The organism is Acinetobacter sp. 148, assembly GCF_031196675.1.
Lineage (GTDB): Bacteria > Pseudomonadota > Gammaproteobacteria > Pseudomonadales > Moraxellaceae > Acinetobacter > Acinetobacter baumannii.
The window spans coordinates 1-50,380 of sequence record NZ_JAVIMT010000015.1 but is presented as its reverse complement, the minus strand read 5'-3'; the positions used below and the strand labels follow the sequence as shown (position 1 = coordinate 50,380).

Annotated in this window: 46 protein-coding genes and 1 pseudogene; 20 read left to right on the top strand and 27 right to left on the bottom strand. The window is 38.5% G+C overall.

Annotated features, from left to right (window positions below; genetic code table 11):
• Positions 1–378: 378 nt before the first annotated feature.
• Positions 379–1,611 (bottom strand): tyrosine--tRNA ligase, encoded by a 1,233-nt coding sequence (gene tyrS / locus RFX69_RS02585; protein WP_000335558.1) that lies wholly within the window; start codon positions 1,609–1,611, stop codon positions 379–381.
• A 61-nt stretch (positions 1,612–1,672) separates the two neighbouring features.
• Between tyrS and RFX69_RS02580 the strand changes: the two genes are divergently transcribed.
• The gene (locus RFX69_RS02580; protein ID WP_001274580.1) at positions 1,673–2,800 is read left to right on the top strand and encodes an anhydro-N-acetylmuramic acid kinase; all 1,128 of its coding nucleotides are present in this window, start codon (positions 1,673–1,675) and stop codon (positions 2,798–2,800) included.
• 127 nt (positions 2,801–2,927) lie between these two features.
• Positions 2,928–3,773, top strand: coding sequence for an alpha/beta fold hydrolase (locus RFX69_RS02575; protein WP_289332393.1), 846 nt, complete (start codon positions 2,928–2,930; stop codon positions 3,771–3,773).
• A 56-nt stretch (positions 3,774–3,829) separates the two neighbouring features.
• On the opposite strand, the gene erpA is transcribed toward RFX69_RS02575, so the two are convergent.
• The 4 genes from erpA to RFX69_RS02555 form a co-directional block, all read right to left on the bottom strand.
• Entirely contained in the window at positions 3,830–4,165 is a 336-nt protein-coding gene (erpA, locus tag RFX69_RS02570) for an iron-sulfur cluster insertion protein ErpA (protein ID WP_000993572.1), read from the bottom strand.
• Between the two features lie 124 nt (positions 4,166–4,289).
• Positions 4,290–5,294, bottom strand: a complete 1,005-nt coding sequence (locus RFX69_RS02565; RefSeq protein WP_001212536.1) for a putative solute-binding protein — start codon at positions 5,292–5,294, stop codon at positions 4,290–4,292.
• Positions 5,295–5,636: 342 nt separating this feature from the next.
• Positions 5,637–6,644, bottom strand: a complete 1,008-nt coding sequence (locus tag RFX69_RS02560; RefSeq protein WP_000724999.1) for a putative solute-binding protein — start codon at positions 6,642–6,644, stop codon at positions 5,637–5,639.
• Between the two features lie 255 nt (positions 6,645–6,899).
• Positions 6,900–7,904, bottom strand: coding sequence for a putative solute-binding protein (locus RFX69_RS02555; RefSeq protein ID WP_289332392.1), 1,005 nt, complete (start codon positions 7,902–7,904; stop codon positions 6,900–6,902).
• Between the two features lie 253 nt (positions 7,905–8,157).
• Here RFX69_RS02555 and RFX69_RS02550 point away from each other — a divergent pair, with 253 nt between their 5' ends.
• The gene (locus tag RFX69_RS02550; protein ID WP_289332391.1) at positions 8,158–10,089 is read left to right on the top strand and encodes an ATP-binding cassette domain-containing protein; all 1,932 of its coding nucleotides are present in this window, start codon (positions 8,158–8,160) and stop codon (positions 10,087–10,089) included.
• Positions 10,090–10,340: 251 nt separating this feature from the next.
• A complete protein-coding gene (locus RFX69_RS02545; protein WP_001009202.1) occupies positions 10,341–10,898 on the top strand; it encodes a VTT domain-containing protein in 558 nt (185 codons plus the stop codon).
• 85 nt (positions 10,899–10,983) lie between these two features.
• Here RFX69_RS02545 and cybC read toward each other — a convergent pair whose 3' ends face one another.
• The 5 genes from cybC to dnaA form a co-directional block, all read right to left on the bottom strand.
• On the bottom strand, positions 10,984–11,376 hold the full coding sequence (cybC, locus tag RFX69_RS02540) for a cytochrome b562 (protein ID WP_000987632.1): 393 nt from the start codon (positions 11,374–11,376) through the stop codon (positions 10,984–10,986).
• Between the two features lie 37 nt (positions 11,377–11,413).
• Positions 11,414–13,882, bottom strand: coding sequence for a DNA topoisomerase (ATP-hydrolyzing) subunit B (gyrB, locus tag RFX69_RS02535; RefSeq protein ID WP_289332390.1), 2,469 nt, complete (start codon positions 13,880–13,882; stop codon positions 11,414–11,416).
• Positions 13,883–13,934: 52 nt separating this feature from the next.
• Complete coding sequence (gene recF, locus RFX69_RS02530; protein WP_289332389.1) at positions 13,935–15,017, bottom strand: DNA replication/repair protein RecF; 1,083 nt, start codon at positions 15,015–15,017, stop codon at positions 13,935–13,937.
• 14 nt (positions 15,018–15,031) lie between these two features.
• Entirely contained in the window at positions 15,032–16,180 is a 1,149-nt protein-coding gene (gene dnaN / locus RFX69_RS02525; protein WP_001237350.1) for a DNA polymerase III subunit beta, read from the bottom strand.
• A 97-nt stretch (positions 16,181–16,277) separates the two neighbouring features.
• Entirely contained in the window at positions 16,278–17,675 is a 1,398-nt protein-coding gene (dnaA, locus tag RFX69_RS02520; RefSeq protein WP_000964770.1) for a chromosomal replication initiator protein DnaA, read from the bottom strand.
• 670 nt (positions 17,676–18,345) lie between these two features.
• On the opposite strand from dnaA, the gene rpmH reads away from it, so the two are divergent.
• The 5 genes from rpmH to mnmE all read left to right on the top strand — a co-directional run bounded on the left by rpmH (position 18,346) and on the right by mnmE (position 22,445).
• On the top strand, positions 18,346–18,480 hold the full coding sequence (rpmH, locus tag RFX69_RS02515) for a 50S ribosomal protein L34 (RefSeq protein WP_000831329.1): 135 nt from the start codon (positions 18,346–18,348) through the stop codon (positions 18,478–18,480).
• Between the two features lie 29 nt (positions 18,481–18,509).
• A complete protein-coding gene (gene rnpA, locus RFX69_RS02510; RefSeq protein ID WP_001240377.1) occupies positions 18,510–18,902 on the top strand; it encodes a ribonuclease P protein component in 393 nt (130 codons plus the stop codon).
• Between the two features lie 10 nt (positions 18,903–18,912).
• Positions 18,913–19,233 (top strand): membrane protein insertion efficiency factor YidD, encoded by a 321-nt coding sequence (gene yidD, locus RFX69_RS02505; protein ID WP_000251652.1) that lies wholly within the window; start codon positions 18,913–18,915, stop codon positions 19,231–19,233.
• A 5-nt stretch (positions 19,234–19,238) separates the two neighbouring features.
• Positions 19,239–20,999, top strand: a complete 1,761-nt coding sequence (gene yidC / locus RFX69_RS02500) for a membrane protein insertase YidC (RefSeq protein ID WP_001188089.1) — start codon at positions 19,239–19,241, stop codon at positions 20,997–20,999.
• 90 nt (positions 21,000–21,089) lie between these two features.
• Positions 21,090–22,445 carry a tRNA uridine-5-carboxymethylaminomethyl(34) synthesis GTPase MnmE gene (mnmE, locus tag RFX69_RS02495; RefSeq protein ID WP_000556120.1) on the top strand — a complete coding sequence of 452 codons (1,356 nt, stop codon included), beginning with the start codon at positions 21,090–21,092 and terminating at the stop codon, positions 22,443–22,445.
• A gap of 45 nt (positions 22,446–22,490) precedes the next feature.
• Here mnmE and RFX69_RS02490 read toward each other — a convergent pair whose 3' ends face one another.
• Positions 22,491–22,754 (bottom strand): metal/formaldehyde-sensitive transcriptional repressor, encoded by a 264-nt coding sequence (locus tag RFX69_RS02490; RefSeq protein WP_000018128.1) that lies wholly within the window; start codon positions 22,752–22,754, stop codon positions 22,491–22,493.
• Positions 22,755–22,811: 57 nt separating this feature from the next.
• Here RFX69_RS02490 and dmeF point away from each other — a divergent pair, with 57 nt between their 5' ends.
• Both dmeF and RFX69_RS02480 read left to right on the top strand, forming a co-directional pair.
• A complete protein-coding gene (gene dmeF / locus RFX69_RS02485) occupies positions 22,812–23,798 on the top strand; it encodes a CDF family Co(II)/Ni(II) efflux transporter DmeF (protein WP_289332388.1) in 987 nt (328 codons plus the stop codon).
• Positions 23,799–23,893: 95 nt separating this feature from the next.
• Positions 23,894–24,592, top strand: a complete 699-nt coding sequence (locus RFX69_RS02480; RefSeq protein WP_024433137.1) for a DsbC family protein — start codon at positions 23,894–23,896, stop codon at positions 24,590–24,592.
• Between the two features lie 52 nt (positions 24,593–24,644).
• Here the strand turns inward: RFX69_RS02480 and RFX69_RS02475 are convergent, their stop codons facing one another.
• The 8 genes from RFX69_RS02475 to RFX69_RS02440 form a co-directional block, all read right to left on the bottom strand.
• On the bottom strand, positions 24,645–24,896 hold the full coding sequence (locus RFX69_RS02475; protein ID WP_000269732.1) for a GlsB/YeaQ/YmgE family stress response membrane protein: 252 nt from the start codon (positions 24,894–24,896) through the stop codon (positions 24,645–24,647).
• 171 nt (positions 24,897–25,067) lie between these two features.
• Positions 25,068–25,595 (bottom strand): hypoxanthine phosphoribosyltransferase, encoded by a 528-nt coding sequence (gene hpt / locus RFX69_RS02470; RefSeq protein ID WP_000214981.1) that lies wholly within the window; start codon positions 25,593–25,595, stop codon positions 25,068–25,070.
• Positions 25,596–25,809: 214 nt separating this feature from the next.
• Positions 25,810–27,135: a guanine deaminase gene (gene guaD, locus RFX69_RS02465; protein WP_000052267.1), complete on the bottom strand. Its 1,326-nt coding sequence runs from the start codon at positions 27,133–27,135 to the stop codon at positions 25,810–25,812.
• A 56-nt stretch (positions 27,136–27,191) separates the two neighbouring features.
• Positions 27,192–28,247: an aromatic ring-hydroxylating dioxygenase subunit alpha gene (locus tag RFX69_RS02460; protein WP_289332387.1), complete on the bottom strand. Its 1,056-nt coding sequence runs from the start codon at positions 28,245–28,247 to the stop codon at positions 27,192–27,194.
• Positions 28,248–28,537: 290 nt separating this feature from the next.
• Positions 28,538–29,698 carry a glutathionylspermidine synthase family protein gene (locus tag RFX69_RS02455; RefSeq protein ID WP_309168600.1) on the bottom strand — a complete coding sequence of 387 codons (1,161 nt, stop codon included), beginning with the start codon at positions 29,696–29,698 and terminating at the stop codon, positions 28,538–28,540.
• A gap of 21 nt (positions 29,699–29,719) precedes the next feature.
• Positions 29,720–30,085, bottom strand: coding sequence for a hypothetical protein (locus RFX69_RS02450; protein WP_032039242.1), 366 nt, complete (start codon positions 30,083–30,085; stop codon positions 29,720–29,722).
• A gap of 188 nt (positions 30,086–30,273) precedes the next feature.
• Positions 30,274–31,230, bottom strand: coding sequence for a TerC family protein (locus RFX69_RS02445; protein WP_000447698.1), 957 nt, complete (start codon positions 31,228–31,230; stop codon positions 30,274–30,276).
• Between the two features lie 319 nt (positions 31,231–31,549).
• Complete coding sequence (locus tag RFX69_RS02440; RefSeq protein ID WP_000051332.1) at positions 31,550–32,146, bottom strand: undecaprenyl-diphosphatase; 597 nt, start codon at positions 32,144–32,146, stop codon at positions 31,550–31,552.
• 135 nt (positions 32,147–32,281) lie between these two features.
• Here RFX69_RS02440 and RFX69_RS02435 point away from each other — a divergent pair, with 135 nt between their 5' ends.
• Positions 32,282–33,532, top strand: a complete 1,251-nt coding sequence (locus tag RFX69_RS02435) for a low temperature requirement protein A (RefSeq protein WP_002061457.1) — start codon at positions 32,282–32,284, stop codon at positions 33,530–33,532.
• A gap of 71 nt (positions 33,533–33,603) precedes the next feature.
• Here the strand turns inward: RFX69_RS02435 and mpl are convergent, their stop codons facing one another.
• Complete coding sequence (mpl, locus tag RFX69_RS02430) at positions 33,604–34,977, bottom strand: UDP-N-acetylmuramate:L-alanyl-gamma-D-glutamyl-meso-diaminopimelate ligase (protein WP_000550108.1); 1,374 nt, start codon at positions 34,975–34,977, stop codon at positions 33,604–33,606.
• Between the two features lie 241 nt (positions 34,978–35,218).
• On the opposite strand from mpl, the gene RFX69_RS02425 reads away from it, so the two are divergent.
• The 4 genes from RFX69_RS02425 (at position 35,219) to RFX69_RS02410 (ending at position 39,389) form a co-directional block, all read left to right on the top strand.
• The gene (locus RFX69_RS02425) at positions 35,219–35,581 is read left to right on the top strand and encodes a DMT family protein (protein ID WP_085943970.1); all 363 of its coding nucleotides are present in this window, start codon (positions 35,219–35,221) and stop codon (positions 35,579–35,581) included.
• A 183-nt stretch (positions 35,582–35,764) separates the two neighbouring features.
• Positions 35,765–36,277, top strand: coding sequence for a 5-(carboxyamino)imidazole ribonucleotide mutase (purE, locus tag RFX69_RS02420; RefSeq protein ID WP_000994663.1), 513 nt, complete (start codon positions 35,765–35,767; stop codon positions 36,275–36,277).
• A gap of 9 nt (positions 36,278–36,286) precedes the next feature.
• Positions 36,287–37,408 carry a 5-(carboxyamino)imidazole ribonucleotide synthase gene (locus tag RFX69_RS02415; protein WP_000361785.1) on the top strand — a complete coding sequence of 374 codons (1,122 nt, stop codon included), beginning with the start codon at positions 36,287–36,289 and terminating at the stop codon, positions 37,406–37,408.
• 688 nt (positions 37,409–38,096) lie between these two features.
• The gene (locus RFX69_RS02410; protein ID WP_001252439.1) at positions 38,097–39,389 is read left to right on the top strand and encodes a lytic murein transglycosylase; all 1,293 of its coding nucleotides are present in this window, start codon (positions 38,097–38,099) and stop codon (positions 39,387–39,389) included.
• Between the two features lie 49 nt (positions 39,390–39,438).
• On the opposite strand, the gene RFX69_RS02405 is transcribed toward RFX69_RS02410, so the two are convergent.
• The 6 genes and pseudogenes from RFX69_RS02405 to RFX69_RS02380 all read right to left on the bottom strand — a co-directional run bounded on the left by RFX69_RS02405 (position 39,439) and on the right by RFX69_RS02380 (position 45,971).
• Positions 39,439–39,825 carry a hypothetical protein gene (locus RFX69_RS02405; RefSeq protein ID WP_001985173.1) on the bottom strand — a complete coding sequence of 129 codons (387 nt, stop codon included), beginning with the start codon at positions 39,823–39,825 and terminating at the stop codon, positions 39,439–39,441.
• A 101-nt stretch (positions 39,826–39,926) separates the two neighbouring features.
• Complete coding sequence (locus RFX69_RS02400) at positions 39,927–40,937, bottom strand: M57 family metalloprotease (protein ID WP_271056366.1); 1,011 nt, start codon at positions 40,935–40,937, stop codon at positions 39,927–39,929.
• A gap of 81 nt (positions 40,938–41,018) precedes the next feature.
• Positions 41,019–41,936, bottom strand: coding sequence for a matrixin family metalloprotease (locus RFX69_RS02395; RefSeq protein WP_029423856.1), 918 nt, complete (start codon positions 41,934–41,936; stop codon positions 41,019–41,021).
• Between the two features lie 329 nt (positions 41,937–42,265).
• Positions 42,266–44,206 carry a molecular chaperone DnaK gene (gene dnaK / locus RFX69_RS02390; protein ID WP_001062605.1) on the bottom strand — a complete coding sequence of 647 codons (1,941 nt, stop codon included), beginning with the start codon at positions 44,204–44,206 and terminating at the stop codon, positions 42,266–42,268.
• A 153-nt stretch (positions 44,207–44,359) separates the two neighbouring features.
• Complete coding sequence (gene grpE / locus RFX69_RS02385) at positions 44,360–44,914, bottom strand: nucleotide exchange factor GrpE (protein WP_001262789.1); 555 nt, start codon at positions 44,912–44,914, stop codon at positions 44,360–44,362.
• Between the two features lie 128 nt (positions 44,915–45,042).
• A pseudogene (locus tag RFX69_RS02380) lies at positions 45,043–45,971 on the bottom strand (LysR family transcriptional regulator).
• 107 nt (positions 45,972–46,078) lie between these two features.
• Between RFX69_RS02380 and RFX69_RS02375 the strand changes: the two are divergent.
• Together RFX69_RS02375 and RFX69_RS02370 are read left to right on the top strand one after the other, a co-directional pair.
• Complete coding sequence (locus RFX69_RS02375) at positions 46,079–46,945, top strand: MBL fold metallo-hydrolase (RefSeq protein WP_271056368.1); 867 nt, start codon at positions 46,079–46,081, stop codon at positions 46,943–46,945.
• A 391-nt stretch (positions 46,946–47,336) separates the two neighbouring features.
• The gene (locus RFX69_RS02370; protein ID WP_000733015.1) at positions 47,337–47,567 is read left to right on the top strand and encodes a hypothetical protein; all 231 of its coding nucleotides are present in this window, start codon (positions 47,337–47,339) and stop codon (positions 47,565–47,567) included.
• A gap of 173 nt (positions 47,568–47,740) precedes the next feature.
• Here the strand turns inward: RFX69_RS02370 and RFX69_RS02365 are convergent, their stop codons facing one another.
• The gene (locus RFX69_RS02365) at positions 47,741–48,067 is read right to left on the bottom strand and encodes a hypothetical protein (RefSeq protein WP_001274775.1); all 327 of its coding nucleotides are present in this window, start codon (positions 48,065–48,067) and stop codon (positions 47,741–47,743) included.
• Positions 48,068–48,277: 210 nt separating this feature from the next.
• Here RFX69_RS02365 and RFX69_RS02360 point away from each other — a divergent pair, with 210 nt between their 5' ends.
• On the top strand, positions 48,278–49,348 hold the full coding sequence (locus RFX69_RS02360) for an alpha/beta hydrolase (RefSeq protein WP_000123589.1): 1,071 nt from the start codon (positions 48,278–48,280) through the stop codon (positions 49,346–49,348).
• A 143-nt stretch (positions 49,349–49,491) separates the two neighbouring features.
• Positions 49,492–50,049: a peptidylprolyl isomerase gene (locus RFX69_RS02355; protein ID WP_002009385.1), complete on the top strand. Its 558-nt coding sequence runs from the start codon at positions 49,492–49,494 to the stop codon at positions 50,047–50,049.
• Positions 50,050–50,380: the final 331 nt, after the last annotated feature.

Here is a 50,380-nt window from a genome sequence, read left to right as displayed (position 1 = left end):
CCATCTCATTCCCTTTGCAAGGGGTATTTATCCCTTTTTCACTTGAGTGCCGTTTTTTTCTACTATTTTGCGGAAAAAGTGATATATATGGCTTTTTTTTAGGCATTTTTGCTATTTTTTATTGGTTTTTATCTTTAGCTATATAATCATTTTGGAGTTAGGAAGTCTTTTATATGGTTTTTATTCCTCTATAAGCTTTTTAATCCAAAGAAATATTAGAGCAAATACTCTACCCTTACTTTATATTTCTTCTTATTTTTTAATTTATTTTATTCTTAATAATACTTAGATGGTTCCACGTGGAACGCTTAATTGGTTTTATAGTTCTGAAATAAAAAAAAGCAGGATTACTCCTGCTTTTCTATCACTACATAACTTTTAGTCAGTGAAAGTTACACGTGCAATTGCTTTTTTCCCAGACTGAATAATAAAAGTCCCGTTTTCTTTTACAGAGAAACTTGCATCTACTACATTCCAGTCTACTTTTACTGCACCGCGTGCAACAGCATCTTTTGCAGCTGCTGCATTTGGATTTAATCCTGCTACGCGAAGAATCGTGGCAATAAAGATTTCACCACCAAACTCACCACGTGAAATAGTTACTTCAGGAGTATCTGCCGGCACCTCACCTTCTGTAATACGGTTACCAGCACTCTTATGAGCATTAGCAGCAGCTTCAGCATCATGGAAGCGTTCAACCAACTCGAGTGCAAGAATACGTTTTACTTCTTGTGGATTACGACCAGCCGCGATTTCATCTAATAAAGCTTTGATCTCATCTAGAGATTTAAAACTTAATAAATCGAAATAACGTTCGATTAAAGAGTCAGGCATTGATAATACTTTTTGGTACATTGCACCTGGCGCATCAAAAACACCAATATAGTTACCTAAAGATTTAGACATTTTATTTACGCCATCTAAACCTTCTAGAATTGGTACAGTGATACACACTTGTGATTCTTGGCCATAACGGCTTTGTAACGTACGGCCCATGAGTAAGTTAAAGGTTTGGTCTGTACCACCTAACTCAACGTCTGCTTCAAGTGCGATAGAGTCATAACCTTGAACTAAAGGATATAAGAACTCATGAATCGCAATTGGCTGATGGTTGTTATAACGCTTAGTGAAGTCATCACGCTCTAACATACGTGATACTGTTTGCTGGCTTGCCAACTGAATAAGATCCGCAGCAGACTTTTGGTTAAACCACTCTGAGTTAAAACGTACTTTTGTTTTATTCGGATCTAAGATTTTGAAAACTTGTTCTTGATAAGTTTTAGCGTTAGCTTCAACTTGTTCGCGTGATAACGGCGGACGAGTTGCACTTTTACCCGTTGGGTCACCAATCATGGCGGTATAGTCGCCAATCAAGAAAGTAACTTCATGACCCAAATCTTGAAACGTTTTTAGTTTGTTAATAAGAACCGTATGTCCTAAATGTAAATCTGGAGCTGTAGGGTCAAAACCAGCTTTAATTTTAAGAGGACGATTCTCTTTAAGCTTTTTCAGTAAATCTTCTTCTGAAATAATTTCGTGCGTGCCTCGTTGGATGAGGGCAAGCTGTTCTTCGGCGGGCAAGAAATTTGACATCACAAAACCTAAACACATCAGTTATTCAATTTGTGCGATATACTAACATTTTTTCAGCGTCTTGCAGGGGAAGTTGCATATGAGCGCAATCTATATCGGCGTAATGACTGGCACTAGTATGGATGGTGTGGATATTGTTGCGGCTTCATTTGAGCCACTACAGCTTCATGCCACACTTACAGTTCCATTCGAACCCGAGTTACGTGATGAGCTTATGGCATTAACTTTACCCGATGACAATGAAATTGACCGCATGGGTAAAGCTGATGTTGCTCTAGCCAAAATGATTGGTCACGGGATTAATTCTCTCATTGAAAAGCACCAATTAGATCGTAGACAAATTAAAGCGATTGGGTCGCATGGACAAACCATTCGTCATCGTCCAGAGCATGGTTTTACGCTACAAATTGGCGATCCAAACATTATTACTGAGATCACTCAAATTCCGGTTGTTTCAGATTTCCGTCGTAGAGATATGGCAGCAGGTGGTCAAGGCGCTCCATTAGTGCCTGCATTTCATCAGGCATTATTCCAGCACCCAAGCATTCATCGGGTAATTTTGAATTTAGGCGGCATTGCCAATGTGAGCATGTTGCCTGCCAATAATCCTGACGGCGTATTTGGGTTTGATACGGGACCTGCCAATATTTTGATGGATGCATGGTGTCATCGCCATACAGGCCATCCATACGATGAAAATGGTGACTGGGCGGCTTATGGTCATCCTATTCGCTCTTTACTCGACCGTCTTTATGCTCATGAGTATTTTTCTAAAGAACCTCCTAAAAGTACGGGACGTGAAGATTTCAATATTGACTGGTTAGATGATCAGTTAATCGATTGGCGTAATGATTTAACTTATGATGAGTTAGAAGATACACCTGAAAATATTCAAGCTACCTTATTAAAACTTACTGTACGTGCCATTCAAAAAGCGATCTATCGTTCTAATATGGAAACAGGTGAAGTTTATGTATGTGGAGGTGGAGCTTATAACTCCTATTTGTTAGAACAATTACGTTGGCGCTTACGTAAGCACAATTGGTCAGTTCAAACCACTGATGTTTTAGGACTCTCCCCTACTTGGGTTGAGGCTACAGCATTTGCATGGCTAGCAATGCGTTTTGTGGATGGTTTAAGTGGTAATTTACCTGCGGTAACAGGAGCCTCAGATTTTAGAATCTTAGGCACGATCACGGCGGTATAAAGCTACTTATTCGATTTAATTGGACTGATTCGACCTCATAACACATTTCCTGACCCGAAATGCTGTTATTAAATTGGTCATAAAAATTCATGATAAATGCCAACAAAAATAAGTAAGGCATGTTGTTATGGATCTGACCAAACGTATTCATCAATACACACGTGGGGCTTGGACATTCGATGTCATTGATTCAGGCCCTATAGATGGCCCTCTCGTGGTTTTATTGCATGGCTTTCCAGAAACTGCCCATAGTTGGGAGCAGACTTCGGAATTATTACATGAACATCAATTTAGAACATTTGCGATCCATCAACGTGGTTATAGTCTAAATGCTAGACCACAAAGCCGCTTTCATTACGCTTTAAGTGAACTAACTGAAGATGTCGCAGTTTTTATTAAGGGACTTGGTCAACCAGTTTATTTAATTGGGCACGATTGGGGTTCTGTAATTGCGTCTAGTGTAGCTATGAAGTATCCGCAGTATATTCAACATCTCACTTTAGTTTCCGTACCCCATCAAGCTGCTTTTTTAAAAGCCTGCTTAAGTAGCAATCAACTACTAAAATCTTATTATTTTGCAGTTTTTCAGCTTCCTATTTTGCCCGAACTTTTATTTAAGAAAATGCCTAAAGTAGGACGAAAATTTCTTAAATCATCTGGCATGACCGAACAGCAAATTGAAATATTCGAAACTGAATTTATAAAAGAAAATAGGCTGGCTACGGCATTAAACTGGTATCGTGGCTTTTTTTGGGACAAACCTGAAAATCCTTTTAAAGCAATAGACGTTCCCACTCTTTTTATTTGGGGTAAGCATGATATTGCAGTCACAGAAAAAAGTGCCAAGTTAAATTCAGGTTATTTTAAAAATAATTATAAGGCTATTTTTATGGATGCCTCTCATTGGATTCCTTATCAAAATGCACCTGAACTCGTACAGTACTTTTTAGAATCTATACATGATCAAGCATAATCTTATAAATAAAAAGACCTCTCTATAATGAGAGGTCTTTTTATTTAAAATTCTTTTTAAATTGAGAATGAAGAACCACAACCACAGGTTGTTGTCGCATTCGGGTTCTGCACAATAAAGCGTGAACCTTCAAGGCCTTCAACATAATCAACCACTGAGCCAACTAAGTATTGATAGCTGAGCGAGTCAACCAGCATCTTTACATCGCCATTTACAAATTCAGCATCATCTTCATTTACGCTTTCGGCGAAATTGAAGCCGTATGAAAACCCTGAACACCCGCCTCCGGTTACATATACACGTAACATGAGATCGTCATTCCCTTCACTATCACGGAGTTGGCGTACCTTATTGGCAGCATTATCTGTCAAAACTAGAGCTTGGGCATTCATGATGATTGTTCCTCGGATTTTGCTGTGCCTTTCAAAATAAAAAAGACCCTATATTGAGTATAGCATAATCAATATAGGGTCTGTCTTCGAAGTTTAAAGCGAATCTTGAGTATTTTTATCAAGATTATTTGTAATTCTCATCTTGTAAGCCACATTCAAAGTTTTTCGCGTCTTGCTTACAACGGAATTGCCATAGTAGTTTCATCATCCGTTTATCATACACCCCGCGTTGTGTAAGGTTAATTCGTGATTCACGCATGAGCTTTTGATAACCCGGTTTATCGGCAGCTGGTACTTCCATCCAATATTTTTGCGGAATATCCGCTTTCATTTTACCCAAGATAGTAAAAGCACGCGGTAACTGACCAGCCACCCACTCTCTAGATTTCTGACCAAAACCAGCTGGGAATTTGTCTGGACGAATAATAATATTTCCGGTCACCTGTAAAATTGGATAGTTTACAATTGCCCCTTTTGTACCTAAGCCTTTTTGCAACTCTAAAGGTTTAAACGCTGCTGCTGGCGCACCAATAATATCGACCTGATGATTGTTAAATTTGGCCCCGAAGTTAGTCACATCTGCACTCACTGCCTGAGCACCCACCTGCTGAACCATGATTTTTTGTGCTTCATCGTAGTCTAATACGGCGATTTTTTTACCCGCAGCTTTTGCTACAGTATTAATACTACGGTCGTTTACTAAAAGGTAAGCATCTCCTACCGGAATAACACCTACTACCTCATAGCGGCCATTGACCATATATTTACTAAAGGTTTGGCTTGCTAAACCTTGCATGACTTTAACAGCAAGTTTGAGATCTGGAATCGCACCAATTGCATCTAATGATCCCGTAAATGAGTTGAATTGACGTCCACGCATGCCTGATACACTAATACCATCACATTTTCCCGCTTTAAAATCTTCAGCAATCACTGCTTCATTCTGGTTTACTTTTAGTTCGATATCAGCTCCCCAGTTTTTCGCTGCAAGTTGATAGTCCTTCATGAGTGCATAGACATCGCCATTTTTACCAACAAAGTCAAAAACACATATGGTTTGTTTGGCCTCGGCTGCAAATGAAATTGTTGTGAGTCCCATCGCAAGTAAAAGCGTTTTGGAAAATCGCATATTCTTTTCCTTTCCTTGTAAATTTTTTGTTTTTGGCATCAAGAAATTTCACGCTGGTTGGCATGATTCTCATGAGATATGCTTCATCTAAGATTCACAATTTAGATATTTTTATGATCAATTCTGTTTATCCGAGCTCAATAAAAAATAACGAGTTAAATTCCCTTAGCTCTTTTAATGACTCACTTCCTTGTTCTATTTTCTAATATCTTCATATATCCAGATGAAGTTTTATCCTCAATTTAGATTAGCGTCTTTTTAATGAATCACAATGGCTGAATTGACAGCCTATAGAAAGCAAAAAAGCCTAGAATAAATCTAGGCTTTTAAGTTCAACATGAATTATTCACCAGGCATTGAACATTCAAAGTTAGCTTTGTCTACAGAACAACGTGCTTTTTTCAATACAGACATCATACCTGCATCGTAAATACCGCGTTTAGTTAAATCCATACGGCCATCACGTAACATTTTTTGATATTTCAGTTTGTCTTCAGCACTTAGGTTCATTTTATATTTACCTGGAATTTGTGCTTCTAAACGGTTAATCATTGCAAAGCTTTTTGGTAATTGTTTTACGAACCAATCACGAGACTTTTGACCAAAGCCTGCTGGGAATTTATCAGCACGCAATACTAAATCAGCCGTTACATGTAATACTGGGAAGTTCCACATTACACCGTTTGCACCCAAACCTTTGTTCAATTCTAATGGTTTGTAAGCATAAGCAGGCGCACCTACCATATCTACCTGACCATTATTAAATTTAGCAGCAAAGTTTGAAATATCAGAAAGAACTGCCTGAGCACCTACGCGCTGCACCATAATTTTTTGTGCATCGTCATAACCTAACACAGCGAATTTTTTACCAGCAGCTTTTTCAACTGAGTTGATGTTTTTATCACGTACGAAAATGAACGCTGAACCTAACGGAGAGATACCAGCAACTTCGTATTTTTTACCGCCAAGGTTAGTTGTCATTTTTGCAGCATTACGTGCATCTAATACATAAGTAATAGCACGTTGTGCAATTTGGTTATTAGGAACGCCGCCAAGCGAGTCGATTGATCCGGCAAATTTGTTATATTGACGAGCACGCATAGCTGTCATTGCTACGGCATCACATTTACCAGCTTTAAAATCATTATCTGCAACAGCCTCGTCCTGACGAGGAACTAAGTTAATTTCAGTACCCCAGCCTTTTGCAGCTAGAGCCCATTCTTCCATCATTTTATATGAGTCGCCTGCTTTTCCTAAGAGGTCGAATACACACACGGTACTCGCTGCTTGCGCTGAAGCAGAAAAACCAACAACAGAAGCGGCAGCCATAGCAAGTACGATTTTTTTCATTTTCTTCATCCTTCCACGGAACAGATTTTTTGTTTGAAGTTTCCTTTCAAACACAGATATTAATCATGTTTTTTAGAAAAAAATAGAGCTTTTACTCAAATATTTTTATCTCATTGAACCATTGTTTGTTCGATTTAAATTATTTATTAAAATGAAAAATCGCTAATTTTCCGTAAGTTATTTTTTATATTCACAATTTTCATACCCATATTCATCTTTGAAATATCTGTAGGGTTTTTGTGATTAAAAAACAAACTACTCTCCAGTAAGCGTACATTCAAAATTTGTCCGTTCAATGGTGCATCGTGCGCGCTTGAGTACACTCATCATTGTCGCGTCATATACACCTTGTTTTGTTAAGCCAAGGCGACCTTCACGTAATATTTTCTGATATTTCAACTTATCTTCGGCTGAAAAATTTAATTTAATTTTAGGAGGAATACCGGTTTCTAACCGTTTTACCATTGCGAAGTTCTGTGGCAACTGTTTAATAAACCATTCACGAGACTTCATTCCAAAATTGGCCGGAAACTTATCACTTCTTGCAATTAAATCCCCTGTGACGTTCACCACAGGAAAAGTAAACATTGCCCCTTTCACGCCGACCCCTTTACCAATCTCTAAAGGTTTATAAGCATAGGCTGGTGCCGCAATTGCATCGACTTGGCCACTATTAAACTTTTTCACAAAATCGGTAATTTCTGAAGGAATGGGCTGAGCGCCAACGCTTTCCACCATAATTTTTTGTGCTGCGTCATATTGCAAAATAGCAAACTTAGTCCCACGTACTTTTTCAATTGAGTTGAGGTTTTTATCTCTTACAAATAAATAAGCCAATCCAATCTGAACAATACCAACGACCTCGTAATTGGTTCCAGTTTGTGTAGTCACCATGCGATGTTTATTACGCTTATCTAAAACATAACTAATAGCTTTTTGGGCGATTGCATTACTGGTTACCCCTCCAATCGCATCAATTGAACCTGCAAATTTATTATAATTTCGCGCCCGCATGGAGGTCATATAAGCGGCGTCACATTTTCCTTCACGCAGTCTACGGTCAACTAAGCCTTCATCTTGAAATGGAATTAAAGTGATATCTGCTTGCCATTCTTTCGCTGCAAGCGCCCACTCTTCCATCATTTTATAGGATTCACCTGACTTTCCTAATAAATCAAACACACAGACACTTTGCCCAGCATGTACTGTCCCCACAGCACAGCAAAATACTGCACCAATTATCCCCAATCTTTTTTTCATTTGACTTTCCTTAGTCTAGTTTTATTAGTAGCTCATTAATCAACCAAATTTCAAACTGTTTTTATTTTAGCCATATTTTTTTAAAAGTATTCTATCTTGTTTAATATTTTGAAAATTTCGGATGAATAGCGAAATTTAGAATGTCTGGATATATCTAATTATTAATACCTGCTCACTAAAATCCGGAAAGTTTTGTTTTCATCGGCAGTTCTCTTTAAAATACAGCATCCCTAACTCACCTCGATACAATAAGATGATTCAATTTGACCAAGTTTCTTTACGCCGCGGTGGACGTGTTCTATTTCAAAAAGCGTCTATGCAATTACACCCAGGTTGGAAGATTGGTCTAACTGGTGTAAATGGCGCAGGTAAATCGACCTTATTTGCTGCATTACTTGGAAGTTTAGGTGCAGATGAAGGTTCACTTACTCGTCCGACAGGCTGGACCGTGGCGCATATGGCGCAAGAAGTAAAAGCCCTAGATATGCCTGCAATTGATTTTGTTCTTTCAGGTGATGAAGAGTTTTGGGATATTCAAAATAAGCTTGCTCAACCAGATCAACTGACTGATTTTGAACTGGCTAAATTGCATGGCCGCTTTGATGAAATTCATGGTTATTCAGCGCCCTCTAAAGCTGCGCAGCTCATGGCAGGCCTTGGTTTTCTAGAAAATCAATTACGTTTGAACGTTGAGAGCTTCTCAGGTGGATGGCGTATGCGCTTAAATTTGGCGCGTACCCTCATGAGTCGTTCTGATCTACTCTTACTGGATGAGCCAACAAACCACTTAGACTTGGATGCAATTCTGTGGTTAGAAGATTGGCTTAAAGCCTATGAAGGTACACTCATTCTAATTTCGCATGACCGCGACTTTTTAGATGCGATTACAGATCATATTCTTCATATTGAAAATCAAGAACTCACGCTTTACACCGGAAACTACTCTACATTTGAAACCACACGTAGTGAACGTCTTGCCCAGCAACAACAAGCTTTTGAAAAGCAGCAAGAAACACGTGCTCACTTACAAAAGTTTATTGACCGTTTTAAGGCAAAAGCGACTAAAGCTCGTCAAGCACAAAGTCGTATTAAACAACTTGAGCGCATGCAGCAACTTGCACCAGCCCATGTAGATACGCCGTTTACATTTAGTTTCCGTGAACCGACTAAAATGAGTTCACCGTTGCTGACTTTAGATAATGCCAGCATTGGTTATGGTGATAAGCAAATAGCCGAAAAAATTAGATTACAAATTACACCGAACTCACGTATTGGTTTGCTTGGGATGAACGGCGCAGGTAAGTCAACATTGATTAAGAGCTTGGTTGGTGATTTACCACTCTTGGCAGGTGAACGTAAAGCTTCCGAGCTGCTTAATATTGGTTACTTTGCGCAGCACCAGATGGATGCTTTAGATGGTCACGCTAGCCCAATGCTACAGCTTGCCCGTATAGCAGATAAACAAATCAGTGAAGCCACTCTACGTTCGTTCTTAGGGAGTTTTGGCTTTAGTGGTGAACGCATGGATACTCCATGTGAAAGCTTCTCTGGGGGTGAGCGCGCTCGTTTGGCCTTAGCACTCATTGTATGGCAGCGCCCAAATGTTTTAATACTGGATGAACCAACGAACCACTTAGACCTTGATATGCGTCATGCGCTTAGTATGGCCTTACAAGATTTTGAGGGTGCAGTTGTTCTGGTTTCTCACGAACGTCAACTTATTGCCAGCGTTTGTGATGAACTCCTTTTGGTACACGGTGGCAAATGTACCGAGTTTGAAGGTGATTTGCAGGATTATGCTAAATGGCTACGTGAAGTACGCCAGCAACAAATCAATGCTCAGACTGCTGTAGCACAAAATAATTCATCTTCTGCCGCTCCAGCTCCCGCTAAAGTCGATAAAGAAGCACAGCGTAAAGAAGCAGCTCGCCGTCGTGAACAAACTCGACCAATCCGTAAAAATATTGAAAAGGTTGAATCTCAAATTGAAAAGCTTCAGCCACGTCTTACTGAAATCGAAGAAGCTTTAGCAGATACTTCATTTTATGAAGCTAATCGTAAGGACGATTTGCTTAAACTGATGAATGAGCAAACCGAACTCAAAGCTAAGCTTGAACAATATGAAGAGCAACTCTTAGAACTCATGATGGAACTTGAGGAAATGGAAGCCTCATTTGAAAACTAAATATCTTGGCCAGTATTCGTATATTTAAGTATCTGTACTGGCTTTTATTTTTTATTAGCTTATAAAAATATGAACGATCTCTAATAAAGTTTCATTCAGCTGTTAAATTTTTGAGATAGATTCAAATTTGATAACATATAAAACTTAAGCTACATCTTAAGGGTTGCCATACACAGATAATTTAACTAAATTCTGTAACTTCGTTTTTACCCTTCTTGAGTAGGTATTTAATTCGGGATCAGACAAACTGAATGAATTTTATTGATTTTATTACTAATTTTGAACAATTTTTACCTATTTTGATTCAGGAGTATGGTGCATGGGTTTATGCCATACTCTTTTTGATTATTTTTTCTGAAACCGCTTTTGTGTTTATGTTCTTTTTACCTGGAGATAGCTTACTTTTAACTGTAGGTGCACTGTGCTCGGTGGTTGAACTGATGCATCTTGGTTATATGATTACTCTGCTCACCGTTGCAGCAACATTAGGATATATCGTTAATTATTCTATTGGTCGCCATTTTGGAAACCGTATTTTTGAAGCAAAATCACGTTTTATTAAAAAAGAATATTTGAATAAAACGAACCGCTATTTCTTGCAACATGGCGGTAAAACTATTCTTTTAGCACGTTTTATTCCTTTCGCACGTTCTTTTGCACCCCTCGCTGCCGGCTCAAGCAATATGAGCTATGGAAAATTTTTGATTTACAATGTGGCAGGAGCTATTTTGTGGATCTGCATCCTTTTAACGGCTGGCTACCTATTTGGCCATGCACTCATTCAAGTTACAGATTTTGTAGAGAATTAATATATTTGGTTAAATAAATTTGTATAGCCAAAAATAAAGGGAATGAATCAATCATTCCCTTTATTTGATTTAGATCAAAGTAACTTTATCTAAACTTTTTGTGGTTTTCATTACGAATATTTACCAGATTAATTGCTTCAGTTTTGGCTTGGTCCAATTGTCCCTTATCAACAAAAACCGTAACCCGATCAATTTCAGCAACCAACTGATCTAAACCCGCTTGGTACTCTTTTACCTGTACATTTTCAGGGGGTAAACCTTCCAACTTATGAGGTAAAGATAATTTTGAAGATAATGCTGCCTGACGCATAATCACAAGCTGCTGTTTAGCGTTATCGATATCTTTTGCTTCAGCAAAGGCTTTAGTGCTCTTCGCTAAAGTTTTCATGTCGGCTTCCAAGTCTGCTGCAAATGCAGAATGACTCACTAAAGCCGCACATGAAATCAGCATACTTGCTAGAATTTTTTGACTCATCATCTTCTCTCCCTAGACTGATTTAGAATCTTGCTATCAATTAAGCATCAATATCCGCATTTAATGCATTTTCTTCAATAAAGGCACGACGTGGTTCAACATCATCGCCCATTAAGCATGAGAACATGCGATCAGCTTCAATTGCATCATCAATAGTCACCTGTAACATATTACGGTTTTCAGGGTCCATTGTGGTTTCCCAAAGCTGCTCAGCATTCATCTCGCCCAGTCCTTTATAGCGCTGGATCATCATTCCACGGCGTGAATCTTGCAGAATGTGCTGCCATACCTGATGGAAATTAGCGACTTGAATACGACGATCACCTTTTTGTAAGTATGCGCCATCTTCAATTAACTTGAACCAACTCTTCGAGTTCTTCAATAAACGAGCATATTCCGCAGAATTCAATAAACCTGCGTCAAGTAAGTAAGCATGTGGCAAGTTATGAACATATACAATTACACGCGGCCAATATTGCGCAGATTTCTCGCCTTGAGCATTCTCACGTTCAAATGTTTCAAGCGTAATTTCCGGACGTAAGCTAGGTTGCAACTTCTCTACAGCTTCACGTACTTGATCTGCCCATTGTTGTACATAAGCTTGATCATGGTTCTGATCTGCTTTAAATGCGTCAACTTCGAGTAATGCATCCAGTAAGCTTGCTGGATAACGTAACGTTAAGCGTTGTAAGCTCTTTTGTGAAACTTGATAGTCTTGAATTACTTTTGCCAGCGCTTCACCTGTAATTGCAGGCGCATCAGCACTAATATGTAAAGCAAGCTCATCAATCGCATTTGAAATCAAGTAAGTTTCTAATGCGTCGTTATCTTTAATATATTGCTCTTGCTTACCTTTTTTGAGCTTATACAAAGGTGGCTGTGCAATATAAATATGACCACGTTCCACCAACTCCGGCATTTGACGGAAGAAGAATGTTAATAACAATGTACGAATGTGCGAACCATCGACATCGGCATCGGTCATAATAATAATTTTATGATAACGGAGCTTGTCAGGGTTATATTCTTCACGGCCAATACCACAGCCAAGTGCTGTAATTAATGTACCTACTTCCTGACTAGAGATCATTTTGTCAAAGCGCGCACGCTCAACGTTCAGGATCTTACCTTTTAAAGGTAGAATAGCCTGCATTTTACGGTTACGGCCTTGTTTGGCACTACCACCCGCAGAGTCACCCTCGACAAGATACAATTCAGAAAGCGCTGGGTCTTTTTCCTGACAGTCAGCCAATTTACCAGGCAAACCTGCAATATCTAATGCACTCTTACGGCGTGTCATTTCACGTGCTTTACGTGCAGCATCACGTGCGCGTGCAGCATCAATAATCTTGCCTGCAATTGATTTTGCAGCTTGTGGATTCTCAAGTAAGTAAGCAGAGAACTCTTTGTTCATTGCTTGCTCTACCGCTGGTTTTACCTCACTTGATACCAATTTTTCTTTTGTCTGAGACGAGAATTTTGGATCAGGAACCTTAACAGAAATAATGGCTGTTAAACCTTCACGCGCATCATCACCCGTCACATTCACTTTTTCTTTCTTGAGAATATTTTCATTTTCAAGATACTGGTTTAAGCCACGTGTTAAAGCTGCGCGGAAACCTGCTAAGTGCGTACCACCATCTTTTTGTGGAATGTTGTTTGTGAAACAGCGAACATTTTCTTGGTAACTATCGTTCCATTGCAATGCAACTTCTACAGTAATGCCGTTGTCAGCATCAGCTGTGAAATGGAAGATTTCGTTGAGATGGTTTTTACCTTCGTTGATGTATTTTACAAACTCAGATAAACCGCCTTCATAGTCATACACATGCTCAAGGTTAATACGTTCATCACGTAAAACGATACGTACACCAGCATTCAAGAAAGAAAGCTCACGTAAACGGCGTGCTAGAATTTCAACATTAAAAATGGTTTGACTGAATGTTTCTGCACTTGGCCAAAAACGTACAGTTGTTCCGGTATTATCCGTTTCACCAATCACACGCAATGGATATTGCGGATCACCATGATGATATTCTTGCTCATGGATTTGACCAGCACGGTAAATTGTTAAATGCAATTTACTTGAAAGTGCGTTAACAACCGAAACACCTACGCCGTGTAAGCCACCTGAAACTTTATAGCTATTATCGTCAAACTTACCACCTGCGTGCAGAATCGTTAAAATTACTTCTGCAGCAGAAACCCCTTCTTCAGGGTGAATATCGGTTGGAATACCGCGGCCATTATCTGAAACACTGACCGATTCATCCTCGTGAATGGTGACAATAATTTCATCACAGTGGCCAGCTAAAGCTTCGTCGATTGCATTATCGACAACCTCAAACACCATATGGTGTAAACCGGTACCGTCGTCTGTATCCCCAATATACATACCCGGACGTTTACGAACTGCATCTAATCCACGTAATACTTTAATACTAGAGGAATCATAAGCCTTTTCATTGGTTTGTTCTGTTTGAGAGGCTGATTGAGACTCTGAACTCATGGTTTCTCCCTAGCAAATATAGGTTTATTCAAAGATGGGTAACATCAAAAAATTATGGTGCAGCAAGACTAACTTGACCGGATTCAACACTGAATAATTGATATGAAATAGACAGATCATGTAAATGTTTTTTTACCGATGCATGATCTAAAGTTGTCATAAAAACCTGGCTACCAAGTTGGCTTAATCGTTCAATTAAACGTTGTTGTGCGGTTAAGTCTAATTCTGCTGTCAGATCATCTAATAATACCACAGTTTCCTTATTACTCGCATGCAACATTGCAATTTGTGACAGTTTTAAGGCAATAATCAAGAGTTTTTTCTGACCTCTTGATAAAACATCATCAGCATGTCCAAATGGCGTTTTTAAGCGCAAATCTGCCCGATGAGGACCATACTCGGTATAACGTCTCTCGATGTCTTTTTGATGCTGATTCAACAAGTCTTGCATAAGCCCCTGCTCTGTATGAAAACCTGGGCTATATTCCAGCTCAATCTCCAAATCAGGGAGTAATTGGCTTAAGTCATTTTGGAAATAAACATTCCATTGCTCGACAATACTTAAACGCTGTGAGTGCAAAATCTCGCCATAATCACTCAACATTTTGTTCCACGGTTCTAAATCAGCCAATGAAAGATTACGCCGTGTTTTGAGTAAGGTATTACGCTGCTTTAGCGCACGAGAGTAATATTGCCACGCAAAATAAAATTCAGGTTCCACGTGGAACATAAGCCAATCTAAAAGTTGTCTTCTTGGCTTGGCACCATGATCAATAATATCCGTACTTTGTGGATCAATATGCTGTAAAGGAAGTAACTTTGCGAGCTGACCTTGAGTCGCAACGGTATCGCCATTCACTTTCATGAGTTGCTCACCAGAAGCGAGTTTTTGCATACCAATTTTTTCAGTTGCTGACTGAGCAAATACAATCGCGTCGTCAACTTCATATTGAATATAATTTTTGGGTATATGTGTACGGAATGAGCGACCTGTTGCAAGCAAATGGATCGCTTCTAAAATTGATGTTTTACCTGAACCGTTTGCGCCATAAAAGACATTAAACGGTTGCAACCCATGGAGTGCAACCGTTTTTAAATTACGCACACGTTCAATATTTAAGCGCGTAAGGTGCATATAGTTAAACCAGATTAAACACGCATCGGCATAACCACATAGGTCTGGTCAGGATGAGCCGGATCTTGAACCAATACAGACTGATTCGCCTCAGTCATGCTCATATTTACATCATCACCATCTAATACACCCAACACATCGAGTAGGTATTGAGCATTAAATGACATTTCTAATGGGGCACTTTGATATTGGATCGCTAAATCTTCAATTGCTTCATCTTGTTCAGGGTTATTTGCACGAAGCTGTAAAGAATCCTGATTGAAGTTTAGGAAAACACCACGCAATTTTTCATTACTTAAAATTGCTACACGTTGTAATGATTGTTTAAATACGTCATGACCAATCAAAACATGTTTATCACCACCACGTGGAATAACACGGCGATAATCAGGGAATTTCCCATCAATCAATTTAGTTGTAAAACGAACTGTAATATCACCTTGTTCTTTATCACGGCTTGGCGTATTAATCGTTACATTTAATAATTCACGGCCAATAAGCAAAGTGAGCTGTTCATCTTCAATGCTGAGTAAACGTTGCAATTCGCCCACAGCTTTACGAGGCACAATCGCTTGTACCAACTGAGATGAAGTAGAGGAAGCCAAAATTTCACAAAGTGCTAAACGGTGACCATCAGTTGTTACCGCACGCAATTGATTTTCATCAATTTCTAATAAAGTACCAGTGAGGTAAAAACGTACGTCTTGTACAGCCATTGCAAAAGCAGTTTTTTCAAATAAGCGCTTTAATTCACGTTGAGTCACCTGTACTTGCGTACCTTGGCTATTCTCAGTGGTTAACAATGGATAATCTTCAGCCGGTAGTGTACCTAGCACAAAACGGCTATTACCAGACTTTAAAATACATCTTTGATCTTCAGTAATTTGTAAATCAATCAATGCAGCTGTAGGCAAAGATTTACAAATTTCCATCAATTTACGAGCAGGAACAGTTGTCTCGCCTGCCTCAAGGCACGCCCCTTCTGATAAAGCGGTGCTCGCTACGAGTTCAACTTCTAAATCGGAACCCGTAATAGTGAGCGCTTGAGCATTAGTCTGAATTTTGACGTTTGAAAGAATATTCAAGGTATGACGACGTTCTACCGCACCGACCACATGCGATAAAACATTGAGTAAACTTTCTTTAGCGATTTTCAAACGCACGATTCATTCCTCTAGCAACTTGGAGCAAACATTTCATTTTTTAGCTGTGTACTATGCTGCACTTACGTAGACTTTGCAACAATGTCTTATTATTTCATTAACTTTGAAGCAAACGTAATAAGTTCTTATAATCTTCATCAAAGATTGGGTCTTCTTCCCGTAAACTGACGACTTTTTCACAAGCATGCATCACTGTACTGTGATCACGCCCACCAAAAGCCATTCCAATTTCAGGAAAACTATCCCCCGTTAATTCACGGGCAAGCCCCATCGCCAACTGACGTGGTCGAGCATAAATTCGGGTACGCTTTGGACCTACCAGCTCTTTTAATGGAATTCGGAAATATTCACTCACTACACGCTGGATATTTTCTACACTAATTGTACGAGCACGGATCGCTAAAACATCTTTTAAAGATTCCCGTACGACATCCAGGTCAATTGGAGCACCTTTAAAACGTGAAATTGCGACAACTTTATTCAGTGCGCCCTCAAGTTCACGTACGTTCGCTACGACTTGTTGGGCAATAAACAACGCACAGTTTCTAGGTAAATCAACGCCACTATTTTCAGCTTTTTTAAGCAGAATTTCGATTCGAGTTTCAATATCAGGTGGTTCAACACCTACTGATAGCCCCCAGGAAAAACGAGAAACCAATCGAGGATCAAGTTCTGTTAATTCTTTAGGATATCGATCAGACGTTAAAATAATTTGTTTAGATTCATCAAGTAAGGCATTAAATGTATAGAAGAATTCAACGAGACTTGCTTCTTTTCCTGCCAAAAGATGAATATCATCTACTAATAACAAGTCTAAAGAACGGCAATTTTTCTTAAACTCTTCTACCTTTCCTTTTTGTAATGAGCTCACAAAATCTTGTACAAAACTTTCTGAAGTCATATACATGACTCTTGCATTCGGCTTCGCTTGCAGTAAGGCATTACCAACTGCTTGCATTAAGTGAGTCTTACCAAGACCTGTCGGGCCATATAAAAACAAAGGGTTATGTTGAGAAGCACCTAACTGTGTTAATACTTTTCTACAGGTTTCTGCTGCCATTTGGTTAGAACGGCCTTCAACAAATAATGAAAAAGTAAATTGTGGATTTAATAGTTTCTTTTTTGAACTCTTAGAACTAACTGTAGTATTAGCAACAGGTTCCGGTTCTCTTTTAACCTTAGTAGGTTGAGGTATAGGGGCAGTTTGTAAAGCTGCTGTAGTTGTTGCAGGCTGTTCACTAGAGGACAAAATACTACCAGGACGAGAATCTACCAAGATTTCAACCTGACGCACCCGCCCTTCTGACAATTGTTCAGCCAATATAGAAATTAACTCTAAATGATTCTCTTGAATATAACGCGTCCAATAAGGATTAGGAGCATAGAGACGTAGTATCCCCTCTACTTCTTCAGCTACTAAAGGGCGAATCCACATCGCAAAGACGTTATCAGAGAGCTCTTGTCGCAAGCGAGTTAAGCAGTCTGTCCAAAGCATGTGTATCCCCTATGTCTGCGTTTTAAATTCAAATCATTTAAAGATTAACCCTTCCTGATGAGAAGGGGTCGCCATTCTACCCAAGTTATCCACATCTGTCATGACGATTTCGTTTGATTTTGCCTAAAAAGAAATCTCTTGTGAATAAATTTAAATTCAAAATCAATTGTGAATAACTTTTTGCACATCCTGTGGATAAATTATCACATAAACTTATCCACAATCCATAAAGACAATAAAAACAGAGTTATCAACAGTTCAAATATATGTTTTTTAAATTTAAAACTGTGAAATCCACAAGAAAAGTCCACACTAATAAGAATAAATTTAAATTTTAAAATTTGAATTTATTTAATAGGGGTGATCCAAATTGTGGATAACTAAAAAATATGAATTTAAATTCAAATATACCAAATCAAAACCAACTTCACATCAAGGTTTGTTGATAAGTATGTAAATAAGAAGTGTATATCTTAAAAGTCTTAATAAAAATAAACAATTACTTTGTGTATAACTTTTAAATAAGAAAAATAGGCTAAATATAAAGAGAAGATAAAAAGTTAAAAATTTGACTTAAATACAAAACTTTCACGGTTTTTCATTGACAGCGTAAACATTGCACAATAAAATCGCGGACCTTTATAGAAAGATCATTTTTGGGAGTTTCGATATGAAACGTACTTTCCAACCATCTGAATTAAAGCGTAAACGCGTTCATGGTTTCCGTGCTCGTATGGCAACTAAAGCTGGTCGTCAAGTATTAGCTCGTCGTCGTGCAAAAGGTCGTCATAGCTTAACTGTTTAATACTGTTACGCTGACCAGACTTGGGTGTGATGGCACTTTACAGTTTTAGCACAGATCTTCGTATACGCTGTGCTGCAGATTATAAAAGTGTATTTGATGGTGCGCTTTTTAAAGTGCATCAACCCCATTTTTTATTTCTTGCAAAATTAACCGAACAGCCTAACAGCCGTTTGGGTATTGTTGTTGCTAAGAAAAAAGTGCGTCGTGCGCATGAAAGAAATCGAATAAAACGTCTTGCTCGTGAGAGCTTTCGTCTACATCAGCCGAAATTTGGGTCAGACATAGATGTTGTTGTGATGCCTAAAGTTGGTATAGAAACGATTACGAATGCTGAGCTATATCAACAATTAGATTTTGCTTGGCAAAAATTACAACGCTTAGCGAAAAAACATTCTAAAGTTGTCCCAACCTCGCAGAATTAAGAGATGACCAATGGTTCGTATTTTGCGTTGGTTCATTCGACTGTATCAAATTGCGATTAGTCCGCTTCTTGGACCCCGTTGTCGTTATATCCCAACTTGTTCCCAATATGCGCTAGAAGCATTACAAACTCATGGTGCAATCAAAGGCGTTTGGTTATCTTCTAAACGTATTTGCCGTTGTCATCCGTGGGGAGGCTCTGGATACGATCCGGTACCGCCTAAAGCAATTCGTTTTATTTCGTTTCATCAAATAGATTCTCAAACGCATCATGTTGCTGTACCCTTTCGTGATCGTTTAATGAAGCAAAATCTCTCTAACCATTTGGGGTAATAGATATGCAACAATGGGCCAGGTTTGCAATTCTCGGGGCCATGTTTGTCACCGCATATTTGCTCATTTTGGCTTGGCAAAAAGATTATGGAAATGCTGCAACTGCACCGCAACAACAAGCGGCGGCTGTAAGTTCACATGAAGTATCTGCTGATTTGCCAAATGCTAAAACTGCAACAGTGGCTTCCGATGTGCCACAAGCAAATATTGCGCAGTCACAAACCACAGATGCAACTGCACCTGTGAATCAACAGCTTATTTCAGTACAAACTGACCTTTATCATCTTTGGATCAATCCAAAAGGTGGTGATATTGTTCGTATTGAATTACTCTCTCACGACAAGAGCAAAGACAGTAATCAACCATTTGTTATGCTTGAAAATGATGCCAAGCGTACTTATGTTGCTCAGTCTGGCTTAATTGGTTTGAATGGACCAGATAGCAGTCGTGGTGGTCGCCCATTATATGCTGTTGAAAAAACATCATATACTTTAGCTGATGCTAAAGGGGTACAAGATCAAAGTGGACATTCTGAGAAAGTTTTAACAGTTCCTATGGTGTTTAAGACACCAGAAGGCGTTGAAATTATTAAAACTTTTACATTTACTCAAGGTCAATATCCAATTGTTGTCAAACATCAAGTTGTTAACCGTAGCCAACAAAACTGGCAAGGTCAGATGTTTGGACAGTTGAAACGTGATAATTCGGAAGATCCAGGTAAGTCTTCTCAGGGTATTTTCACTTTAGGTACGTTCTTAGGTGGTGCATGGGGTACTCCGGATGCTCACTACAACAAACTTAAGTTTGCGAATTTCTCTGAAGAAAAACTCAATACCGAAGCTAAAGGCGGTTGGGTTGCAATGGTTCAGCACTACTTTGTAAGTGCTTGGATTCCAGGAAACCTTAAACTGACTCAAGCAAATGGTCAGCCTTATGTCGCTAAACTTGAATCTCGTCAGTCTGCGGATCATATGAATATTATTGGCTTTACTTCGCCAGTAATTAATGTTCCGGCGGGTACTTCGATGGAAGTCGATGCGAAGCTTTATTCAGGTCCAAAAGTACAATCTGAATTAAAAGATTTAGCGGTAGGTTTAAACCAGACTGTTGACTATGGTTGGTTATGGCCAATTGCGAAGTTATTGTTCCTAGGTCTTCAATTCTTCCATAGCATTGTAGGCAACTGGGGATGGTCAATTATCTTACTTACCATTATGGTGAAGATGATTTTATGGCCTTTATCTTCAAAAAGTTATCGATCTATGGCGAAAATGCGTGTGATTGCACCAGAAATGCAACGCATGAAAGAAGAATTCGGTGAAGACCGTATGCGCTTCTCGCAAGAAATGATGGCGCTTTACAAACGTGAACAAGTTAACCCGCTTTCTGGTTGTTTACCGTTATTGCTACAAATGCCAATTTTCCTTGCTTTGTACTGGGTACTCATGGAAAGTGTGGAATTACGTCATGCACCGTGGTTAGGCTGGATTCAAGACTTGTCTGCGATGGATCCATGGTTCATCTTGCCATTAATAATGGGTGCGACAATGTTTGCTCAGCAAATGTTGAACCCGCAACCAGCTGATCCAATGCAAGCGAAAGTATTCCGCATTATGCCGATTATGTTTACGGTATTTATGTTGTTCTTCCCTGCGGGTCTTGTGTTGTACTGGATTGTGAACAATAGTATTACAATCTTACAGCAATGGTTTATTAACAAGAGTGTTGAGAAAAGTCGTATCAGTAAAGCTGAATCGGCATCTTAATCCTTGAACTTTTGCTGAATCAATCCGCTTAAGATGGTAATCTTAGGCGGATTTTTCTTTGGCTGTATTTTAGGTTTTTAGGTGAATAATATGCATAGTCAAACCACAATTGCCGCAATTGCAACGCCACCAGGGCGTGGTGGAGTGGGCGTGATTCGCTTATCGGGACCTAAGGCTTATGATATTGCTCAAAAACTGACGCAAAAAAACTTACCTGAAGCTCGGATGGCGGGTTTCCGTAAGTTTTATGATGCTGATGGAAGTATTATGGATGAAGGCATTGTCTTGTGCTTTCCAAATCCACATTCTTTTACTGGTGAAGATGTTGTAGAACTTCAAGGCCACGGTGGTCCTGTCATTCAAAATGCCTTACTTGGCCGTTTATTTGAGCTTGGGGCAATTGCTGCAAAAGCTGGGGAATTCTCCATGCGAGCTTTTGAAAATGGCAAAATGGACTTGGTACAAGCTGAAGCAATTGCCGATTTGATTGATGCGACCTCTCAAGCTGCGGCTCGTTCGGCAGTCCGTTCTTTACAAGGCGCTTTTTCAACAAAAATTAATACAGTTTTAGAAAAACTGATTCATTTACGTCTGCACGTAGAAGCTGCGATTGATTTTCCAGAAGAAGAAATTGATTTTTTGGCTGATGGCAAAATTTTAGCTTTGTTGGAAGATGTTCAACAATCTGTACATGCCGTTCAAACCTCTGCACGACAAGGGCAATTACTCCGTGAAGGTCTACAGGTTGTTATTGCGGGTAAACCAAATGCGGGTAAGTCGAGCTTGTTGAATGCACTTGCTGGTGTTGAGCGTGCAATTGTGACTGATATTGCTGGTACAACTCGTGATGTTTTACATGAAAAAATTAGCTTAAATGGTTTACCAATCACCTTAACGGATACAGCAGGTCTTCGTGAAACGGGAGATGTAGTCGAGAAAGAAGGCATTCGTCGTGCAATCAAAGAAATTGAGCAGGCCGATTTGTTGTTATTGGTCTACGATTTAAATCAAGGCGATGACCCCTTAAAACTGGCTCAAGAATACTTTGCTGAACATATTGAACCGCGTCGTCTCATGTTAATTGGCAATAAATGTGATTTAACTGGTCAATCAGCCGAAATAAGCGATTATCAAGGGTTCCGTCATATCACAGTTTCAGCAAAACAAGAGATGGGCGTACAAGGCCTCGTAGATGCGATTACAGCGCATGCAGGCTTTCACCCTGAGGAAGATACATTTATTGCGAGAACACGTCATTTAGACGCAATGAAGCGCACTCAGCTCTATTTGGCAGAGGCACGTGAGCAACTTGTTGTATTTAACGCTGGTGAGCTCGTTGCTGAATCACTACGTCTTGCTCAAAATGCTTTAGGTGAAATTACGGGTGACTTTAGTGCCGATGACCTATTAGGCAAAATCTTTGGTTCGTTCTGTATCGGAAAATAATAAAAAACTGGATGATGTAGAGTGCTATGTCATCCAGTACTTTTCTCAGCCGTATCTTTTTAAAACTTTTAAAAATTCATCTAGCTCATTTTGATCGACTTCTGCGCCTTTAAGTACGTGATGATGTAAGTGCTGTTCCATTAATTCACTCATCAAACCGTTTATTGCACCTTTTATGGCTGCAACTTGCTGCAAAATATCTATACATGAAGATTCTGGTTGTTCTATCGCATTTTCAATGCTGTTGATTTGCCCTTTTAGTCGTTTTACACGATTAACAATTTTTTTATCCTGACCAATGTGACTCATCTGTTTTCTCTTGTACAATTTAATATACTGGTAGGGAGTATATTGGGTTTAAATTTTATGCAGGATTATAGTGTATCACGTCATCATCAACATCAGTTTGATGAAGGAAATCCACTTGCACAAAAACGTATTTTGATTGCAACCATTTTAACGGCGTCCATGATGGTACTGGAAGTATTTGGTGGGTGGTTCTTCAATTCAATGGCACTACTGGCCGACGGTTGGCATATGAGTTCACATATGTTGGCCCTTGGTTTAGCCTACTTTGCTTATCGTGCAGCCCGTCATTATTCCAATGATCATCGTTTTAGCTTTGGAACTTGGAAAATTGAGATTTTAGCTGGCTATAGCAGCGCAATTTTGCTGATGGTTGTGGCTATTTTTATGGCTTTTCAGTCAGTTCAACGTTTATTTAACCCGATTGAAATTTTTTATAATGAAGCTATTCCAATTGCAATTTTAGGTTTGGTCATTAACTTGATTTGTGCCTGGTTACTTCATGATGATGGTCACCATCACCATCACCATCACCATCACCATCACCATCACCATCACCATCACGAGCATGGCCATGGGCATCATCACCATGATTTAAACCAAAAAGCTGCGTTTTTACATGTGGTTGCAGATGCAGTGACTTCTGTTTTTGCAATTGTAGCGCTTTTCGCAGGTAAATATTTTGGATGGGATTTTTTAGATGCACTTTTAGGAATTTTAGGGGCTATTTTAGTTGCAAAGTGGTCTTTTGGCTTAATGAAAGAAACAGGTAAAACCCTTCTAGATGCTGAAATGGACCATCCTGTAGTTGATGAAATTCGGGAAGTAATAGCTGAATTTCCGAAACATGTGGAAATTACAGATATTCATGTCTGGAAAGTCGCAAAAGGTAAATTTTCTTGTATTTTGGCGCTTGAAACTGACGATATCTCTTTAAATGCAGACCAGATTCGTGATGCTTTATCGATTCATGATGAAATTGTGCATATTTCAGTAGAAATTAATACCTTAAAACCTGTTTATGTTCCACGTGAAACATTGGCATAACTGAGTAGAAGTTTGGTTATAACTCGGTAATCAGTTCTGTTTTCACTAACTGAACTGATTAAAATGTTCTTCTCTCCTGCCTCCGAGTCGGTTTTATGATTAAAAAATTAGGAATATTGGCGTTATTTAGTTTAACTACAAGTTTGAGTTTCGCTAATGTAGATACTGTTCGGGAAAATATTAAAAAACAATATCCTAATTTGAAAATTAGTAATATTCAGAAAACCGAAATGCCTGGGCTATATAGTGCTAATCTGGACCAGCAAATTATTTATCTTGGTGAAGATGGGCAGCACATGTTTGTAGGCTCTATGATTCGGTTAAAAGACCAAAAGAACTTAACTAAAGATCTGGTTTTAGGGCAGAACTCAATTGATTGGAAACAGTTACCTTTAAAAGATGCCATTAAAACAGTCAAAGGTAATGGTCAGCATGTTTTAGCAGTATTTTCTGATCCAAATTGCCCTTATTGTAAGCAGCTTGAACCTGAACTCGACAAGCTTAAAGATGTCACTATTTACACTTTTATTTATCCTTTAAAACCTCAGTCTATTGTGGTTTCTAGACAAGTTTGGTGTGCACCGAATCAATCATATTCATGGAAAAAATTAATTGAGCAAGGTGTTAAACCAACGGTTACGAGCTGTACAAACCCGATTGACCGTAACTTGGAATTAGGGAAAAAATTAGGTTTTAATGGCACACCTACTCTCATTTTTGCTAACGGATTTAAACTCGTCGGAGCGCGCTCTGCTGAAGAAATTCAGGCAGTTTGGAAAGAGTTAGGTTTATAAAATGACTTAAAAAAAGCACCTTTCGGTGCTTTTTTAAAATTAAATTTCCTACTTAGCTTTTTCGTGCAATTAGGTTATAGATAAAGAGAATAATGACGGCACCAATGACAGAAGCAATAAAGCCCGCCGCTGAATTTTCTCCATAAAGACCAAGTAAGCGACCGCCATAAGTGGCTAGAAGTGAACCTGCAATACCAATTAAAGTAGTAACAATAAAACCTGCTTTATCATCACCTGGGTGTAAAGCACGAGCGATTAAGCCAGCGAAGAAACCAACCACAATAGCAACAATAAGTGACCACATATTTGTTCTCCAGTTGTTTTTTTGATGAAGTTAATGATTTTGCTTCATATTCTATCGTGCGGTAGAGTGATCTGTTTTGTCTGTAGCAGATTGCGACTTTTTGTGTCTTTTTTGTTCAAAGCTCAGCCTTTATATAAAAAATAGCACCTTGCGGTGCCATTTTTATAAAATTTATAGGCCAATCTCACCAATAAATGGTAAGTGTCGATATTTCTGGTTGTAGTCTAAGCCATAACCAACAATAAATTTATCTTCAACTTCAAAACCTAAAAATTTAACTTCTAAATCAATTTCACGGCGAGATGGTTTACTCACTAATGTGCACAATTGAATTGAATTTGGTTCGCGAGTCTGCAACATTTCCACGACTTTGCTTAAGGTGTTGCCTGAGTCAATAATATCTTCAACCACAAGCACGTCTTTACCACGAATTTCACCATCAAGATCTTTTAAGATTTTAACGTCTCGACTTGAAGTGGTACCGCCGCCATAGCTAGACACTGTCATAAAGTCGAGTTCATGTGGTTTGGTAATCGTACGGCATAAGTCTGCCATGAAAATAACAGAACCACGAAGTAGACCAATCAGAACCAATTCTTTGTCACTATTTGCATAGTGAGAATTGATTTGCTCGCCGAGCTCTTTGACTTTTGCTTGAATTTCTTCGGTTGAAATCATGATGCTCATTGCAACAGTCATGGCAGATTCCTACAAGATATAAAAGAAAAAATAAAAAAGGTGTTGACCAGCAACACCTCGAAAATCTGAGTTAATGGTAAAATTTTAAAGCAAAATGACGTTTCATGCACCCTTTGATGGCTGTGAAATTTTATCATTTTGCGGAATATGTCGATCACGCTTTAACGCAATAGCACATATTCCAAATAATAACAAAAACTTAACAATGCCTTTTTTATTTGGCTGTTTCTTTTTGATAAGCACGGTTTCCATAAATATAAGTCGCCTCAATATTACGGTCATCACCTAAAGTGAATAATGCAAACAGTGAATCTTCAACAGATTTAGATTTAGACTGGCGAAGTTCCTGTAATGCTGTTGGCTTTAAGTTTAGTACCACAAAGTCTGCTTCTTTACCGACGTTGAAGTTACCTAACTGATCCTGCAAATCGAGTGCTTTTGCTCCGCCTAGGGTTGCATGATAAAGCGCTTCATAAGCTGAGAGTTTATCACCTTGTAATTGCTGAACCTTATAAGCCTCGTTAACAGTTTGCAGTAAGCTAAACGATGTGCCAGCCCCAATATCTGTCCCTAAGCCTACTTTCACTTGTTTTTCCCAAGTTTTTTTCAATGGAAATAAACCACTGCCTAAGAACAGGTTTGAAGTTGGGCAAAATGCGATAGCCGATTGCGTATCATGCATACATTGCCATTCTTCATCTTCTAAGTGAACGCAATGCGCAAACACAGAACGCTTACCAGTCAGGCCATAATGTTGATAAACATCTAAATAACCCGCTTGTTCCGGAAATAAAGATTTCACCCAAGCAATTTCATCTTTGTTTTCACTTAAATGCGTATGGACATACACATCCGGAAATTCTTGTTTTAACTGCCCTGCTCTTTCTAATTGCTCAGGTGTAGAAGTCGGCGCAAATCGTGGCGTAATCGCATACAGAGCACGGCCCTTACCATGCCATTTTTCAATGAGTGCTTTAGTGTCGCTGTAAGCCGTTTCTGGCGTGTCACACAGCGCTTCCGGAGCATTACGGTCCATAAGTACCTTGCCGGCAATTAAACGCATCTGAACGCGCTCTGCGGCTTCAAATAAGGCATCAACAGACTCGGGATGAACTGTACAGAAAACGAGGGCCGTGGTTGTACCGTGTTTTAAGAGTTCCTGAACAAAGAACTGGGCAATTTCGCTTGCATATGTTTTGTCTTGAAACTGGATTTCAGTTGGGAAAGTATAAGTATTAAGCCAGCTTAAAAGTTGTTCGCCGTAAGCTCCCACCATTTCGGTTTGCGGAAAGTGAATATGGGTATCAATAAAGCCGGGTACAATCAATTGTTCTGGATAATGTTGAACCTCAACTCCAGCAGGTAGATGCTGTTGAGCATCTTCCCATGCACCAAACCATTTGATCTTTCCATGTTCACTAATCAATACACCATCTTCCAAATAACGTACTTGATTTGGAATATCAGCTGGCTCAGAGACAGTTTGTTGAATATCTAAAAAACGACCACGCACAACGGTGGTATTTGCGATCAATGACATGGAAAGCCTATATATTTTCACTTTTTTCGATTGATTGTACCCCAGTTAGCCAAGATTTAAACGGTATAACGTTTACTTAGTCCCCATTCAGCCAAAATCCGTCGATAAGTCGTTGATGAACGGTCTGCTTCAAAATGTGCTTCCATCATTAGATCGAGCGGTAGTTCTTCTGGTTTTTGTGATTCGACCATATCTTGGTCTTCGGCAAAAATTTGGGCATTAAATGCATATACTTTTTCTAAATCGCCAGTTTGGTCAAAGTTACGGGTGAGTGGAACAAATAAACGGGTCTTATTGCTTGAAACAGGACAACAGGCATTTAAAATTTTTAAAACCCCACCTTCTGGAAAATCGACCGTAAGTACAGCTGAAAAAGGTGGATAGACCTCAAAGGTACGCTTCCATAAAAAGCCTTCTGGTTCGAGATGTTTTAGTTCATGAGGATAGTTACTGACATTGCTGATATAGACCGTTTTTAAACCATAGTCGGTACGTTCAGTGTGATATTTAGGGACGATGGGATTATCACGATTCGCAAAGGCGTTGTGATGTACCCACGCAAAATGAGCGACATCAATAAACCCTTCAAGCTGACGACCACTAGAACCACCAATATCTACAAAAGGTGGCAAAATCGCTTGATGTTCTGCATCATCCCAAGTATCTAACACAGGAATATTGGCTTGAGTAACATCACGACCATGAATACTGGTCCAAATGAGGCCGTATCTTTGCACAACCGGAAATTTGGTTAGAGAAAAACGATCAGAAATTTTAGTCAGTTCGGGCTGAGCTGGTATTTGGGTACATTTCCCTTCGGTGTTATAGCGTAGACCGTGATAAGGACAAACAATCTCCTCACCATCCACCCAACCTTTGGTTAAAGGCACGCCACGATGTGGGCAAATATCTCGAACCAGATGAATTTCTCCACTTTCTGTTTTGTATAACGCCATATTGACGTCTAGTAGCTTGACTCGTTGAGGTGCAGTAGAGACATCTTGAATACGCGCAACCGGATACCAATGGCTCGATAAAATTTCCCAATCTTTTGCTTCAAAACTGCTGTTACACGGCATGGCAAGGGGAGTTAAAGTTGGAATCGCATTCATGGCATCACTCCTTAAAAAAATCAGGGCTCTGACGAGCCCCTAAAATCTAGGCTTTTTTCTTTTTAGGAGATGCAAAGAGCTTGCCAATATTGAATTTTAAGAAAGTAAACTAGAATAAAAAATTTAAAATACATAGAGTTAAATCATTATATTTTTGAATTTTTGTTCTAATTTAGCTTTAAAAGCGAACATTGATTATTCGCTATATATTTAAAATGCACTGATTGACTGCGTCGAAGGCACAATAAAAAAGCACCTAAACAGTGCTTTTTTAAATCTCTATTCGCTTATTACTCGACAAAATAATGTGCTGCAAAGTGGGCATCATTACCAATGATGTCATAACAATCTTCACGAATAGACATGCCTGCACATTGATGTCCAACCATCCATAAACCAAGAGTAGGTAGTTGTCCTGAAAATAATGGGGTATCTACCCATTTCTGTACGACATAACCATATTTGTCATAGTCATCAAAATAAAAGCTACCAGAAGCCGCGCCTTGGTCATGGCCGTCTTGTAAAACCCGAATATTGGCCCCTTCCCTTGCTAAAATCGGCTTTTTCACCCATTTACCGGACAAAGCTTGTTGCGGGTCATAGGTATGGGTTTCAACCAATAATGGATGGTTTGGATAACGCTTCCAAAGCTCAACCAAAATCGCTTTATTTGAAAGTAACATTTTCCAGCAAGGTTCAATCCACTGTGTTTGTGGATGGATATATTGAGAAAATGCTTCTTCCCAGATCCATTCCCATGGATAGAGTTTAAATATGTTTTGAATGGGCTGATTATGGAGATCAACAAAATCTTGCCTGTTCCAACCTATGTTCTCCATAGAAAGCTCGGAAACTTGTAGATGAGCTTGGTAAGCGGTATCCATCAAATACTCGAGATTTCCCCAGTCCTCCCTTCCAGCCTCCTGACAAGCAGCAAAATGCACATGGCTACCACGCGGTAAAATTGTCTTCCAGCGTTTAATCAGGTCTTCATGAATGCTATTGAATTGATCTCGGTTTGCAATGCCTGAGACTTGTTCTATCCACAGCCACTGCGCGACAGAGGCTTCGAGTAAGCCAGTCGGCGTGTCGGCGTTATATTCCAGCATTTTGATATTTCGCCCATCGTAAGCGAAATCAAAACGGCCATACAGCATAGGGGCATTTTGTTTCCATGAATGTTCAATATGGTTTATAGCTGTTTCTGGAATTTGAAAATAAGCAGGATAGTCGCCCCGTTGAATGAGGTCTCCTACTACCGATAAACACATCTGATGCAGTTCATTTGCCGCATCTTCCAGTTGTTCAATCTGTTTAAGGGTAAACTCATAAGCAACTCCTTCAGACCAGTAAATTGAGCCATCAAGAGAAGGTAAATTAAAATAATCAAAACCAATATTTTGATGCTCCACTTGCCAGTCTGGTCGTGGAGTAAATATTATTCTTTTCATATTAAGTGAATGCCTAAAGACTTAGCCGCCGAAAGAAAAACCGCTACGGCCAAAACCACCACGAATTGGGGATGAAAAAGACGAACTTTTCGCTGTGCTTGAAATAATTGGTCGGCCTACACTCAAATTGCTGTAAGGATGTAAGGTATTGCCGTGGTAAGAAACTTCCCGATTATTTTGATAATACGCAGGCCCTAAATAGCGGCTTCCAACATAGCTAGACCCATGTCCACTTGAGCTATTTTCTTGTTTACATGTTTCATTATTCCAGTCGCGAGCACAGTCATATTGGTTGTTATATACGTCTTGTACTAAAGGACCATCATTATGGCTACATGCCGTGAGTAATAACGGTACCACGACAAGATTAATTTTTTTAGAACGCATGAGACTCCACACATTTTAATAAGTATGTTCGGCATAAAATACCGATTAGCTGGTATCTATTATGTTTCTGATTAGGAAAGATAAAATTTAAGTTGGCATATGATATTAATCTGTTTTTTTAAAGTACAGTCTCTTTTGAAAATTTAGATAACAAGGCATCTCACGTGTAGATGCCTTGTTGTGATGAATTAAGACTGCAATTGCTTTTTGTTGTGTCGTAGAGAAAGGTAAGCAGTGATTGCTAACACTATGACGATAAAGCTTAATGAGATCCAGATTGGCATATGGAATACATCAAGCAACAACATTTTTGCACCAATGAACAATAAGATAATGCCTAAGCCGTATGGCAAGTAATGCAATTTAGTCGCAGCGCCAGCAAGTAAAAAGAACATTGCGCGTAAACCTAAAATTGCCATTAAGTTCGCCGTTAAAACAATAAACGGGTCGCTAGTTACCGCGAAAATAGCAGGAATAGAATCTACTGCGAAAATCACGTCTGAAGCTTCAACCAAAATCAAAACTAGAAATAACGGTGTTGCCCATAATAAACCGTTTTGGCGTACAAAAAATTTGTCACCTTCAAGCTGTGGCGTAATACGCATATGGTTACGTAACCATTTTAAAAGCTTGATATCTTCAATATTGGTTTCTTCTTCTTGGCCTTTTAAGAACTTAAAGCCTGTATATACCAAGAACGCACCGAAGATATAAAGTACCCAAGAAAACTCTTGAACGAACCATGCACCAATAAAAATAAAGAGGGTACGCAGTACGATTGCACCTAATACGCCGTAGAGCAAAATTTTACGTTGTAGCGCAGCCGGTATAGCAAACGCTGCGAAAATCATTAACCAGACGAAAACGTTGTCAATTGCGAGGGACTTTTCGAGTAAGTAACCTGCAAAGTATTCCATGGTTTTTTGGTTTGCTAAGGTCACCCCAACTGTTTGTTGTAGGTAAAGCCATAAACCACCACCAAATAAGGCTGCAACGCTTACCCACGCCACGCTCCAGTAAGCAGCTTGCTTAATTGAGACATCTTGACCTTGTTTTTGCTTAAAGCCCAAGAAGTCAATCAGAAGCATGACAATGACTATGCCAAAGAATGCTACGTACAGCCATAAATTGCCGATTGTTTCCATAAATCCTCCATACATCCGGCAATTGGGCATAAAAAAACCTCGACCAGTTGCCAGATGAATTAAACATCTGTATCAACATGATCAAGGTCTTGCCTACACCATGAATTTCACGATGCTCAGATACCGACTTTTTAATAAAAGTGTATTGACGATATCTGACACATAACATTGCTGTTATGTTTGGAGGAGGCTACTCCCCTTGTCAAACTAAATTCTGTTTTGGATAAAACATATCCAATGTCCATATAGAATGGCAGATTTTTTTGTATTACGCAACTGAACTTCATGTGGTGGTTTTACTACATAAAAGCTCTAGAGGTTATTTAATCAAACCACGGTCTAAAAGCGGTTTGCATATAATCTGGTAAAGGTGAATAAAGAATGCTGTTAAAGGCGTACCATAAACATTCCAGAAGTAATAACCGGCTGTGTTGACTAGTAACGCGACAATAAAAGCACCCAACATATCTAAAGGGAAATGCACACCTAAATAAATACGTGACCACGCCACCACAAATGACAAAAATAAAAGAATAATTCCAATTATTTTGCGCTGAGCAAACAAATAAGACAGGGCAATGGTGCTAAAAATTAGCATATGATTACTTGGAAAAGACGCTGTTGGCGCATGTTCAATAAAGGTGGTGCCCACACCCATTACAAACGGTCTTGGGTGATGGTAAAACAGAGAAATAACGTAACCGACTAAAAGCGATACACAGGTTAGAAAGACAGATTTAATGACCCTATTTTTTAAATCTTGATCGCCATAAAACCATAAAAATGTAAGTATGAATATAAGAATATAGAGGAGATCATTAGCAAAAAAGATAGCAAGACGAATGATAAATTGACTCGCATCCTGAGCCCCATTAATGACATGGAATAAGCTAAGGTTGAGTGTTTCTAAAGACATTCATATTCCAAACAAGAACAAAAACGTGAGCTATGATAAAGAATTAAGCTTAAGGTCTTGATAAAGAATTGTCACAAAAATGAAATATAGTTTATTTCTGAGTAAATAATAGACAGTAAGGCTAGATAATTTTTAATGCGTGTTCGGGGCGTTAATATTAAAGTGTTAACGTGTTGGCACTTTATTCGAGAACGTTATTTTATGACTACTCAAGAAAAACAGAAAAAATTAAGTTTGAGGCCCCTATCTCCAAGAGATCCAGAACAGCCGCATAGAGCAGCAACTCCCCTCGAATTATTATTCGATTTAATTTTTGTGGTCGCGATTGCAACAGCGGGTCAGCAGCTACATCATGCAATTATTGAAAATCATCTATGGCATGCATTACCAAGTTATCTGATGGTATTTTTTGCGCTGTGGTGGGCATGGATGAATTTTTCATGGTTTGCTTCGGCTTACGATAATGACGATGCATTGTATCGGTGTCTTACCTTTGTACAGATTGTAGGGTCATTGGTCATGGCTGCAGGTATTCCTGATGTGTTCCATAGTCAGGATTTTGACATCATTATTGTCGGCTATGTGATTATGCGTTTGGCTTTAGTCACCCAATGGCTGAGAGCCGCAAAACATGACCCTGAACGGCGAATTACAGCGTATCGCTATGCCATAGGTATCGTATTGGTACAAATTGGCTGGCTTGTTGCTAACTTTGCTCATGCCCTTTCAATTCCTTTATTTTTACTTCTAGTTGCGGTCGAGTTATTTGTTCCTATCTATGCAGAAAAATATTCGCCTACGCCGTGGCATCCTCACCATATTGTAGAGCGCTATGCCCTTCTTACTATTATCGTTTTAGGGGAATCCATCGTAGGTAGCTTTAATGCCATTCGTGATGCGCTTGCGGCTCAATCTATTAATATTCCGGCTGTTTTTTTAATGATTGGCGGATTAATGTTGATGTTTGCAATGTGGTGGGCTTACTTTGACCGCAGTGAACAGCATCATCATGTTAAAGGTGTACGTCCGTTTGTTTGGGGTTATGGCCATTATTTTGTTTTTGTGAGTGTTGCTGCGGTAGGTGCTGCCCTTGCTGCTGCTGTGGATGTCACCACCCACCATGCCCATATTTCTGATTTATACATGGGTGTAATTGTCGCGGTGAGTGTAGTGCTTTATACCAGCTGCATATGGATACTTTACGAGTTTCAGTGCTTATCTGGAATTACTAAATGGTTTTATCCTATTACTGCACTCATTATTTTATGTATTCCGTTTATTTGTAATAACGTGGGATATAGCGTGTTTGCGATGGGTATTGTCTATACGTTACGTTTATTCATCTCGAATAAATTTATGGAAAATATAGAGCCAAAACAGGTTTAAAAAATAATTAAACTAAAAAAAACGGGTTTCAATTTGAAACCCGTTTTTTATTGAATCATCTGGAGCGAAAGTTAAGCAGCTTTTGCTTTTAATGCGCTCATAAGTTTTTGATGTAAGCCACCAAAACCACCATTCGACATAATTACAACGGCATCGCCCTCACCTGCTTCATTGACAATACGGTCAATAATTTCATCAAGTGAACGGCTGACTTGGGCATGGTTAGTCGCGGCTTCAATCACAGGTTGTAAATCCCAATCTAGGCCTTCTGGCTGATACCAGATCACTTCGTCTGCTAAACGTGCAGAATGTGCTAAGCCATCTTTATGGCTACCCATGCGCATGGTATTTGAACGTGGCTCAATAATGGCCCATAAACGACGTTCGCCTAAACGTTTACGTGCGCCATCTAAAGTCGTGTCGATTGCTGTTGGATGGTGAGCGAAGTCATCATAAACCTCAATACCATTGATCGTGCCGAGTAACTCCATACGGCGTTTTACACCACCAAAGTTAGACAAAGCTTCACATGCCTTTTCAAGCGAAACGCCTACATGCTGAGCGGCTGCAATCGTTGCCAGTGCATTCGCTACGCTATGTTGCCCTGTCATGCTCCATTTCACTTCGCCAACAACATTGCCATTTTCGAGTACTTTAAAATGGCTGCCATCAATTGAAATTAATTCGGCAGACAAAGTAGCTTTTTCATTTGCTTCTAAACTTGTACGAATCACTGGTGTCCAGCAACCCATTTCAAGTACTTCATCAATATGTGTTTCAGTAATTGGCGCAATAATACGGCCTTCACTTGGAATAGTACGAACCAGATGATGGAATTGCTTTTGAATCGCTGCTAGGTCATCAAAAATATCGGCATGGTCAAATTCAAGGTTATTTAAAATCGCCGTTTTTGGATGATAATGAACAAACTTAGAACGTTTATCGAAGAAAGCTGAGTCATATTCGTCGGCTTCAACCACAAAGTATTTGCCACCCCCTAAACGAGCGCTTTCACTAAAACCAAGTGGAACACCGCCAATTAAAAAGCCCGGGTTTAAACCCGCCTGATCAAGTACCCAAGCGAGCATGGTTGTCGTAGTTGTTTTCCCGTGAGTACCCGCCACACCAAGCACATGTTTACCTTGTAAAACGTGATCAGCAAGGAACTGTGGACCAGAAATATATGGCAGGCCTTCATTTAACATGTATTCGACGGCATCTATACCACGTTTCATGGCATTACCGACAATAACCAAGTCCGGATGAGGCTGTAAATGGCTACGGTCATAGCCTTGCATGAGTTCAATACCTGCATTTTCTAACTGGGTAGACATTGGCGGGTAAACGTTTGAATCGGAACCTGTTACCTTATGTCCTAAATCACGAGCTAAAAGTGCTAAAGAGCCCATAAAAGTGCCACAAATACCCAAGATATGCAGATGCATTGCTCGCCTTCTCCACTGCTTTTGTACACAGTATTAATGTGAATTACTGTGTTTTCATTATTGATAAATTTGCCAGCAACGATAGCAAGGCTCAACTGGAAAAGATAGTCAAAATTCGTTGTTGTTCTATGTGTTTGAGGCGTTCATAAAAGTACAGCTTTATTTTTTAGATTTAAGCTGAATTACAGTTTTATCTTTTATAATATTTTCGATCCATATTAATACTTACATCATCGTGATGATGAAGGATGTGCCTTTGAGCCCAACGGTTTTAGCTTTCGTTCTGTTAATTATTTCTAACTGTTTTATGACACTTGCATGGTACGGGCATCTTAAGTTTTTGCACCACGCACCATTCTGGCAAGCGATTTTATTCGGTTGGGCTATTGCCCTGCTCGAATATAGTTTTATGATTCCGGCAACTCGACTCTTGAGTGACCAAGGTTGGACTTTGGGTGAAATGAAAATTACCCAAGAAGTTGTCACGCTTATTGTATTTGTTCCATTTATGGTGTTGCTATTTAAGCAGCCGTTCAAGCTAGACTATGTTTGGGCTATGTTATGCCTGTTTGGTTGTGTCTATTTTGTATTTAGAAGCCAGTAAAATTATATGAAATTGGGTTTTCAGACAGATCGTTGTTAAATCCATCGGAATCATGCTTTTTCCACATAAACTTGGGCTTTGGGGTGAGTGAAAAAACAGCTATAATATTGGCCTCATCTTTTTCTCTCATGCTTGGCTTGGTACAAGTCGAGTTTTTACCATTTTTACGCTTTGGAAATGCCAATGAACGCGGTCGCAACAGATACCCAACCTTTAGTCGGAATTATCATGGGTTCCCAGTCCGATTGGGCAACGCTTGAACATACTGCCAATATGCTTAAACAACTTGGTGTCCCATTTGAAGCGGAAGTGGTATCTGCTCACCGTACTCCGGACCGTTTGTTTGAATATGCAGAAACTGCGCGTGATCGTGGTATTCAAGTGATTATTGCAGGCGCTGGTGGAGCTGCGCATTTACCAGGTATGTGTGCGGCAAAAACTGATTTACCTGTATTGGGTGTACCAGTTAAATCATCAATTTTAAATGGCGTAGATTCATTACTTTCAATTGTACAAATGCCAGCAGGTATCGCTGTAGGTACTTTGGCAATTGGTCCGGCTGGTGCGACCAATGCTGCGATTATGGCTGCTCAAATCTTAGGTTTAACTCGTCCTGAAATCGCAAAAAATGTTGCAGATTTCCGTGCTGCACAAACTGATAAAGTTGCAAGCAACAATATTCCGGGACAGGTTTAAGAGGCTGAAATGGATAAAACTATCGGTATTTTTGGTGGTGGGCAATTGGGCCGTATGATGGCGCAAGCAGCTTTACCATTAAATATTCAATGTACTTTTTTTGAAGCAAATACAGATTGTCCAGCAGGTGTTTTAGGCCAAGTTTTTTCTAGTCAAGATGAACAAGGTTTAAAGCAGTTTATTGAAAGCGCTGATGTTTTCAGTCTTGAGTTTGAAAATACACCTGTTGCAGATGTAGATGTGTTAACACAAACTAAAACACTGCACCCTCCCCGTATTGCTTTAGCAACTGCGCAAAATCGGTTGTCAGAAAAAGCATTGTTTGATGAACTTGCGATTCCTGTTGCGCCGTATCGTGCTGTAGATAGCCTAGAAAGCTTGAAAAAAGCTGTTGCTGAGCTTGGTTTACCAATTGTACTTAAGACTGCAACTGGCGGGTATGACGGTAAAGGTCAGTTTGTACTTCGTTCAGAAGACCAAATTGATACAGCTTGGGCAGAGCTTGGTCCTGCAAAAAGCTTAGTGGCTGAAAGTTTTGTGAAATTTTCTCGCGAAGTTTCGATTATTGCAGTACGTGGTCAAAATGGTGAAGTGAAGACTTGGCCATTGGCTGAAAACCACCATCACAACGGTATTTTGTCTCACTCAATCGTACCTGCACCGAATAGTGAAGCTCTACAACCTGTTGCTCAAGACTACATTACGCGTTTGTTGAATCATCTTAACTATGTCGGTGTATTGACTCTAGAGTTATTTGTGACAGAACAAGGCTTGTGTGCAAATGAGATGGCACCACGTGTGCATAACTCAGGTCACTGGTCAATTGAAGGTGCCGTATGTTCACAGTTTGAAAATCATATTCGAGCTGTTGCAGGACTACCATTGGGGTCAACAGACGTTGTTCGACCAACGGTTATGATCAATATTATTGGTCAGCATCCTAAAACTGAAGATGTTTTAGCACTAAATGGCGCTCATCTGCACCTTTATAACAAATCGGAACGTGCTGGCCGTAAGTTAGGTCACATTACGTTAATGCCTGTGGATAGTAATGAATTGACGAATTTATGCCGTCAGTTAGCGAAAATTTTGCCAGAACCACTCGCTTTAACAGATGATATGATCATTTAAATAAGTTAAATTTTCTAAAAAGCGATCTTCGGATCGCTTTTTTTTGTCTTTTAAATTTAAAAAATATTAAAAACCTGTTATTTGCTCACTGTGGATAACTTTTGTTGAGCTTTTGAATTTAAATATAGGCCCTAATTTTGAATTTAAAAATGAAATAAGTTGTTTTGAGAGTTTTTGAATTTAAAATAAGTTATCCCCAATACTTAAAGTTTGAATTTAAATCTGGTACTCCAGCTTGTGTTTGTTTTGAATTTAAAAAGATGTATGTCGTCTGAATGATATTTTGAATTCAAAACTGCGCCTGACTTTTAAATTTAAAACGTATATTCATGAGTAGCCAAGGGTTTGTACTTCACAAGAGTTATGAAAAGCATAAAGAATATAGTGTGTAAGGCACTTTAGGTGTGTGGTTTTATGAGTTATCCACAAGTGGATGGGGCTTGGATTTTTAAATTTAAAATGAAGTTTTTGAATTTAAATTAGAGGGCAGATTTTGAATTTAAAAATTAATTCATCTTGTGAGGAAAGTTTTAAATTCAAAAATAGAGGGGAAATTTGAATTTAAAACTCTGGAAATGAATTTAAAGAAGTAATTATGAATTCAAATTTACGATTTCTCTCTGAAAAATTTGAGTCCATAATGGTATGGTACTTACAAATTTAAATTTAAAAATTGAACTAGGATAATATGCGACGTTTTTCTTGTATTGTTGGGTCTGTATTTTTGGCGATGACCCAGGCTCAAGCAGAGCTGGTAATTAATGGTTCTACAATATCTAGTAATGCGACTGTTCCGGTAACGAATAGTGATACTTATACGCCTAATAATAATTTCCAGAGCTGTTTGGCAAATTTACGTTCACAGGCTATTGCTGCTGGTGTTTCAGGTAGCACTTATGATCGCTATACGCAAAATTTAACACCAGATTACTCGGTGATTGATAAGTTAAATTACCAACCAGAGTTTTCGACACCGATTTGGGATTATTTGTCTGGTCTGGTAGATGAAGAACGTGTTGCACTTGGAAAACAAAAACTTGCACAACACCGGGATGTTTTAAATCGTGCTTCTCAAGTGTATGGTGTGCCTGCTGAAACCATTGTAGCAGTATGGGGCGTTGAAAGTAATTTTGGTGATATCTCTGGAAAATATCCTTTATTACAAGCGCTTGGTACTTTAAGTTGTGAAGGGCGCCGGCAAAGTTATTTCCGTACCGAGTTTTTTGCCACAATGCGTATTTTACAGCGTGGTGACTTAACTGAAGATCAACTTAAAGGTTCATGGGCAGGAGCATTTGGTCATACTCAATTTATGCCATCAACTTATGAACGCTTAGCGGTTGATTTTGATGGAGATGGCCGACGCGATTTAGTATCGAGTACTGCAGATGCATTGGCTTCAACGGCTAATTTCTTGAATAAAGCAGGTTGGCAGACGGGTATGCCTTGGGGCTTTGAAGTTCAAATTCCAGCAGGCATGTCAATTGATGGAGAAGGACGACGCTCGAAAAAACCATTAAGCAGTTGGAGTGCGCGAGGAGTAACACGGATTGATGGTTCGCCACTAATACAAGGTCCTTTGTCTGGTAGTACGCCAGCCGGTTTAATGGCTCCAGCAGGACCAAGTGGACCAGTATTTTTAGTATTTAAGAATTTTGATGCTATTTATAGTTACAACGCTGCGGAAAGTTACGGGCTGGCAATTGCACATTTGTCTGATCGCTTAAGAGGAGCAGGTCCATTTGTTAGCTCTTGGCCAACTGATGATCCTGGTACTTCACGTGCAGAGCGTCGCGAAATTCAGCAATTTTTGATTAATCGTGGTTATGATATTGGTGCTGTTGATGGATTGATTGGCGATAAAACCCGTGTTGCTATTCGTCAGGAGCAAACCCGTTTAGGTTTAAATCCAACAGGACGGGCAGGGCAACAAATTTTACGTGCATTTCGCCAAGAACAAGCACGAAAAATGATGCAATAAAATATTAAATAAAAAAGGTCTGCATATGCAGACCTTTTTTATTAAACAGCTAAACTATAGATTGATCTAGTTTAACTGCTTCCAATATATCAAAAATAACTGAGGTAACATCTTGGCTTAAATCACGGTCATTAAAGATTTCATAAGCAGTAATTGTGACATCTGTATCACTTGGTAGCTGCTTTTGTTCTTCTTCAATTAGGTGCTCGATAGGCAATAATGTCTGCTTAACTTCCAGATGTAAAATATCTTTATATTCAATATTTTCATCTTCAAGCTCAATTTCTTGCTCATTGAAGTAAGGTAATAAAATAGAATGAAGGTAAGGTTTAAGTTCAATAATATCAAATAGTTCGATATCTCGAGTTTGCTCAATCGTACTAATATGATCATTTACTTCAATCAGGATATGATAATAACTCATCTTGATCTCCATTCTATTTTAGACGGCTCTTACAACCACAATAACATGACTTTGACATGAATTTCGATGTATCTATTTATAAAATAGATACATCGTATGAGTTCAGTATCTAATTATTGAGGTAAAGCGCTTAATAGATCACGATCAGCATCAGTTAAAATATTACTTTTTTTATCGCTATCTTTTCGAACTGAGTACATTAAAGCACCCGGTTGATCACTATGTTTTAAGCCAAGTGCATGGCCTAATTCATGAGCAATCGTTAAACGTAAATCATCAATAGAACTATATTCATAGATCATGATTTGTTTACCGTTATAAATACCTTTCTTAAATACATCAGCTTGGGCATTTTGCTTAAACTGATTTAATGATTGATTGAATTCATCATTAATCTGGTTAAAGTGAGTAACCTTTTTATTTAAGTCTGCAGCTTGCTGATTATAAGCAGCGATATCTTTCTTTAAAGCAACTGTCTGTTTTTGTAAATCTTTCTGAGTTTTCGAAAGTGATTTTGCAGTGTATTCAGGTGCTAATTTTCCTTCCTTAAACTGCATCATCTGTTGATCAAAATTCTTCAATTTCTCATTTAAGATCTGTTTTTTATTTTCAAGATCCGATTGAGTTTGACTTAAATTTTGCTTCAACTGTTTAATTTGTTGTTGCTCATCAATTACACGTTTTTGGTCTTGTTTGAACTGAGAAGCGATTTTTTGACGCTCTGCTGAACGATTTTGGCTGTCATCGTATACAAGACGAATTTCTAACTTTGCATTTGGGTCATAAGTAAAGTAATTTTTACCTGTACCTTCTTTCCAAATATCAGCAGCTTGCTGTGTAATCTGGATTAATTGCTCTTGACTTAAACCAAAACGAGGGTCAACTTCAGCAATTTTATATGTCAAATGTTGAACATTTTTTTGCTGAACTTGGGTGTGTAGGGGAGTCGCAAGATTAGCATTAGCCTGAAAATTAGAAAAAGCAAAGGCCATGCCTAATAACAAAGAAGTTAAACGCATAATCAAAGGGGGGAGATTTGAAAAAAAACGTATTATAAGAATATAAAATGAAAAATCAATCAAAAAATATACAATTTCGACAAAATAATGAGACTTTCGTCTCATTATTTTTTACCAAATGCCAAATTATTTTTTAGTAAAAATTGAATAGTTTTTATTTTATTTAGTTTATTTAATCAGTTAGTTTTAATGATTTTCGTCATTTGAACCATATAATGTTGCCAATAGATCTAAATCTGAATTTGTTAATTTGAAGTTATGAATATCTTGCTCTCTTAAAAGAGGGTACATCAAAGATTTAGGATCATCGGTGTGTTTTAAACCTAATGCATGTCCAAACTCATGAGCAAGTGTTAGGCGCAGATCATCGAATGAAGTAAAGCCATAAATCTGAATTTGGTTTTGACTAAACAAGCCTTTATGAAAAGTCTTTGAGCCAGAAGTCGTGCTCAAATTAAATTGCTCAATAGATTGATTAAGCAGGTTTTGTTGTTGATTTATTTGCTTAATTTGTCTATTAAGCATTTCTATTTTATTGCTATGTTGAGAAAACTTTGTTTGTAATTCTAACGAAAGCTGGCTTAACTCAGCTTGGCGTTTGTTCAAACTGCTTTGAGTAAATTGCCCATAGTTTCCTTGATTAAAAAGAGATACATCTTTTTGATATTGTTCGAATTTACACTTGAGATTCTCTTTTTCTTTATTCAAAAGAGAGGTTTCCTGATCAATTTGTTGTTTAAATAAAAGAATAGCTTTATTTTTCTCTTTCCATTCTTCCTGCTGCTTTAATAGCTCATTTATACTATTTTTTCTTTCATTTTGAGTAGCTTGTTGGTTGTCCAATACTAAATTAATAGTAAGCTCTGCTTGAGAATCATAAATAAAATAGGTTTTCCCAGTTTCTTTTTGCCAAATTTCAGCTGCTTCTTTACCAATTTGAATAAATTGTTCTTTCGTTAATTCAAAACGTGGATCTATATAATCAATCCTATATTTTAAAGGCTGATTAAAAGAAATATTTGATAAATTGCTTTGAGCAAAAGCAGCTACCTGTAAGCTTATACTGAAGTATAAACTTATTCCCCACCATAGAAATTTTTTCATGGCAAAAATAAAAATATAAATAAATTCTTATTGTTAGGATGTAATCCTTATTCGTCAAAGTGATAAAAATGACCAGAGATAGCGATTGTTTTGTGAACTTGCTAAAGAAAGAGAATAAATAAATACATGTGTTTGGCATTAATGGAAAAATTAATGGATTTCATAACAGTGATTTTAATTTTTTAAAATATCTATAAATAATAAATAGTTAATTTTTATAATTGACTATTATGCCTATTAAGTTCATGGAAATATATAAAAATATTATTGTTACTTTTTGTAAATAATAAAAAACCGCGCCTTCGCGCGGTCTTTTTTAAAGAGACAAATTATTTTTTGTCATCTTTTACTTCAGTGAACTCAGCATCTACAACGCCATCGTCTGCTTTTTGTTGACCAGCATCACCACCTTGGAATGCATTTGGGTCGAAACCTTCAGCACCGCCAGCTTGTTGCGCTTGTTCATAAGCACGTTGAGTGATCGGCATTAAGATGTTTTGTAAAGCTTCTGTTTTCGCTTTGATTGCTTCAACATCATTTTCTTTTGTTGCTGCTTCAAGTTCAGAAACTGCTGTATTTACCGCTGTTTTTTCATCTTCAGTTACTTTGTCACCAAGATCTTTAACAGCTTTGTTTGAGCTTGAAATTAATGCATCAGCTTCGTTACGAGCTTTTGCAAGTTCTTCAAACTTACGGTCTTCTTCAGCATTTGCTTCTGCATCTTTAATCATCGCTTCGATTTCAGCATCAGATAAACCTGAGTTTGCCTTAATCTGGATCGATTGCTCTTTACCAGTGCTCTTGTCTTTTGCAGACACTTTCAAGATACCGTCAGCGTTAATATCGAAAGATACTTCAATTTGTGGCACACCACGTGGAGCAGGTGGGATGTCACCTAACTGGAAGTTACCCAACAATTTGTTTTGTTGAGCCATCTTACGTTCACCTTGGTAAACTGAAATATCTACCGCTGGTTGGTTATCAGCAGCAGTAGAGAACACTTGTGATTTCTTCGCAGGAATCGTTGTGTTTTTCTCAATAATTGGTGTTAATACACCACCCATTGTTTCAATACCTAAAGTTAAAGGTGTTACGTCAAGAAGCAATACGTCGTTCTTGTCACCAGACAATACAGCACCTTGAATTGCAGCACCGATTGCAACTGCTTCGTCAGGGTTCACGTCTTTACGTGGCTCTCTACCGAAGAATTCTTGTACTTTTTGTTGTACAAGTGGCATACGAGACTGACCACCAACTAAGATGACGTCAGAGATGTCAGAAGTCGAAAGACCAGCATCTTTAAGAGCAATCTTACAAGGTTCGATAGTACGAGCAACTAAATCAGCAACTAAACCTTCAAGTTTTGCACGAGTTACGTTGATCACTAAGTGTTTAGGACCAGTCGCATCAGCAGTGATGTATGGAAGGTTGATTTCAGTTGCATTCGAAGAAGAAAGCTCGATTTTTGCTTTTTCAGCAGCTTCTTTCAAACGTTGTAACGCAAGTGGATCGTTTTTCAAGTTTACGTTTTGTTCTTTCTTGAATTCTTCAACCAAGTATTCAATTAACGCGTTATCGAAGTCTTCACCACCAAGGAAAGTATCACCGTTAGTTGATAACACTTCAATTTGTTGGTCACCATCAAGGTCCGCGATTTCAATGATAGATACGTCGAATGTACCACCACCTAAGTCGTAAACTGCAACTTTACGGTCGCCTTCTTTTTTGTCCATACCGAACGCAAGTGCAGCAGCAGTTGGTTCGTTAATGATACGTTTAACATCTAAACCAGCGATTTTACCCGCATCTTTAGTTGCTTGACGTTGAGCATCGTTAAAGTAAGCAGGAACGGTAATTACCGCTTCAGTTACTGTTTCACCTAAATAATCTTCTGCAGTTTTTTTCATCTTTTTCAAGATTTCAGCAGAGATCTGTTGAGGTGCTAGTTTTTTATCGTTTACTTCAACCCAAGCATCACCGTTATCTGCTTTGATGATTTTATAAGGTACAAGACCGATGTCTTTTTGTACTGCTTGATCTTCATAACGACGACCAATTAAACGCTTGATCGCGAATAATGTATTTTTAGGGTTTGTTACTGCCTGACGCTTAGCGCTTTGGCCCACTAAGATCTCGCCATCTTTATATGCAATGATCGATGGAGTTGTACGTGCGCCTTCTGCGTTTTCGATTACTTTTACTTTATCGCCTTCAAGTACAGCAACACATGAGTTGGTAGTACCTAAGTCAATACCAATAATTTTTGCCATTTGGTGTGTTCCTCTAAAATTCTGTTGCAATGTTTTTGCTTGTTATTCGATATGAGAGTCAATCGGTTTTTTTCAAGCATTTTTATGAAAAAAAATCAAAAAACTCTCAAATTCTTGGGCTTTTAGCAAAGAGATGCTTTGCTTTTGCTCATTTTATTGACCAACCATAACCATAGCAGGGCGCAATAAGCGGCCATTTAAGGTATAGCCTTTTTGTAAAACGGTACCGATTTCATTTGCTTTTGCATTTGGATCAATGCCAACAGCTTGGTGTAAATCTGCGTTGAAACCATTTTGAGTATCAGCTTCTACAACGCCAAATTTCTCAAGAGTCGTTAAAAGTGACTTTAAGGTTAACTTAACACCTTCAAGTACAGGCGTTTCTTCATCGCCAGCTGCCTGAATTGCGCGTTCTAAATTGTCGACAGAGTCCAACAATTCTTTTGCAAATTTCTCAAGCACAGTCTCTTTATGCTTCTCAGACTCACGCTGAATACGCTCTACACTTTTTTGTGCTTCGTAAACTGCATTGGCAGTACGAGCTTTTTCAAGCTTAAGATTTTCTTCTAGTTTAGTGATTTGCGCTTGTAAAGATTCAACGGTAACGTCGTTTGCTTGCTCTACACCTTCAGCCTGAGTTTGCTCGTTAGATTGCTCAACTTGCTCATTTTGAATGTCTTGAGCTTGCTCGTTTTGCTCATTAGCCATTGATGATCTCCGTTTAAATGGGTTTTTAAACATGTACAGTCCTTTTTGGCATCAGTATTTACTGTGTAAAACCTGAACTGCCATGCATATGCTGTAATTCATTAATAGGGATGAAGTATGGGCATTGCCTAAAAATTCAAGCGTACACGGTAATTTAAAGCTTTTAATTTTGCGGTTTTAAGTAAAAATCTAAATTTTCGATCATAAAAGCTATAAATTCTTGAGTGATTCGGGGTAAATGTTGTCTAGAAGCATACACGACCGACAAACTTAACTCGGGGGCCGTAAAATTTTTAAATAAAGCTTTTAAGCGTTTTTCTTTTAAATCTTTCTCAACTAATAATGTAGGCAACATTGCGACTCCCTGTGCATGTAAGCACATATCGTAAAGTGCATTCACATCATTACTTTTAAAAGTGACATTTAGAGGATAGTTCTGAGGTTGTTGCTCATTATCAAAAAGTGTCCAGAATTGATGTTGGCTATGATGTGCAATACATTCATGTTGAATGAGTTGACGAGGATGGAGTAGGGGACTGTGCTGTTTTAAATAATCAGGATGAGCACAGAAAACGGATTCGATTTGACAAACTGGCCGTGCAATTAAACCATCTGCGACTTTTTGAGTAATGCGTAGTGCCAAGTCCACTTGTGCATCTATAAGATCCATCGTGCTTTCAGTCAGGTACACATCAAACTGAATATGAGGATGCTGTCTCTTAAATTGCCGAATACATTCCGCAACCCCAAGTTCAAATAGAAATAATCCGCATGTAAAACGGATTGTACCGTTGTGTTGTTCAGGTGCTGCGAGTTCTTGTAAAAGTTGTTGCTGCTGTAAAATATTTTCGCAGTAGAGCAGGGCTTTTTCACCCGCGGGTGTAAGAGATATTTTTCGGGTATTTCTCTGAAATAGTCGAGTTGAGAACGTATGTTCAAGGTGCTCAAGATAACGCGAAACCATTGCACGAGAATAATTAAGATGCTCTGCGGCTTTAGTTAAATTACCGTGTTGTGCAATAGAAACAAAGACCTGAATGGCTTTTAAAGTATCCATATGTCTAGCTATTATTACAATATATGCAACAGTTTATCTTAAATTAGTGCGTTTATCTTACATAAATTGCAATTTAAAGTGTTCTTCATGAAACAGGAGAATACCTAATGAAATTATTTAAATTATCCGCTTCCGCACTTGCTACTGCTACGGCATTAACTATGGCTCAGTCAGCTCTTGCTCAAGATCTGAAAATTCAGAGTTTTCTGGCTAAACCAGAGCACTTTGGTGTCACCTCAACCTTAATAGAAGGCGATAAAGAAGTTTTACTGGTTAATGCACAATTCTCAAAATCTGAAGCATTACGTATTGCTGCAAATATTCTCGATAGCGGTAAAACATTAAAAACTATTTTCGTAAGCTATGGCGACCCGGATTATTATTTCGGCTTAGATGTATTTAAACAGTATTTCCCGAATGTACAGATCATTGCTACGCCGGAAACAGTAAAGCATATTCAGGATACTCAAGCGCTTAAAGTTAAATATTGGGGGCCACAAATGGGTGCAAATGCACCTAGCCGAATTATTGTGCCTCAAGCTTACACTGCTAAAACTTTAAAACTTGAGAATGAGTCAATCGAAATTAAAGGTAAAAAAGAGCTTACTTATTTATGGGTTCCTTCTGCAAAAGCAGTTGTGGGTGGTATTCCGGTATCTTCAGGTATTCATTTATGGATGGCAGATACACCTAAAACCAAAGATCGTGTGGAAGTCATTCAATCTTTAGAAAGCATCAAAGCACTACAACCTAAAATTGTTGTACCTGCTCATATGGTTGAGGGAGCTCCACAAGGTTTAGATGCTGTTAACTTTTCGATTAACTATTTAAATAGTTATGAAAAAGCAGCTAAAGCAACTAAAAATGCTACTGAGCTGAGCAAGCTCATGCAGAAGCAATACCCAACGCTTCAAAGTCTTGATAGCTTAGAGCTCGGTGCTAAAGTGGTAAAAGGTGAAATGCAGTGGCCATAATCTAATGTTTAAGCCATATTAACTTTCAAGAAAGCCGTGCCAATTCACGGCTTTTTTACAGAGAAATCGATTTTAAAAGTCAAAAAGCTCTGTAACAATCTACGCAACTTGTATTGCGTTTCTATAAAGGGAAATATTTTGAATATATCTGTCAACCAGAGAAAAAATAAAAAATTGATAAAATTAAACAAGTGCTTATCTATAGTTTCATTTATAAAATAATATAGTTGATTTAAGAAAGTAATTTTAATAAAAAATTGCAGAATTTGTACCGCTATTACTACAAAAGACAACCAATGATACGCACGTTGAGAAAAAAAATTGTGAATTATAGGCAGCGCGAAGATGAACTTTGCATTTAAATGTTTGTCGTAATGAAAGGAAAGCTATCATGAAAAAATTAGGTCTTATCTCTGTAGTACTTGCTGGTGTTGCATTTACAGCTGTTGGTTGTGCATCAGAAGCTGGTTTAAACGCTTCTGGTTCTGCTCAAACAAGTGCTAGCCCATCTGGCGTACAAGCTGGTGTTGGTGTAGATGCAGGTGTTTCTGGTCAAGCTCAACCAGGTCAAGTTGATGCTGGCGCTTCTGGTTCAGTTTCAGGTTCTGCAACTGCTCAGTAATTTGCTGCTAAAAATAAGAGATATGAGTTTATAGAACGTATATGTTCAAGATGCCGATACATATATGAAATGAGCTGCTACTCATTTTTCTATAAATTAGAGAGAATTTATATTCCTCAAAAAAGCCCCAAGAGACTTATTGCTTTGGGGCTTTTTATATAGAAGTAGTATGTTTAGTCATCATGACGATAATCTCTATGATCATGATCTCGGTCTTCTAAGCGTTTCTTCTCCCATTCACGGTGTCGTTTTTCCCATTCACGACGATCCTTTTGCTGTTCACGAATATCTTTGCGTTGTTGTTCATATAATCTTTTACGCTCTTCCCAACGTTTGCGTTCCCACTCATTATATCGACGTCCATCGTTACGGTCATAACGATCATCATCATGATCATGGTAACCATAACCACCGCGATAATAAGGATCATCTGTATAAGCAACACAGCCTACAGTTAAAAGACTGGTTGCTAACAAAGTAACAACTAGTTTTGCTGACATAGCAGTACCTCTTTTTGTCTGTTAACAATAATTGGCAAAAAAGTCCTGTTTTAAACGACAGATTTGTTAATGACATTTGCTATAAATCAGATTAGCGTAGATTGGTTTTTACCTTTGTATCTTGATTGCATGAGTTGTATGCGAATATAGTCAAACAACAAAGAATTCTGTAGAAAATATGAAGGATAAGAGGGATTCAAGGAGACAGGCATGACAGCATTTAATCAAAAAATTCAAACATTGCTAGATAAGGGGCAAGGTCCTGCTGCTCGAGCACTCGATAGGTTACCTCGACTAGCTCAAGAGTCTCTCGCTAAAATTTTAGGATACTCTTATCAATATCCAGATCTCGATTCATTTACGAAATGCATGATGGCTGTGCAAATTAAACAGGGGAGAGTGGGATTTATTGGTTCAGACCCAATTGAATCAAGAAGAGCATTCGATGCACAAATGCAGGCCATACGCCAAAAACCAACTGATATTGAGTTAGTAGAGGATATTCGGTTACCCCTACAAAGCGGGACTATCTTTGCTAGACATTATCATCCTGCCCCTAATAAAAAACTGCCCTTAATAGTGTTCTATCATGGAGGTGGTTTTGTTGTAGGTGGTTTAGATACTCATGATGAGGTTTGTCGCTTATTAGCAAAATATGCAAAAGTACAGGTGCTCAGTATCGACTATCCTTTAGCACCTGAAGTTTCACCACAACATTTAATTCAATCGTGTGAAGATGCATTAGCTTGGGTTTATCAAAACCGCAGACAATTAAAAATATTAAAAAGTAGAATTGCTGTCGCAGGGGATAGTGCTGGCGGAAATATTAGTACTGTCGTGGCGCAAAGATCAGTAAATAAAGCTTATGCTCCGCAGGCACAATTATTGATTTATCCTACAGTCGACTTCAAAAGCAGACATCCTTCATTTTATGCTTATAACGAAGGGTTAGTCTTAACAAATACTGATATTGACTATGTCACTCAATATTATGCAACGCATCATAATGTAGAACTTGATGATCCAATAATTTCACCTACCTATGGCAATCTAAAGAAAAACCCACCCGCTTTTGTGATTACAGCGGGGCATGATGTCTTACATGATGAAGCTAAAATATATAGCCATAAGTTAAGACAAAATGGTGTGAAAATGCATTATGAAGAATTTCCGGATCAGACTCATGGCTTTATTAACCTGACTCCGATTTCTAGAAAAGCAAAACGTTATACAATCGAAATTAGTAAAAACTTTAGAAAGTTTTGGGATAAAAATAGTTAAGTAAGCTGATTAATCCATGTTTCACGTGGAACGTGGATTAATATAAAAGCTATATAAAGCTATTAATAAATACTCACTAGAATTGTTTGCCGTAGGCGATTAGATTTAACGGTTAATTATTTATAAAGTTGTTGTAGGGCAATATGAAAAAATTACTGATGTTGTTGTGTTTAGGAGTAAGTAGTCACTCAGTGTGGGCGAATACCTTAGTTGAGATGCAAACAAATTTAGGCAACATCGAAATAGAGTTATACGATGATAAAGCACCAATGAGTGTGAATAACTTTAAAGGCTACATAAAATCTGGTTTTTATAAAGAGACCATCTTTCACCGTGTCATTCCAGGATTTATGGCTCAAGGTGGCGGAATGACTGCGAACATGCAGGAAAAGACAACACGAGCACCTATTAAAAACGAAGCGGGAAATGGTATTGCCAATACACGAGGTACTTTGGCGATGGCCCGTACTTCAAATCCTGATTCAGCAACTAGCCAGTTTTTTATAAACGTTGCAGACAATAACTTTCTTAACCGTTCACCAGGAAATCCTGGATATGCCGTTTTTGGTAAAGTGGTCAAAGGAATGGATGTAGTTGACCGTATTGTTCAGGCTCCTACATCAAACTATGGCATGCATCAAAACGTACCAAAACAGCCTATAAAGATAGTAGATATAAAAATCAAAAATTTTCAAAAATAAATTAACTATATAAATCAGTTATTTAATTATTTTTAAAATTTTATTTGGCTGAAAAAGAACCGGTCGAGCGCGCATATTTATAAAAGTGCTTGCGTACCGGTTTTTTTTCCCTATAATGCACTCATCCCGACGCGATACACGAGAATATCTTAGCTTACAGGGTTAAGATGAAGGTTTTGTATTGCGTTGAATTCTGTCTCTGATGAGGAGCAGAAAAATCATTAAGAGAATTGAAGAACAACTTGTGTGGATTTTTACTGATTGATTAATCGAAATAATTTTCATTGATTGATTGGTTTAAATTACTCGAAGTTTATTTGAGCGAAATTTA

Coding starts and splice junctions, on each gene's coding strand:
- tyrS (WP_000335558.1), bottom strand. CDS start 1,611: ATGTGTTTAGGTTTTGTGATGTCAAATTTCTTGCCCGCCGAAGAACAG.
- RFX69_RS02580 (WP_001274580.1), top strand. CDS start 1,673: ATGAGCGCAATCTATATCGGCGTAATGACTGGCACTAGTATGGATGGT.
- RFX69_RS02575 (WP_289332393.1), top strand. CDS start 2,928: ATGGATCTGACCAAACGTATTCATCAATACACACGTGGGGCTTGGACA.
- erpA (WP_000993572.1), bottom strand. CDS start 4,165: ATGAATGCCCAAGCTCTAGTTTTGACAGATAATGCTGCCAATAAGGTA.
- RFX69_RS02565 (WP_001212536.1), bottom strand. CDS start 5,294: ATGCGATTTTCCAAAACGCTTTTACTTGCGATGGGACTCACAACAATT.
- RFX69_RS02560 (WP_000724999.1), bottom strand. CDS start 6,644: ATGAAAAAAATCGTACTTGCTATGGCTGCCGCTTCTGTTGTTGGTTTT.
- RFX69_RS02555 (WP_289332392.1), bottom strand. CDS start 7,904: ATGAAAAAAAGATTGGGGATAATTGGTGCAGTATTTTGCTGTGCTGTG.
- RFX69_RS02550 (WP_289332391.1), top strand. CDS start 8,158: ATGATTCAATTTGACCAAGTTTCTTTACGCCGCGGTGGACGTGTTCTA.
- RFX69_RS02545 (WP_001009202.1), top strand. CDS start 10,341: ATGAATTTTATTGATTTTATTACTAATTTTGAACAATTTTTACCTATT.
- cybC (WP_000987632.1), bottom strand. CDS start 11,376: ATGATGAGTCAAAAAATTCTAGCAAGTATGCTGATTTCATGTGCGGCT.
- gyrB (WP_289332390.1), bottom strand. CDS start 13,882: ATGAGTTCAGAGTCTCAATCAGCCTCTCAAACAGAACAAACCAATGAA.
- recF (WP_289332389.1), bottom strand. CDS start 15,017: ATGCACCTTACGCGCTTAAATATTGAACGTGTGCGTAATTTAAAAACG.
- dnaA (WP_000964770.1), bottom strand. CDS start 17,675: ATGCTTTGGACAGACTGCTTAACTCGCTTGCGACAAGAGCTCTCTGAT.
- rpmH (WP_000831329.1), top strand. CDS start 18,346: ATGAAACGTACTTTCCAACCATCTGAATTAAAGCGTAAACGCGTTCAT.
- rnpA (WP_001240377.1), top strand. CDS start 18,510: ATGGCACTTTACAGTTTTAGCACAGATCTTCGTATACGCTGTGCTGCA.
- yidD (WP_000251652.1), top strand. CDS start 18,913: ATGGTTCGTATTTTGCGTTGGTTCATTCGACTGTATCAAATTGCGATT.
- yidC (WP_001188089.1), top strand. CDS start 19,239: ATGCAACAATGGGCCAGGTTTGCAATTCTCGGGGCCATGTTTGTCACC.
- mnmE (WP_000556120.1), top strand. CDS start 21,090: ATGCATAGTCAAACCACAATTGCCGCAATTGCAACGCCACCAGGGCGT.
- RFX69_RS02490 (WP_000018128.1), bottom strand. CDS start 22,754: ATGAGTCACATTGGTCAGGATAAAAAAATTGTTAATCGTGTAAAACGA.
- dmeF (WP_289332388.1), top strand. CDS start 22,812: ATGCAGGATTATAGTGTATCACGTCATCATCAACATCAGTTTGATGAA.
- RFX69_RS02480 (WP_024433137.1), top strand. CDS start 23,894: ATGATTAAAAAATTAGGAATATTGGCGTTATTTAGTTTAACTACAAGT.
- RFX69_RS02475 (WP_000269732.1), bottom strand. CDS start 24,896: ATGTGGTCACTTATTGTTGCTATTGTGGTTGGTTTCTTCGCTGGCTTA.
- hpt (WP_000214981.1), bottom strand. CDS start 25,595: ATGACTGTTGCAATGAGCATCATGATTTCAACCGAAGAAATTCAAGCA.
- guaD (WP_000052267.1), bottom strand. CDS start 27,135: ATGTCATTGATCGCAAATACCACCGTTGTGCGTGGTCGTTTTTTAGAT.
- RFX69_RS02460 (WP_289332387.1), bottom strand. CDS start 28,247: ATGAATGCGATTCCAACTTTAACTCCCCTTGCCATGCCGTGTAACAGC.
- RFX69_RS02455 (WP_309168600.1), bottom strand. CDS start 29,698: ATGAAAAGAATAATATTTACTCCACGACCAGACTGGCAAGTGGAGCAT.
- RFX69_RS02450 (WP_032039242.1), bottom strand. CDS start 30,085: ATGCGTTCTAAAAAAATTAATCTTGTCGTGGTACCGTTATTACTCACG.
- RFX69_RS02445 (WP_000447698.1), bottom strand. CDS start 31,230: ATGGAAACAATCGGCAATTTATGGCTGTACGTAGCATTCTTTGGCATA.
- RFX69_RS02440 (WP_000051332.1), bottom strand. CDS start 32,146: ATGTCTTTAGAAACACTCAACCTTAGCTTATTCCATGTCATTAATGGG.
- RFX69_RS02435 (WP_002061457.1), top strand. CDS start 32,282: ATGCGTGTTCGGGGCGTTAATATTAAAGTGTTAACGTGTTGGCACTTT.
- mpl (WP_000550108.1), bottom strand. CDS start 34,977: ATGCATCTGCATATCTTGGGTATTTGTGGCACTTTTATGGGCTCTTTA.
- RFX69_RS02425 (WP_085943970.1), top strand. CDS start 35,219: ATGAAGGATGTGCCTTTGAGCCCAACGGTTTTAGCTTTCGTTCTGTTA.
- purE (WP_000994663.1), top strand. CDS start 35,765: ATGAACGCGGTCGCAACAGATACCCAACCTTTAGTCGGAATTATCATG.
- RFX69_RS02415 (WP_000361785.1), top strand. CDS start 36,287: ATGGATAAAACTATCGGTATTTTTGGTGGTGGGCAATTGGGCCGTATG.
- RFX69_RS02410 (WP_001252439.1), top strand. CDS start 38,097: ATGCGACGTTTTTCTTGTATTGTTGGGTCTGTATTTTTGGCGATGACC.
- RFX69_RS02405 (WP_001985173.1), bottom strand. CDS start 39,825: ATGGAGATCAAGATGAGTTATTATCATATCCTGATTGAAGTAAATGAT.
- RFX69_RS02400 (WP_271056366.1), bottom strand. CDS start 40,937: ATGAGACGAAAGTCTCATTATTTTGTCGAAATTGTATATTTTTTGATT.
- RFX69_RS02395 (WP_029423856.1), bottom strand. CDS start 41,936: ATGAAAAAATTTCTATGGTGGGGAATAAGTTTATACTTCAGTATAAGC.
- dnaK (WP_001062605.1), bottom strand. CDS start 44,206: ATGGCAAAAATTATTGGTATTGACTTAGGTACTACCAACTCATGTGTT.
- grpE (WP_001262789.1), bottom strand. CDS start 44,914: ATGGCTAATGAGCAAAACGAGCAAGCTCAAGACATTCAAAATGAGCAA.
- RFX69_RS02375 (WP_271056368.1), top strand. CDS start 46,079: ATGAAATTATTTAAATTATCCGCTTCCGCACTTGCTACTGCTACGGCA.
- RFX69_RS02370 (WP_000733015.1), top strand. CDS start 47,337: ATGAAAAAATTAGGTCTTATCTCTGTAGTACTTGCTGGTGTTGCATTT.
- RFX69_RS02365 (WP_001274775.1), bottom strand. CDS start 48,067: ATGTCAGCAAAACTAGTTGTTACTTTGTTAGCAACCAGTCTTTTAACT.
- RFX69_RS02360 (WP_000123589.1), top strand. CDS start 48,278: ATGACAGCATTTAATCAAAAAATTCAAACATTGCTAGATAAGGGGCAA.
- RFX69_RS02355 (WP_002009385.1), top strand. CDS start 49,492: ATGAAAAAATTACTGATGTTGTTGTGTTTAGGAGTAAGTAGTCACTCA.